This window comes from Clostridium beijerinckii HUN142 (assembly GCF_000621745.1).
Taxonomy (GTDB): Bacteria; Bacillota; Clostridia; order Clostridiales; family Clostridiaceae; genus Clostridium; species Clostridium beijerinckii_A.
Genome location: NZ_JHXK01000012.1, coordinates 1 through 57,671 on the forward strand (window position 1 = coordinate 1; position 57,671 = coordinate 57,671).

Consider the following 57,671-nt stretch of genomic DNA (forward strand, 5'->3'; position numbering starts at 1 on the left):
TTTCCTACAGTTTGAAAAACTATAGTTACTGTTCCTTTTTCCTGATCATAATCTGCTATAGTCAAAGGAATTCTTTCACCTTTTTCATCATTCTTTATGATAATGAATTGTCCAGGCTTTGCAGATTTTGCTACTCTTGGAGCTTCTATATCCATTGAGAATATATTATTTGTTAGCTCCTTTTTGTTCACTATTTTATACATGCCATCGCACCCCTTTTAATTATGTTAAGTTTTATCACCTAATATATAGTTTACACTATTATTCTGAATTTTTAAAATACTTTTTATGAATTCTCATATATTTCTACTTGTCCATAGAAAATACGTAATTACTTAATATTGATAACTTTTGTGTATGCTCCAATAATATCCCTTAGCTCTTAATATATAACTACTATATGTTGACTTTCCCACAACAAAAAATGATAATAAATCTTAGTTTAACAAAGATCTATTATCATTGGAATAATCTAATTTATTCATTTTTAATATGTATTTCTATTCGATCTTAAATATATTTCTAGGGAAATATATTTTATGTATATCAAGTACTATACAAAACTCTTTATTGGGAAAACTATTTTAAATTCAGTAACTACATCGCTGCTTTTTACATATATCTTGCCATTATAGTTTTCTACTAAATCCTTTACAATACTTAACCCGTATCCATGATTTTTATCGCTATTTTCCTTAGTAGTAAATCCAACTTTAAATATACTCTGTAAATGTTGTTCTGGAATTTTGGGACCATTATTTTCTATTCTTACTATTACGTTTCCTAGATATTCATAAGCTTTTGCAATTATTATACCCTTGCCATTCATCGCTTTTATTGCATTATTTACTATATTAGACGCGATTCTGTAAAATTCCATTTCTGTAATACTTACTAAAGAAAAATCACAGTTTTCCTCTATTATTACATGTATTCCCATATCTATAGCCGGTTTTAGTGCAAGCGACAATATAGAATTTCTATTTTCACTAACTTCTACAGCTGTTGGGGTGGAGTCATTCTTATTTATAATATCTTTTAGAGATTTTTTTAAATCATCAAATCTTTCCATTAAGCAAAGTCCATATAAATACGATATCTGTGCTCCGTAGTCATGCTTAATCTTTCTAAGCTCACTATTTTTCTCTTCCAGTGCTTTATTTAATTTAAATATTTGATCCGATTTCTTCTTTATATTTGCAAAATATTTTATTATAAAAGCTAGAAATATGCACAAAATTGTAATTATTATATTCTTTAACATCTTAGATTCATCATTGTAAATTATTAAATAAAAAGCCAAAACAAAATCTAAACAGAAGCTTATTATTATTAACACAATCGTATTAATCTTTTCACTAGCTACTAGATTATACATCTCTATAAACTTGCTCATATATTTTATACATAAGTAGAAAAATAAAATATATGGAACATATATAATCAAAATGTTAACTATATCACCATATTCTATTGGTATCAGACCTTCTATAAAACCATAAAATAAATTATACGATATAATTCCATATACCCCCATAAAGGAATATGTTAATGTATACGGAATCATTGATTTTAATTTGTTATTTTTATATGACAGAACCATTACAGCTAGGCATGATATATGTATTATGAATACACATATAGATATATTTCCAAATATACTTGTAAAGCTACTGTTTATAATAAAAGTAATCATGGTTATTAAAACTACTTTAAGTTTGTTTAATTTATTTTCACTCTTCAAGCAGCATTCTGTTGAATACGCAAAAATTATAGCTTGAATCATAGAGACTATTATATCTGCCAATAAACGCACCACAAATTCCTCCTTAAATTTACGTAAAAGCGCCTTATCTCAATTTTTTCATAGATTCAGGCATATCTTCAACTCCTGCTGTAGCCGCTGATGCTGGGGCAAATATAATCATTGAAAGTGATAACACCATTAATACCTTACCTAGTAAATTTTTAATTTTCATAAAATCAATTCCCCTTTCAATTTTACTTAAAATTTATCATTAATATTTCAAAATTTTAAGCACCTCTTTTATTAAACATTAATATTGTGTTGAACAGGATTGTCCATGTTATAAGTGAATAGTAACTACTGAAGTTGTGCAGAGCTATAGATGCTATTCCAAGTATTATTGCAATACTTAGACCTCTCATTCTGTTTTTCCTTATTAATTCATGGCGCGTAATTGGCATTTTAGGATTTATTACTGGAACTTGATGCCATAGGCAAAATATACTTAAAACAATAAGTATGCAATTACCTACAAAAGAAAGATTACACTGTGAACTTAACACCAATATTCCAACTGCTAATAGCACTGTGGCTATAAAACACTTAACCTGAGTATCTTCATGGTATCCACCTATAAAAATTTTAGTCATACTCATAACTGCTAAAATTACGATAATTTTGTCGAAATATCCAAGCAATGAAAATATAACTACAACAGAAAATAATTTTATCGCCTCAAATAGAATACTAACCAAAATATATTCCATTTGTTCTAGTTGATCTTTACTATAATTATCATTTGTTGCTATACTATTGATAATTTTTCTTGAAATACTCTTTACCATATTTATCTCTCTTTTTATATATTTTTCTATATGTTAAATATATTATAGTCCCTTATTTGCTAATTTTCAACATATATTTATCCATATTTAGGTCGTTAATAATCATAATTTGTAAAAATAAATTTATGCTATTAATTAGGCGCTAATTATAAAAAAGAATTCTATAAATTGAGTATTTATAGAATTCTTTTTTCTTTTATTATTTATAAATATTAATTTTGTTTTCAATAAAATCTTATACAATATATAGAAATCTGATATAGATACTAGTATTTTCTGTACTTGTGAAATTTAAATATGATTAAATATATATTCAAATTAACTTATAATTATAATTGTATCTATATTCTAATTAATAAACCTTATAAATCATTTAATTGATAAGACTATTATAAATTCAGTAACTATCTTGGTACTTTTAACATCTATTATTTCATCTTATCTCCATATTTTATAAAGTTATGGTAAATTTCATATGAACTTATTGTACTGAACATTGAACAATGTTAATATAATTTTGTTCAATAATTGAACCTTGTTACATTGATAATTTTTTTACTTTCATTCAATTTAGTAATAACATCAAAATTTCAGGAGGAGAGAATTATGGAAGATATGTCATATTGGAAAGAAGTTTGGGAGAGAAAAGGAAATGGAAATACTACATGTTTAGAGGAATTAGACGGATATGAAGATACTACTGCTAACGTAAAAGAGATAGCTAAACAAATTGTTAGAGAGTTGGACATTAAAGAAACAGATAAAATATTAGAGGTTGCCTGTGGAGCAGGCGGATTAGCTCAATATATAAAATGTGGTGAATACGTAGGAGTAGATTATTCTTCTTCTCTTGTAAAAAAGCATATAGAGTTACTTAACAATTCAGTTCTTCACGGAGAAGCAAATAACCTAATCTTTAAAGATAAAACTTTTGATAAAGTATTTTGTTTTGGAGCATTTCATTACTTTCCAAATCAAGAGTATGCTAAGCAAGCAATTTCAGAGTTAAAAAGAGTTGCTAAAGAAGCAATATTTATCGGGGATCTTCCTCTGACTTCACACAGAAAAGAGCATTTGCTTTATGATAAAAATGACTTTAAAGACTGGAAAATAACTGATGGATATTATAACCCATGCAGATTTAATGTATCTCTTAAATTAATTTAATTTATAGCTAAGGCAGGTATTTCTCAATATCTGCCTATTTACCTTGTTCCTGATGAGCCAAATCCCTTCTGATTTCTTTCACTTAAAGATAGCTCTTCTATTTCTATTACGTCAACTTTAACCACAGGTTTTATAACCATTTGAGCTATTTTCATGCCTGGTTCCACTTTAAAGACTTCGTTTCCATGATTAATTAGAATTACTCCTATTTCTCCCCTATACCCTTCATCTATAGTACCCGGAGAATTTAAAGTAGTTATGCCATTTTTTAATGCAAGCCCACTTCTTGGTCTTATTTGAGCTTCAGTATTTTTAGGTAATTCTATTTGTATCCCTGTATGTACTAATCCTCTTTCTCCTGGTTCTAGAATTAATTCCTTAACTGCATATAAATCTAATCCAGCATCTCCTTCATGAGCGTAATTAGGTATAACAGCACTATCGTCAATCTTTTTTATTTTTAAAATATAATTATCCATTTCAACACCTACTTAAAAATCATATAATATTATGATTATATAATTTTCGAATATAAAAATCTACTTCTTTTCTCTAAATAAAATTATCTTATAATCTTTATTACTTAATTAAACATATGCAAAAGGTTATATCTAAGAATAAATAAATTTATTTCATAAATATAACCTTTATTGTCTATTTAATTTTTATATTTATTTTGCGCCATAAGTCTTTTAATCTTATTGACTACTACTATTTTTTGTTTCTTATTAGTATCGTCTATTATTATTTCATTCCAATTTATATACTTAGGCTTTTCAAAGTATCTTTTATCAACAATCTCAATTATCCTGTAACATCCTTCTTCAATTCCCGAGAAAATAACTTTTCCTTCCTCATCAGTAACTTTCGACTTAACAAGTACAGGAGACAATCCATTTATTTTATATAAATTAATTTTTACACCCTTTAAATATTCGTTTTCTTCACATTCCAAAATTGATGTAACAATAATTTCCCCTCCATTGCAATCTTTTTCGTTTACTCTTTGAGGGTTTACAGTATTTTTATTTAATATGAACTCTTGATTATCTCTTTTTTCCTTATTATCATCGGATATTTCAAATGTATAATTGGTATTATTTTCTACAGATACTATATTATTAATATTTTCTTTCTCATAACTTCTAGGAACAGTATCATTCATAAAAGGCTCCTCTAAAAAATTGGTTCTCTTTATATAATATGATAAAAAAGCCCTTTATGTGATTATGAATTAAAAACATTCTAAATTCTATTGCTCATCTAACCAATGAGAATGGAACTACCTATTTCTATCAAAAAGCTTAGTACATTATAGTCATTACAAATAAATTCTTTCTCATTTACTGAAATTGAAAGGTATGCAACTGCTAAGAGTTCACCATTGCAGATTATCGGAGCTATACAAACTGATTTCCAATCTGGAAGTCCATAACTGTTGTGGCTATCTATACTTTCCCAATCAACTAAATATAAACCTTTCTCTTCTTCAATGACTTGATATATTAACTTGAAATTAAACTTATCGTCTATATTCCAACCTTCTTTGTTCCTTCGCTTGCTATAAGTATGAGTTATTTTTTTCTCTCTTACAATAAAAATTGTAGCTATATCACACTCAATAGTCTGCATAATCTTTAAAATAAGATTATAAATTTTTTCATCTTTGCTACATCTACGTTTAGCAATACCAGCTATTTCTTTGAGCATTAACATAAAATTGTAATCTTTAGCCGCATTTCCTGATAGCACTCCAGTTAATTCATCATTTGTATTCCCACTTACTCCACATTCATTTTCCCAAACAATGCATCTATTTTTCCCCTCACGTTTTGCCTTATATAGAGCCTGATCAGCTCTCCTTATAATTTCTTCATTATTAAGCGACTCATAAGAACTCATTGCTATTCCTATGCTTACAGTAATATTTCTTTTATCACCAAGAATCCTTGCTTCCTCTATATTCTTTCTTATTCTTTCCCCTAAACTTATAGCTTCTTCATTATTAACATTAGGTAAGAGAATTATAAATTCCTCTCCTCCATACCTTCCAATAATATCACCTTTATTCATGCACTTTTTGACTTCATTTGCTACTTTAACTAAAACTTCATCTCCTGTTTGATGTCCATACTTGTCATTTACCCCTTTAAAATCGTCGATATCAAACATCATTACTGCAAATTCACTTTCTCCCGCCCTTGCAGAATCTAATAAAAAAAGTAAAGCTTCTTCAAAATATTTCCTATTATAAACACCTGTAAGCTTATCTAACGTAGAGCTTATTGTAAGATTATATTTTTCTAAAAGAAAAGTTAAGAAAGGTTTAAATTTCTCTATTGTTTTTTTTGATTCATTATTTATATAATTTAATGCGTTATTAGTAATAAAAATTAATCTTGCATTAATTCCTGCGCTACTATTTATATGTCTTTCTCTATTTATTATTTTCATATACATACAAGATCTTATTCCATCTTTTAGTACTTTATCATCTAACTGATAAAATCTAGAATCATTACTGCAAATTGCGAATGTATCTTCATCTGAATCAACTTTTAGTGAGAGGTATCTATTTATTTCATTTTTATCGCTAATTCTATATGTGCATATAACATCATTTTCTCCCTGCTCATTCTCTGTGACGATCATAGCCTTATCTGCTAAAATTAATCTAGCCATATACTTCACTACATTTTTTATATCATCAATAGTATTATCAGAAAACTTCTCAAATACTTTATATATATCTCTTAGATCATTGTAATAGCATTTTTCATATAAATATTGAACTAATTTAAATGTATCTTCATTATCTAATATATTCATTAAATCTAACTCTTTTAATATTTGCTCTAAATCCTCAATTGTTTTTATAAATTGTGTTGATTTAAAACTCATATTTATACCCAAATCTTCATTTAAGCATTTTACAAATAATCTGCGGGTTTCTAAAAAGCCACTATTATTTGCATATGATAACTTATCATTTTGTGGTAGTAAATTTATTGTATCCATATATAAAGCTATAGATTCATAGTAATAATTCAATGCCAATCCATTACATTCAAGTTCATTATATTTTTCACCAATCGCAGAATATATATCAGCTTTAATCTCCTGATTATCCACAAATGAGCATACTCTTAATGCCTTATTTATCAAGAAACTATATTGATTCTTATTCCTAAAATTAAGCTCTAGATATACATAAATTCCTTCAACATTATAAGTTTTAGGATATCCATTAAGATCTAAAAATAATTCTTTAGCAAAACTCTTATATCCAAGTGTTAAAATTCTCCTAATTGCACTTATTTTTATTTCAAGGCAAGTGTCCTCATCCTGTAATAGTTTAATTTTATTCTCTAGTTTATTATATACATTTCTTATATCACTCTCATTTTTGCACTTATATAGAATAAGCTCAAAATAATTGCAAACAACTATTTTATAATTGAAGCTATTGCTATTAAATATTAGAACATATATTTTTTTTAAGTTTGCATATGCTAAATCATAATTACAAATCATGAGATTATATAAAGCATATGTATAATTTGTATTTATAACTCTATCTTCCAATAGCTTTAAGCCTTTTTCCATTTGCATTATTAAATTATGATATTTTACTACTAGGCTTATTCTCCCTGACTTTATATATAACAAACATAGTTCATTGCAAATATTAAACGAATAAGAGTCTATCCCCTCTTCTCTTTCTCTTTCTAGTGCTCTCAATAGGTATTTTTCTGCTTCTGAATACCTTTTTTCTTGACTATAAATATCTGCTATACAAATTAAACTTAGTATTTCCCGCTTGTATACTTTATGCTTATTCCCTGATTTAGCTATTTCTAAATATAGCTCTAAAATTTCCTTGTTATCTCTTCCTTCTTCCTTACAGACAGATGCGTCTAGCAGCTTAATATATAATTGACCATTAATATTATTATTATTAGTAAATATCCCATTTGCATATAAGCATAAATTTTTAGCCTCTTTATAATTTCCCTTTTTTAAATATATCTTAATAAGTATACTTACCGCCCAACCATATACATCGTCTTTTATCCTATTTTCTTCACATATAATTATTGCTTTTTGTGCATTAAACAAAGTTAATTTAGTATTATATTCTAACCTATATTTCAATGAAAGTGCATAATAATAATAAACCTCACCCTTAGGATAATACTTTTTATCTAGCAGTCTCCGCACACAATTTAAAGAATAATCTATACCAGCATCTATATCTGTAATGCTATTAATTTTTATTATTATCATTTCAAGCAGTGTATATATTTCAGTTTCAATTTCGTCATTCTGTATTGCAATTTGGTTTGCCTTCTCAAGATATTCAAAGCCTTTTTCATGATTAGATCTTTTTTCATAAAGCTTTGCAATCTTTATTGCCACTTCGCTTCCACTTGAATCACTAGGATATGTTAATACCTTCTTATAATATGATATAGACTTCGATATGTCTCCTAACAGATCTTGAGTTTCCGCGTATTTTAATGTATAAAAATATGCCTTTTCATAATTATTGCTTTTCTCTAAATGTAGTAATAGTTCTTCTATATAATAATCCGTATCAAGTAAAATTTTCTCCATAAAAATAGATGCCTTAGAGTGCATTTTAATTCTTTCTTCTTCACTTAGCTTTAAATACAATATATTTCTTAATAGATTGTTTCTAAAACCTACAAGTATACCTTGATCACTTATTTTATCAGTCAAAAGACCTTTTGATTTTAAATTCTCATAAATCTCTACATTTTCTGAATCTATTATTACATATTCTAAAATTATTTTCTCTGATAAGGGAGTTTTAAATATAGCTAGTTCCTTTAAAATCTTAATTTCTTTTTCGTTTAATGAAGAAATGCTTGTCTCTAATCTTCTTTCTAAAGATTTCGGTATCAGTATATCTTGAACTCTAATATTAATCTTCCATTCTCCATTAGCTTTATCAAGGTATAAAGTTCTATTGTCATATAATTCATTTACAACTCCGCTTATATACTGCGGATTTCCTAGTGTTTCTGAGTATATCTTTACCGCTAATTTATCAACATCAGTACCTGTATTAAGCATACTTTTAATCATCTTAGTAGTATTATATTGATTAAAATAATTTATTTTATATTCTTCATACTTTTCTACTTGTTTAAGCTCCTTTATAAACTTCAAGAAATTTTCATCAATACTACTTTCATTCATAGAAAATATTATCATAACATTTTCTAAATTATTTCTTAAAAAGATTATATATTTAATAAACAGCTTGAAAACTTCATTCTTTTTATCCAAATCATCTATTATCATTATAAATGGTTTAGTCATTGTATACTCACTTATAAACTTTCCCATTCTATTAATCAATTGAAGCTTTTGCTTATTATTTTCACTATTCGTAGAATTTTTTTCAAATAATATAGAGATAAACCTTTTTATATAAATTTCATATTTATCTCTCAAATTCTTATCTATTTTATTTAAAATATAATTTAGCGTGATATTATATCTTTCTTCATTACTCTTATTTTTACTGCTAAAATCATCGATATATATAATATCTTTAAAATATTTATTTTCAAATCTATATTTAATTTCCTCTAAAAGTCTGGTTTTTCCACTTCCATCCTCACCATTAAAATTTATAAACTTATTTCTCTGCTTATTTTCCAATATGCTTTGAAAATTCTTTTCTACTATTTTTATTTCTTCTGTCATTCCTATTATATCTAAATCTGTTTTAATCTTATCTAAAGCCTCACTAATAAACAATCTATAATTCTTTTTCATTTTTTCGTTTATATGTTGCATAAAATATTTAATCTTAAACGATTTATTTATAGTATTCACTCGATTATATATGTTTTTTATATCTTCTAATCCTTTAAATCCTGTTTCAAGTTCTGATTCCGTGAATATTTGTCTGCATAACTCTACAACTTGTACAATATTATCTTTACTGACATTTATATCTTCTCTAGTTTCAATACTATATTGGTAAGGTAATGAATTTATTAGGTTAAACTTTCTTAATTCATTGGCTAACAAATCTTTCATTTTAACTTTTACATTATTCTTTGAATCAGAAATTAATATTATGTCCTTCATACTAATATCATCAAATATATATCCCTGCATGTTTAGCGTGTTAATCGTAGCACAAATCTCCATAAATATATCTAATTTCTTATTAAATACACATTCATTAAAGTAATTTTGCGTATCTAGTTTAGCTTCTACATACTCCATTAAATACCCATATTGAGGAATATCAAGCTTTATACCATTAATGCTGTAAATTATTTCAATATTTATGATATTAATAACGTTCTCAAAATTAAGATTTTTAATAGTCTTAAATTTACTCAATAAATATTCTCTTGTTTTCTCATATGTAAAACCACTTTTCAAAATACATAAAATATATCTTGTGTCTTTTTCTATGTCTGTAACAATATAATTCGAAAAATTTTCTTCAATAGCTATTTCATGCTCTATTAGATATTTATTATTTACATTTCTCAATTCTAATTCATCCCTTTTCTTCACTAACTTGAAGTTTACCAATCTCTTTAGAATTATACCATATTTTAGCATAATCCTAAACACTATTATATTATATTCAATTCTATTAACTACCCATTTTCTCCACATAAAGTTATACTTTTAAAAATAACAACAACTTCTAATCACATTAAGGTTATAATATATAATTCTTTATAATATAAATTCAATTTCAGGACATAATACTTTTGTAAAAACATTTAGGAAGGTGATAATATGAACTTGAAATTGTTGAAAAAATGCATTCCTTTTGTTTTGATTATAATAACTATAATTAATTATCAAAATCTTCTTACTTATAAAGCTTTTGCTGACGAGAAAAAAATAATATATTTAACTTTTGATGATGGTCCAGCCGGAAAAGTGACTACTAATGTGTTAGATATATTGAAAGAAGAATCTGTTCCTGCAACCTTTTTCTTAATCGGAAGTCAAATTAAAGGACAAGAAGATTTAGTTAAAAGAATGTATAATGATGGTCACGCCCTTGGTCTTCATAGCATGAGTCATAATCGAAACATTCTTTATCATTCCAACGAAGAGTTTCTAAAAGAGATGTTGGATACTCAACAAATAATAAATTCCATAGTTGGTATTAAGCCAACTATACTAAGATTTCCTTTCGGTTGTAATAATAACTGCTATAAGATTTCTCAATCTATGGTTGATTTGCTTCACGATAATAAACTGAAAATTTACGATTGGAATACAGATAGTGGTGATGGCGCTCATCCTGGAGCTAATCCAAGTAGTTTTATTAAAAATTCCAAAAGTGAAAAAGAACGTGTAGTACTCTTGATGCATTGTGCATATATGAGTAAAAATTCAGTAAAAGCTCTACCTAGTATAATTAAGTACTATAAAGATAATGGCTATGAATTTAAAGTAATCGATGAAAATACTCCTGAGGAATATCATTTCATGAAGAAATAACAAATAATAAAACAAAGAAGCCGTTTCAAAATTAATCCTTTTTGAAACAGCTTCTTTAAACTATACAAAATATCTATTCTACTGCATAACTTCCATTTACTGATGTAATCTTTTCAACAATTTTAAATATTACAATTCCTGATATTGTATTTACTATTATTGTTGGAACGACTACTGATATGAAAAGCACATTAAATGATAATCCTGCAGGTAATCCTACTATATTAGCTAGTAAAGTTAAAAATACGGTTCCACTCACTAAAGTTCCTAAAGGTAATAGTATTGATATTTGTACTAACTTATTAACCCTATTTCTTAAAGGCATTAATACCAAGTACATAACATTACAAGTTATAAATTTATCCATAATATTTGGTAATTGGCCTCCCGGTGTCTTAGTTGTTAATGCTGCAAATACTCCCATTATAATTCCACACGCTAATGTTGTTTTATAATCCTTATTAAATACTATTATTATAAATAACATTGCTAATGAGAAATCTGCTTGCATACCAAATGGTGGTGTAACTTGGTGTAATATTGCTCCTATTGCTATTAAAATTGCATTTGTTGCCATTTTTTTTGTATTCATAATGAAAATCCCCCTTGTTAATCTTTGCTTATTTTATTTTTAAGTTGAAACCACTTTCTTTCACAACATACTTATCACGCCCCAATATCTAACTATATTTTCCTGTTATACTTCCTGATATAAAGTCTTTTTGCTAACAACTAGTAAAAAAGAATATAAAAAAACCGTCCTATAATTAATAGGACGGATATTATCCGCGTTGCCACCTAGATTGCATAAAATGCCTCTCAATTCAGATACAAACATATCTTATTCGCTATAACGTGCGACTTACGGCTAAACTACTCTCAAAAGATTTCATCTTGCTCCTCAAAGGCCCATTCATCATTAACTACCGTACTGAAATCTCACCACCTTCAGCTCTCTTTAACATTGTTATATGATTACTATCCCTCTTCACAGGATTTATTTTATAATCTTATAATATATCCACAAATGATATTTGTCAACACTTTTATAAAATTTCCTTACCAATTATATTCCTAATTGCGTCAAACATTCTAGGTTTACTGAAATAGTATCCCTGAACAACATCACATAATATTGTTCTTAAATATTCGACTTGTGATTTTTCTTCGACTCCTTCTGCTACTACTTCTATACCCAATTGATGTGATAAATTTATTATATTTTCTACAATACATTTGCTCTTAGGATTGTTCATCAAATCAATTACAAAACTCCTGTCTATCTTTAATACATCTATAGGTAATTTTGTTAAATAGTTAAGCGATGAGTATCCCGTCCCAAAGTCATCTAAAGCAATGCTTACGCCTAACTTTTTTATCTCCTGAAGGATCTTCACGTTTCTATCAAATGATTTCATTAGCATACTTTCTGTTATTTCAACTTCTATATACTTAGGATGGATTTTATATTTTTTTATTAATTCCTTAAAGTCTGATAAAACAACATCTTCTCTGAGTTGCATTTCAGACAAATTAACTGCTATTTTAAAATTATCATTTCCTTCGTTTAAAAGACATTTCGTCTTTTTAAATACTTCTTCCAAGACAAAACTTCCAATTGGAATTATCATTTTGGAACTTTCTGCAATCGGAATAAACTCCGCCGGGCTTACCATTCCGAATTCACGGCTTTCCCATCTTGCCAAAGCTTCAAATCCATTTACCAAAGAATCATCAAGTGACACTTTAGGTTGAAACATCACATATAATTCGTTATTATGCAGTGCAGTCCTTAATCCTTTTTGCAAACTATAAACTCTATTCAGCTCAGCCGAAAGGCTATCATCAAAGAAATCACACTCATTTTTTCCATTTTTCTTAGCTTCATACATTGCTGCATCCGCATTTTTAAGTAATGTATTATAATCAATTCCGTGATCTGGAGATAGAGAAACACCAATACTTGCTGTTAAGTATATTTTTTTCCCATTTACTATATTAGGCTTTTCAAAAGACTGTGCTATAGCATTTCCCAAATCCATTATTTCTTGTATATCAATTATATTCGGTTTAAATAACAAAAAAGTATTGCCGCTGTATCTTGATACTAATACATCTTCTGTAATAGATTCGACTATATTATAGCTAACTTCTTTTAACACTAAGTCTCCAAAATCATGTCCATAGGAGTCGTTTACATATTTAAAATTATCTAAATCTATTATAAGCATTGCGGCTCTAGTATTATTATTAACAACGCTATTTAGCGCCTTGACTACCATGTTCTTGAAAAAATATTTATTAGGTAGCCCTGTGATTCTATCACTATGAATTATTGAATCTATTGTTTTATTAACCATAGATTCTTTCCAATTTTTCATTAAAGAATCGATATCATTGTATTCATCCTCTAAGTCTTTAAAGCAATAACTAGTTCCAGTAAAATAGTACTGTTCATTACTTTTAATTGATTTTCCGACAAGAATAAACTCAACAATGTTGCCCCTAGTACTTCTCATTTTGTATTGTAGCTGCATTTGTTCTCTATTTATATACTGTCTATTTAAATCTTGAGAGAAAAAGCTTAAAACATTTTGTTTATCTTCTTCATCAACAAAATTTATAAATTGATCTAAAGTTTCCTTCTTAGTATCATACTCTTCAAAAAAACTTTTTATTGTATCATCAATTATTAATTTAAGCTCTGATTGATTCCAAATTATATTAACGCCATCAATCGCTACAGAATCAAGTATTTCCTCATGATTTAATTGAAGTTCCTCCCTAATCATATCTATACAATCCTTCACACAATTCTCTAATTTCTACTATTCCTGTTTGTTAGAATCTTTAGATTTTTTATCATTTGCTAATGATGCTATTAAAGCTGCTGTTGCTGCTATAACAGTAATTAACTTTCCTGTCTTTTTTAAATTCATATAACATCACCTTCCTAACTTCTATGAATAATTATTTATTAAGACTCTAATTTTTAAATTGATTTTCTTCTTCATCGTATTTATATCCAATATTTATTAATATATTTATAATGTCGTCTTTAGATAATTCTAAGTCATCACAAAGAGTATCTAACGAACCATATTGATCTCTTAATTTCATGTTTATTACACTTAACAATATATTGGGATCACTGATTCCCATAGGATTATTTGCCATTTCTACTCTTCCTTTTCATCTATTTGTATATGGTTAATTATAGCATAACATACATTCCCAAATTAATAAATACTTTTAGTTACTTAAGTCTATTCTTCATCGTAATAATCTAGAAATGAATGTTTTTCTTCACCTTTTTGCCAACCTAAAATTGAATCCATACTAACATTTTCAGCTGCTTTAAAGATAGACTTTTCAACTCCACTGAAATTTTTCTTTAACTCTTTAATAAGATCTTTTATTTCATATCTCTTATTACCTATTCTTTCAGCTGCAACCATGCAAGCACAATTCAATGGCCATATACCGCTATAGTTTATAAATTTTTTTATATACTCTTCCTCTATAAAATACATAGGTCTAATTAATTCTAAGCCCTCAAAGTTTTTAGCTTTTAATTTGGGTAACATTGTTTTAAAATTACCCCCATATAAAATGTTTAGCATAGTTGTTTCAATTACATCATTATAATGATGACCTAATGCAAGCTTGTTACATCCAAATTCTTTTGCTTTTGCATAAAGAGATCCTCTTCTCATTCTTGCACATAAATAACATGGGTAATCCTTAGCCATTTTATCAACAACTTCAAAAATACCCGATTCATAAATATGAATTGGAATATTTAGATGTTCACAATTTTCTATTAGTAAGTTCTTTATATCTTGATGATATCCTGGATCCATAGCTAAAAATACCACTTCAAATTTAACTTGGCCATGTCTTTGCAATTCCTGAAATAATTTTGCCATAAGTATACTGTCTTTTCCACCAGAAATCCCAACAGCAATTTTATCTCCTTCTTCAATTAAATTATACTCCTTAATCGCCTTAACAAATTTTGACCAAATATGCTTTCTATAGCTTTTAATAATAGATTTTTCAATCTCTTCTAATGGCTTTTTTTCTCCATCTGGTATAATTCTTGGGCAACCTTTTCCTGCAATTGTACTCATTATTTCATTTCTCCTTATTATCCTAATAGCATCCACATTATAGATACTAACTTTTGCTTAAATATTTCTTTCTTTAAAGAGTTTATAATGAACACTTAAGATTTACAAGTATTTTTAGATTTTAATATTAATTGATTTAAATTATTCATATTACTCCTTGGATTTCCACACATTAAAGTCTTATTCACTTAGAAAGAGATTTTATTAATTCCTCAGGATTTTTGTCTTTCATTAAGCTGGACATTATGGCAATTCCACTTGCTCCAGCGTTCAATATTTCCTTAAAATTCTCTTTATTTATTCCGCCTATTCCAATAATCGGAATACTAATATCTTTAGAAAGAGCTTCTATTTCCTTGATACCCCTAGGCTGAAGCCCCTTTTTACAATCTGTTTCAAACACATGACCATAAATAACGTAATCTGCTCCTAATTTAGCTGCTTGTATACCTTCTTCATAACTATGTATTGAAACTCCTACCATTTTATATATCTTATATTTATTCCCCTTAAACTCAAAATTATCCACCATATCTTTAGAATTTATTGCTTTTCCTGTGTACAACTTGTTACTAATGTTTATAAAATCATTAAATGATAGCTGAACTCCATCAGCATCAGCCCTTTTAGCAATATCTATATTGGAATTAATAATTATTCTTATATTTGTACCTTTTAGTTCCTCTTTTACCTTCAAAACTAATATCATTAATTCTTCGCTACTTAAATCTTTTTCTCTTATAATTAAGCAATCTAGATTAGATTCTGATATTTTCTTTATTTGCTTAAAAAAGTCTTTACAAAGCTTTCTATTGGTTATTCCTACTATAGACATTTTTAATCTATACCTCTTCTCCTAATATCAATCTAAGAGCCATATTAGCCTCATGGCATGCTGCTATACCAACTCTAGGTGCCATTAATCCTTCATTTACTTTTGCCTCATTTTTAAAATCTCCACACATATATAATCTTGTGTTTATTTTTTTACTAATTATTAAATTATTAGAATAGTACCCTGCCATGCCTGATGCTGATACTAACTTTGGTTTCTTCGTCTGAAGCAAAACTTCTCTAACTATCATCGCTTTATTTTCTGCCCCATCAAATGCTTCGATTACAATATCCATATCTTCGAATAATTCTTTAATATTCTCATTATTAACACACATATCAACAGCTTCGACATTTATGAATGGATTGATCTCTGACAATATGTCTTTTAGTGCATAACACTTTTTCATTCCAATATGTCTTATAAAGTACTGCTGCCTATTTAAATTACTAGGTTCAACCACATCAAAATCAATTATTTTTATATGTCCAACGCCAATTCTTCCAAGAGCTAATGCAACTGTTGAGCCAAGCCCTCCAAGCCCAGCAATGGCCACCTTAGCTTTTTTAACTTTCTCATGAACCTTTGGGGTATGTCTACTTACCATTAATGCCTCTAATTCCTCTTTTTTAGGAATTTCGCCTCTCTTAATTAAAGTAACTTTATCTCCTTCACTTAGAACATAATCTTGTTTAATCGGAAAACCATTTAAAATAACTATATCTGCATCACTTTTTATCTTGTCTCTGATCTCAAATGCAGTAATTTCTCCTTCTATGTCCCGCTCTCTTTCATTTACTAAAATTTTCAAATCACTATCCCCAATCTAAATAAATTTTAAAACTAATGTATTTACTTAATATTCATTATATATAATAAATCTTCTTCGCAGGCTATGTACTTCTGCAACTTCTAAAGTTATTCACAAATTTGACTTTATTATAATTTTCAAAAAAATAACAAAAAGACTTACCCTAAGGTAAGTCCTATAAATTTTCTAAAATATTTATTGCTTCCCTACGGTGGTATTAGCCACATCAGGTCAAAAGAGTTAAAGCGAACAAGCTTCTCTCAGCCAATTAAATTGGCACCCCTAGCCTTTTGTAATATTCAAATTTCTGTTATGGTTATATATTATCATTTTATTTCTTATAATTCAAATTTTTATGTATCAATTCCATAAATTGAAATTATAACTTTATTTATATTTTAAAATATAATTGAACATTTTTTCTAACGTGGTAAAATAATATATGTCGGTATTCAATTAGAAGCTGAACGGAAATTCGTATATATTATATATTTTTCCGAATTATATCCATATATCAAGGAATAAGAACGGAGGTACCTTATGGAAAGAGGCTATACTAAATCTAAATTTTCAGTTAGACAGATTGCAATGATCGGAATGCTTTCTGCAATTTCAATTTTCTTAGGATTAACTGGGCTTGGGTTCATACCAATTCCACCCGTAAAAGCTACTATAATGCATATTCCAGTTATTATAGGTGCGATAGTTGAAGGACCTATAGTTGGATCCCTAGTTGGATTAGTTTTTGGTTTATTCTCAATGTATCAAAATTTTACCGCTCCTGGTCCAACATCATTTATATTTTGGAATCCTATAATTGCATTAGTTCCTAGAGTCCTAATTGGAATTGTAGCATACTATGTGTATATACTTCTTAGAAAGAGATTTAAAAATCAAAGCATTAGTATTGCAATAGCATCAATCTGTGCTACATTAATTAACACTATCGGTGTTTTGGGTTTAACTTATGTATTTTACTTAGAAAGATATTCTGCTATTCTAAAGATAAATCCACAAACTGCTGGGATTGCAATTGCAACCATTGGTTTAACAAATGGAGTTCCTGAAGCTATAGTTAGTGCTGTAATATCAGTTCCTGTAATTGTAGCGATATTTAGAATTAAGAAAAAAATCTAGCTAAACTCTAAACATATAAGATGAAATATTTTATTAAATAATATAAATTATAAAGAGGCACTTATTAAAAGATGCCTCTTTTTTTATTCTAATTTTTAGTTATCTATAAATGACTACTATAAGAAATTAAAATACAGTATCTTATATAAATATTGAGCTCTACATCAATCAAGCACATTTTATTCACAAAAAATTCCTACAGATTATATTTATCTATAGGAATCTTTGGGAATTTAATTTTTGGCTAAACTGGTCTTATTATTATTTCTTCACCTTCACCATCAATCATGACCTTGGATCCATAACCTAATTCGCCCTTAATTATCATCCTAGCGAGTCTATTTTCCAAAGTGTTCTGAATATACCTTTTTAATGGCCTTGCTCCATAAACTACATCATATCCTTCTCTCGCCATTATTGTTTTTGCTTTATCTGTAACTTCTATTTGAATATTTTTATCATTTAACCTCAAACTTACTTCCATTAAGAATATATCTATAATTTTCTTAATACCAGACTCCGTTAATGGCTTAAACATTATAGTATCATCTACTCTATTTAAAAATTCTGGCTTAAATCTTGATTTTAAGACACTCATTACTTTTGATTTTATTTCTTCATTAACATGATCTTCATTAGTATTTTCTAATAAATATTCACTTCCGATATTTGAAGTCATAATTATTATAGAATTTTTAAAATCTACAGTTTTTCCCTTATTATCAGTCAATCTACCATCATCGAGTATTTGAAGAAATATATTAAATACATCTTCATGAGCTTTTTCAATTTCATCAAATAAAATTACACTATATGGTTTTCTCCTTACGGCTTCTGTTAGTTGGCCACCTTCATCATAACCTACGTATCCTGGAGGCGCTCCAACTAATCTAGATACAGAGTGCTTCTCCATATATTCTGACATATCAATACGAATGATATTTTCTTCTGAATCAAATAAATTTCTAGCTAACGTTTTAGCAAGCTCTGTTTTACCTACTCCTGTTGGACCTAAAAATATAAAGGATCCAATTGGCCTATTTATATCCTTAAGACCAGCTCTAGCTCTTAATATTGCATTAGTTACAGCTTCAATTGCTTCTCCTTGACCTATAACTCTAGTATTCATATCATCTTCTAGCCTTAAAAGTTTTTCTCTTTCTCCTTCAAGTAAATTAGTTACAGGAATTCCAGTCCATTTAGAAAGTACAGCAGATACTTCTTGCTCCGTTACTTCCTCCTTTAATAAGGCACCTTCATAATTTTCTCTTAATTCAATTTCTTTTTGCTTAATCTCTTCCTCTAAAGCAGGTATCCTGCTATATTGAATCTCAGCAACTTTGTTATAATCAAAGTTTCTTTGAGCCACTTCTATTTCTCCTCTAGCATCATCTAACTCACTTTTTAAAGTTTTAATAGCTGTAATTTGCTCTTTTTCCTTGGTATATTTTGCAGTCATTTCATCATTCTTTTCTTTTAATCCTGCAAGTTCTTTCTCTAAGTCATCTAACCTATTCTTTGAACCTTCATCTTTCTCTTTTGATAAAGCTTCTTTTTCTATTTCTAACTTAAATATTTTCCTTCTTATAACATCAAGTTCTGTTGGAAGTGAATCAATCTCAGATCTTATCATAGCCCCCGCTTCATCGATTAGGTCAATTGCCTTATCAGGCATATACCTATCTTGTATATATCTATCAGAAAGCTTTGCTGCTGCTACTATTGCTGAGTCATGAATTCTAATTCCATGGTGGATTTCAAATCTTTCTTTTAACCCTCTTAGTATTGCAATTGTATCATCTACTGTAGGCTCATCTATGATTACTGGTTGGAATCTTCTTTCTAAAGCTTTATCTTTCTCAATGTATTTTCTATATTCATCAAAAGTTGTTGCACCTATGCAATGTAACTCTCCTCTTGCTAATAGTGGTTTAATTAGATTACCAGCATCCATTGCTCCATCAGTCTTACCAGCTCCAACTATTGTATGAATTTCATCTATAAATAGTAATATTCTGCCCTCACTACTTTGAACTTCTTTTAATACTGCTTTTAATCTTTCTTCAAACTCGCCTCTATATTTAGCTCCTGCAATTAAAGATCCCATATCTAAAGCAAATATAATTTTATCCTTAAGGCCTTCCGGAACATCTCCCCTAACTATTCTTTCAGCTAATCCTTCAATAATTGCTGTCTTACCAACACCAGGTTCACCTATTAATACTGGATTATTCTTCGTTCTCCTTGATAAAATTCTTATTGTCCTTCTTATTTCCTCATCTCTTCCTATAACAGGATCTAATTTATGTTTTTTAGCAAGATCAACTAAATTAGTTCCATACTTTGCTAATGCATCATATGTCCCTTCTGGATCTTGTGTCTCAACTCTTTGACTTCCTCTAACTTCAGAAAGAACTTTTAAGAAATTGTCCTTGGTTACATTATATTGCTTTAATATTTTAGAAACTTGATTGTTATCTATCTCTATAATAGCAAGCATTAAATGTTCAACGCTCACATATGAATCTTCAAACTGTTTCGAAAATTCTTCAGCTTTGATTAACACTTCCTCTACTTTTCTAGTTATATATACATTTCCAACTCCCTCTCCTAAAACCTTTGGCATAGCATCCAATTCTTTATTTACTGAAACTTTTAAATTTTTTAATGATATACCCATTTTAGTAAGAATATTAGGAACTAACCCATCCTCCTGCTCCACAAGAGCTGAAAAAAGATGAATTAAATCTATTTGCTGATGATTAAATTTAACTGCTGTAACATTGGCATCATTCAATGCTTGTTGAACCCTCAACGTCATTTTATCAATATTCATACTTATTCCTCCTAAATCTCTATGTTTAATTTCGAAATTATTATTAAAACTAGTTTTATAACTATACCTAAATAATTTCTCTTTATCTATATAATAATACATAGGTCAAAGAAAGTCAAAGTTTGTTTAACCCTTTTTTAATTTTTTATTGTCTAAAGATTTATTTTAAATTTTGTTGTTTTATAGTAAAATAGTAATATAAATATTATTATCCTGTTATTTTACAGTTTAAAGGTATTAAACTTTTTAAAAGAGGTGATGTTATGAAAATAGGTTCTATCATTAAACCGAATTTCCATACAATTAATGTAAACGATACTATAGATAAAGCTTTAGATTTTATGGACAAACTCAATATTAATGGAATGCCCGTCGTAGATGATAAAGAAATTCTAGTAGGAATGATAGTAAAAGCTGACATATATAGATTTATGATACATCCAGGGCATTATGTTAGCTGTCCTGTTGAATGGGTTATGTCAAAATCAGTTATCTCTGCACAATCTGACGAAGATCTATTAACTGTAGCTAAACGTCTAAGAGAAAATGATATTATAACAATGCCTGTAATAGAAGATAGAAAAATTGTAGGAGTTATTAATATAGAGGATTTATTAGATTACTTCATTGATGCTGGTTCAAAAAATTAATAACAATAATATCTACACATGAGTTTAAGAGTTTAAATATATAATTACTGATCTTAAAAGCTTGATTGTGAATGTACAAAATAGAAGTGGTGATATTTTGTTAATCCACTATAATCGGATTAACAAAATGTCGCCACCTCTATTTATATATTTATGAGAAATTAGATTTTTTTATCAACAGCTAATGCAAGATTAAAATATTTTAGTGAATCTGCTGTAAGTCCAAGCTTGTAATAAAGCTTGCCCATATCCACATATCTATTTCTTCTTTCTTCCCTTGTTCCAAACTTAAATAATGAATCTAATGATAGATTCATATATTTTTCTGCTTCTAAATGTTTGTCCATTTTTTGAAGAATTATGCCTTTAAAATAATATGACTTCTCAATTAATTTTATATTATCAGTCATAATGGCTAAATTTAATGATTCTTCTGTAATCTTATAAGCTATTTCATACTCTGAATTATCAATTAATATTCTAGTACAATAATTCAAAAACTCCACATACTTTTCTACATTATCTTGTGGAAATATATTTATTCCAGCTTCTATTTCAGATATTGCTTTTTCCTTTTCTTCTACCTCAAAATAATACTTTCCATAATTTCCATGGGATGTTGCTAGTGAAATAGGATTGTATCTTTGATATTGAAATGCTTTATTTTTATATTCATCGATATACTCTTTCTTTAACTTAATACATACTGTGGCATATATATGATATATTTTTCCCTTGCTTTCATCTGTTTTAAGATCATCAACATATCCTATAATCTCTGATAAAATGTTATATGCTTCTTCAGATTTTCTTAAATTCTGATAACACAGTGCTTCATTATAACCTATTAAACAATACTCTGAGCTATCAAATCCATCTTTTTTTAATTTAAACATTTCTCTAAGTTTGCTGTAATAAGAAATAGCCTCAATATATTCACCATTTTGAGATAGATAACGTGCCATATCTTTGAAATAGATTGCCGTATTTTCTTCCGTATTATTTCTTTGATATAAATCATAATATTGCGAAACTATAAGTTGAATATTTTCAACCTTATTTTCCTCTACATAATATGAAAATAGTATATGTATTAATTCAAAAGCTAAGTCATAATATTTATATTTTAGAGCATAACTCAAGTTATCTTTTAATTTATTTTCAGAATCAGTATCACAGGATACATTCTTTTTTATTGTCTTTAAATTATTCATTATTTGTTCATATACATCTTCTATCAAATAATCTACATCTATCTCTATCTTTTCAGCTATATAATTTAGTAATTCAGTATCTGCCTTGATCTTTCCATTTTCTATACAACTCATCTTGGCAATTGAAATCTTATTTCCGCATAATTCTTTCAATGTTATACCTTTAAATACTCTAGCTCTTTTTATCTTTTCGCCAGTAGATAGTATTTCCAAATATCTCACCCACTTACTTATAATTTATAATTTTCTAACTTTTCTGCTTCATTGAATAACTTTATTCCTTGATTTAAATAATATGAAGCCTCTTCTTCTTCTTTTTTGTCTATGAAATATTTTCCGACTCTCATAGCTAATTCAGCAGCTTTAGACAACTTACCGCTATTTTTTGCTAATACATATGTATCAATCAATACACTTTCTGCTTGCTCTAATTTATCGTCAATATTAAACATAGTATATTTTATTAGCTTGCACTCAATTTTTCTGTCTATATCATACTCTTCAATTCTATTTTCTATATCTTTTAGTATTTTACTGCATTGTTCAGTATTCTTTAATTTCAAATAACTTTTACAAATATCTATAAGTATGTCATTTATGCACCCCACCCGGTTCTGTGTGCTGATACTTTTTGATATTTCATAATGTTTAAGAGATTCATCTAAATTTCCTAACTCATAAAACAATTTTCCTAAATTATGTTCTATATTAACTATGCTTTTGTTATACTGTATCTTTTTATATACTTCTAATGTTTTCTTTGAATATTTTATGGCATTTGGTAAGTCACCTTTTTTATTAAATTCTTCTGCTAACGAGAATAGATTTCTTGCATAATCTTCGTCATTATACACTTGTTCAAATCTATTTCTTGCTAGACATGAATATTCCAAGGCTAAATCCAATTCTTCTATATCGTAATAAGTTCTGGCCATATTGTAGTATATTTCTCCCATCAAAAAATCATCTACAACCTTATTATCGATATATACTTTTTCAGCCTGTTTTAGGTAACTGCTAGAAGAATGATATGCTTTTAATTCTAAAGCAATATTAGCTAAATGTAGAAAGGTTTTTATTATTTGCTCATAATTATTATTTTTTACAAAAATTACATTTGCTGATAAAAAAAACTTCTGAGCCATAGGAAAATCTCTCTTATACATATAGGATTTTGCTGTTATAAAATATATCATTGCTTTTCTATATTCTAGATTATATTTTTCACAGTAGTATAGAGCATTATCAATATATCTTTGACCTTTTTCATAATCTCCCTGCAGTATGCACGATTCCCCTACCTGTTCGTAATATAAACTAATCTTTTCAGCTTGGCTTTCTTCTGATTCCATTAAATATTCTACATTTGTGTTCAATGTATCAGCTAAATATTCTAGCAAATCTACTGATGGATTTGAACGACCAGATTCCACCAAACTTATTTGTCCCGGAGTTATTCTGTCTCTTGCCAAATCCTTCAATGTCATATTTAATTGTTTTCTTCTTCTCTTAATTTTTTCTCCTAATGATAGAATTTCCATCTTTTTAATCCTTCTCTATTCAACAAATTATTTAGTTATTTTAATATAATTTCCTTAATTATAACATAAATTTATAAAAAACTGCATAAAAATATAAATGTGCCCCAAATTTTATATAATTTAATTTTATTATCCATATTTATGTACAAAAGTATAAATACAATAAATAAAAATAAAAAGGCATGAAATAAATTCATGCCTTTCTATTTTAATCATGCCTAATCTTTACACATTAAATTTTCTTTTTTTATTTTATCTCATCCAATCTTGAACCTCATCATATGCAGATTCAGCCATATTTTTCATTCTTCTTCCTGCTCTTCTCATTGTCTTTTGAGTTCTTCTACCCATATATGGCATTAGAGACATTTCGACAGCAACTCCAATTAAAAGTCCAGCCATCATTCCCTTAGAAAATCTTTCCATAATAAACACCTCTTTAATATATATTTATTTTCTATAAATATATTGTGTATTAATTAAAAAGTTATCCAAGTTAATTTATTCCATAGTTATATATAGTTTTAAAAGTATTCTAAAAAAATACATATACATATTACAATCAGCTTTCTACATTTCAGTCTTAATTAAGCACTTATTTTATTTGCATTTTAAATGTAAATCTATTATTCCAATATATACTGGTTTAATTATTATCAACATACTCTTTAAGTAGATAAAAAATTAGTTTTTCTTTTTCTTTGCTTAATAGCTTGGAAATTATCTTTTTACCCTCAATATCATTATTTCTATATAAACTAATAATTTGTTCAAATCTAATTTCATCATCATTTTTTTTATCTGCATTTAATATATTTTCCATTTGCAGATTTTCATCTTTACCAATTAAAATTATATTATTTGAATTGCCTGGAGCTATGCTTAAAATTTCTTCTTTCACCTTGGTATTAGAAACCTTTATGACATTTTTACTTAGCCATTTTTCAACAGTTCTATCAGAGGCTATTCCTAAGCACTCTTTACATTTCTCATCAACAAGCTCATTAAACAAATCTCCAGTATGACTATCAACTTTTACAAATATAATTTCCATTCCAGAATTTATTAACTCTTGCATCTTTTTATAATATTGCATAGATGATTCTTCTTTTCGTTCCCATGCTCCGGTCGCATGATGAGCTATTCCCTCATAGTCATGAAATAAAACCACCTTTTTTTGTCCATGTTCTAAAGCATATTCAACAGCTCTAACAGCTCCCTTAAGTTCGCCTGCTATTTGTCTTATATTTTTAGAAGAACTATCTTTTTCAGCTCCGCTTTCTATATATTCTACAACATCATTATTAACACAAACTACTCCATAAGAATATCTTCCATCAGAAGAATTATAGCTTCCATCAACATATGCATGAAGGCAATCTTTGGGATAACTTTCATCACTCTTTTTTAGCATTCTATTTCCTTCGTTTAGATATGATTTTGCCTCTTCAATATCCTCAAAACTCTTATACTTAGCCCCTTTTACCCCTTTTACATATGTTAAGCATTCGTTCCAGGTATTAACTATTACATTTTCAACCTTTTTGTTGTTTTTAATATCAAAACCATATTGTATTGCATAAACTTTTTTCGCCATATATTATTCCTTTCTCTGACTCTCTAACTTATTGTATACTTTTCATATGATATTTATAAACTTGATAATCTATATGTTATTAAACTTACAAATAATATTTTCTATAGTGATGATAATTCTTCTACAGCACTATATAATTTTTCAATATTTGTAGCATTTGTAAAGTTGGCTAGATATTCGATTCCCTTTTTTAATACTAAAAGTATATCATTTTCCCCTTCCCAATTCTCTACTATTATGGATAATGGTATATCTTTAAGAATTTTATTTAAAACGAAAAATATCACTCCAATATCATCAATTACACCGATAAATGGTATACTATTAGGTATTATGTTAACTGGTACAGTTACATATGCTATTCCTGCTGACATTATCAGCTTGGTCTTTATAGATACTCTTTTATCCTTGAGTAATCTATATATTAAAGAAACTATATCTGGTAATATAAATATATACTCTTTATAATCTCTCACATTTTCAGACAATTTATTTGTAATTTTATTTCTTCCAACTGAATAGCAATCTTTAGTTTTATCTATACTATCCAATAACGCTATATCAATTTCTTCTTCTTCACTTTTCTCTTCAACATTCCTTTCCTTTATTAATTCTCCTAATATTGAAATCTTAACATTAGAAATTTCAGCCCATACCTCTGATCTTTTCATGAAGACTTCATTAATATTTAGATTAATATATGGTACATCTTGAAGTATTGTATTTATATCAATTATTACTTTATCCCTATCACTATCTATTCCATACTTTTTAAAAGCTTTTGCTAATTGCTTTAACACAAAACTTCTCAATATTTTGAAGAAACCAACATTTAATACTTTAACTTTAACTATTTTTACAATAATTTTGTTATGAACACATCCAACTAATTGAACCTTTATATTAAAGTCTATATTTATTCCTTTTTTCAAGCTTCCTTCTAATATTATTCCATTATTAATAGTTACTGTTCTTAAATCCAAACCATCAATCTTAACAAACTCATTGATTATACTTAATATATCATTACCAGTCAATTTAACTTTTACTTCTGATATGTTCATTTTTTATTCCCCTTTAGAGTAAATTCTTACTTTATATATAAATTAAATCAAATTAATTTCCTAAATATACTTAAAAGTATACATTATTCCAGAAAATTATTAAAGACATGTTATATATAGATTTTATACTTCTTCCTAAACAATAAAAATTTCCATTTTACTTTCTTGAAAAAAAAGAAGGCATGCCTTAATGTCATTTTGTTATCCAAACGACATTTGGCATAGCCTCTCTTCTTGTAATATATCATATTTAATGTTGTAAATACTAGTTATTACCTACTTCTTTTCTTAATCTATATGTTCAAAATGAACTATTAAAATACTGGAATTACTGAACCATTATATTCTTTTTCTATAAATTCTTTTACTTCTGGTGATGTCATAGCTTTTACTAAAGCTTTGATTTTTTCTTGATTTTCATTACCTTCTTTTACAACAACTATGTTTGCATAAGGTTTAGCAGCTTCTGAAGCCTTATCTTCAATAATAATTGCATCTTTTGCCGGATTAAACTTAGCTTCTATAGCATAGTTTCCATTAATTACTGCAGCATCAACGTCGTCTATTGCTCTTGGAACTGCTGCTGCTTCTAATTCATTAAACTTTAAGTTCTTAGGATTTTCAGTAATATCCTTTGATGTAACTAATTCTCCATCTTTAATTTTTATTAAGCCTTTTCCTGCTAATAATTTTAATGCTCTAGCTTCATTTGATGGATCATTAGGAACGGCAATTGTAGCTCCATCTTTAAGTTCATCTAAACTTTTTACCTTCTTAGAGTATAATCCCATTGGTTCTAAATGTACGGCACCAACCGAAACTAGGTGATATCCCTTAGATGAATTTTGTTCATTTAAGTATGGAGTATGTTGGAAGAAATTTGCATCTAGTGAACCTTCTTCTACAGCAGTGTTAGGTTGATTGTAATCATTAAATTCTGTTATTTCTACTGTATATCCTTCTTTTTCAAGTAATGGTTTGGCTATATTTACTATTTCTTCATGTGGCTTTGGTGTTACCCCAATCTTTATTACCTTGTCATTTTTAGAATCTTTGCTTCCTGAAGTAGTTGTGCCCCCACAACCTACTAATCCTAGTGTTACTACTCCTGCTAAAACTACTGATAAAATTGATTTCTTTTTCATATTTATTCCCCCTATTTTGATAATTTATTGTAAAAATAATTGCCTATAAGCTGTAGTCCTTGTACTACTATGATTAACACAATACATGTTACTACCATATAATCAGTTTGGAATCTTTGGTATCCATAGCTTATAGCCACTTGACCAAGACCTCCACCCCCAATAGTTCCTGCCATTGCAGAATATCCAACAATGCTTATTATTGTAAGAGTAATTCCTGATGCTATTGAAGGAATTGCTTCTTTAAGCATTACCTTAAAGATAATTTGAGTGTTTGATGCTCCAAAAGATCTTGCCGCCTCTATTATTCCTTTATCCACTTCTCTAAGTGAGGATTCTATAATTCTTGCTACAAATGGTGCTGCTGCAATTGTAAGTGGAACAATAGCCGCTTCTGTACCTATAGATTTACCAGCAATAAACCTAGTTAATGGTATTATTGCTACCATTAATATAATAACTGGAAAACTTCTTAATATATTAATTATTAAATCCAAAACTGTATAAATTACTTTATTTGGTCTTAATCCGTCCTTTGCAGTAACTGTCAATATTATTGCAGGTATAAATCCTAAAATAAGTGAACCTATAGTCGATGCAAAAACCATCTCTAGAGTTTCTATTAAAGCTTTTACTATTACCTGATTCATTATTCAATCACCTCCAATAAGATATCTTTATTTTCAAGGTACTTTATAACCTTGTCCTTATCTTCTTCGCTGATATTTATTACAAGCCCGCCTAATACTTCACTCCTAAACTTTTCAAGCTTACCCCAAACTATTGAGAAATCTATCTCTAATTCCCTTGCCATCTTTGTGATTAGTGCATTTTCAGAAGAATCACTTGGAAAGAATATCTTAATATTAACGCCATCTTCTGGTAATATTCCTTCATCTTCTTCACCCAAGAATTTCTTCAAAGACTTTCCTGGCTGTAAGAATAAATCTTCTGCTCTTCCTTCTGCCTTTATTTCTCCACCATCTAGCAATGCAACTTTTTCACAAACTTCTTTTATTACTTCCATTTGATGAGTTACCATTACTATTGTAATTCCTAATTCTTTATTTATTTTAGAAAGTAATGCTAAAATATCTTTTGTAATTTTAGGATCTAATGCAGAAGTTGCTTCATCACAAAGTAGTATTTTAGGGTCTAACGCTAATGCCCTTGCTATTGCTACTCTTTGTTTTTGTCCACCACTAAGCTCTGACGGTTTGCTTAGCTTTTTGTCTGTTAATCCAACTAAATCTAATAACCTTAATACTTTGTCCTTAATTTCACTTTTGTTGTACCCCCACACTTCAAGAGGAAGAGCAACATTATCAAAAACATTTTTTCTTTGCATAAGATTAAAATTTTGAAAAATCATCCCCAAATCTTTTCTAAATTCCCTAAGACTTCTGCCATCTAATGATGAAACTTCTTTCCCCATTACATTTATTGACCCTCCATCATAAGATTCAAGTCCATTAATGCATCGAAGTAATGTTGACTTTCCTGCCCCGCTATGTCCTATTATTCCATAAATTTCGCCCTCTTTAATGCTTATTGATACATCTTTTATTACTTGTGTTTCCCCAAAACTTTTTACCACATTCTTGATTTCTATCAAACACATTTCCTCCTTTGACTTTGTTTTGTTAGTTTCCGGATAACTAAGGTGATGTACTAATTAAGTTAATTACTACAAGTTCACCTCAAAACAAAAGCGCTAGAGAATAAATCTCTAGCGCATAAAACACCATACAAATTTATCCTCTCATCTATCAGCTAAAAGCTGCTGGAATTAGCACCATATAAATATCATTTAGTGAAAAATAATATTTCGGTTGCCGGGTTTCAAAGGGCCAGTCCCTCCACCGCTCTCGATAAGATATTCAGATTATTTAATTTAGCTTTGACCTAATTATATACAACTTTTTTTAATTTGTCAAAATCTATAGAATAACCTTTTGCTCTCCCAAATCCAAGTATTGTAATCGGATTAGTTTTATTATATATACTTTCCACATATAATGCAAGATTTTTTTGCGAGATTAATTAATAATTTTAAATTTATGATGCAAATATTAAATTATTCTATACATATATTATCAAATCCGCTTTATATGATATACATTTCTGTTAAATATTTAAAATGAATATTTAAGTTAATAAAAGTATTCGTATTAAGAAGGTATAAATATTTCACAATAAAATTAGAAACCATACACATGTAGATAAATCTATCTATGTGCATGGCTTCTGATTTTCACTAGAATTATATATACATTTTATGCCTCAAAATAATTGCTTCATATCTTAAGCTGCTTTTTTCTGTCCATCTACATTTAGCACATCCCAATTATTTGAGCAATCTGGAGATATCTCTCCATGTTTTTTAATGTAGCTTATCATTAGGCTTCTCACTTGGCCATCATCACCAAGCGCTTTTCCTGAATCATAAACAATAATACTTGGATCAGTATTGCTTAATCCAGCAGCCTTCATAAAGCCTCCGCCACCGTTAAATCTATAATTGTTTATAGCGACTGTAAATTCGTCTGAATCTTTTACTTCTACTCCATTAACTTTTAAATTCTTTATTCTATTTCCTGCTATTACTCTTCCTGTTTCCTTATCGATAGTGCACGCGGGTTGTGTTAAATCTATATCATATGTTGCACCATATAATTGATCCAAGTTATAATCTGGAATATTTAATATTGGATCTTTTATTACTGCTGCATTACCCCCTGTTGTTTGAGCATAATATCTAACTGAATATTCCATCCAGTCCTTCAATTGCTTTCCTGTCATTTTTACTCCATACAAAAAGTTTTCAAATACATATACTGCCATCATATCTTTTATTGTAACATCGCCTTGAGGTATATATGCTCCAGAACTTAATGGTGCCGCAATTGATAATTGAGTCCCAGCACTTTCTTTTTGTACTTTATTAATGAGCTCCATAATTGCAGTAGGCTCAGTTAATTGTCCACTTCCTGTAAATTCTCCAGTTGAAGTTCCTATTTTTGTATCTACATATTTTAATGTTGTATCTTCATAAGGTTTAATTAAATCAACAATTTCTTGATCATCTGCAATACTATTATCAATAACAATATTTTTTGTTGAAATTCCTATAAGCTTTTCATTTCCATCAAAGTTCATATCCACTTGTGCCAAGCCTGTAGCTCCCTTAGTTGATTCAACTATTGGAACAACTTTACCTTCTGGATTCTTCTTAGTTAAATCATTCACTTTCAAATGTGTGTGACCTGCTATAATTGCATCTATTCCATTAACTTGTGTCGCTATTGCATTAATTTCATTTTCCGGTATAACATCTGCATCACTCTCTTGACCGCTATGTGCTGAAATTATAACAATATCTGCTCCCTTGTCTTTTACTTCCTTAACCCACTTTTTAGATTCATCTACAAGATCATTGAATACCAATCCATCATAATGTTTTTTATCTTCCCAACTTGGTATACATTTATTTTCTAAACCTATAACCGCTACTTTGACTTCTTTACCGTTAACATAAAAACTTTTCATTATATATGGATCTACAAAATTTGTTGAATCGTTCCTATATATATTAGCTCCAAGTACTGCTATTCCTTCTGATTTATAGTCTTTAATTACTCTATTTAATACATCTAATCCATAATTGAATTCATGATTTCCTAGTGTCCACGAATCATACTTCATAGCTCCCATAACCTTTGCCATAGGGTGCTCTAAAGTAGTATCTAGAATATCATAGTAATATGATAGTGGTGTTCCTTGAATTGTGTCTCCATTATCAATTAGCATCACATTATTATTATTTTCTCTTACACTTTTAACATATGATGAAACTTTAGCTAATCCCTGTGCTTTAGCTGGTGCTTTTCCTGTTCCATAATCATAGTTTAAAACTGTACCATGAACATCTGTTGTTGCTAATAAAGTTATTGAACTAGATATATTAATCATTCTTGATATATCAGTATTAGGTATTGTATTTTTATCATTTTTATCCTTATTTTCTTTACACCAATCTATAAATGCATCTCTTACTAGAACATGAGTATCATTTTTAACATCTAACCCGCCATACTTTGTAAATGCAGTAAATGAATCTCCTCCTTGAGCCACAAAGTCTGGGACTGCTACAGATAAACTTTCGTTATCACTAATAGGAGTTCCATCTTCCTTTGTAATAGTTTTAACTCTTTGGCCCGATGGAAGATTTGAATTATAGCTAAATTTAATTCCTGATACCTGTAATCCCTTGCTTTTATCCGCAACAGCCTGTTCTAAAACTTCTTTTAATTGAGATTTTGTCATGCTTAATTTATAAATTGTGTTATCAAAAGGCATAAACTGCCACATAGTTCCAACTGTAATATTTCCTTGTGGAATATCTATTCTAAGACCTCCATTGTTTTGGAAACCAACATCAGCTTTAATAGAATTTCTTGTAACATCAGATGCCCAATTTCCTAAAACTGATGATCCATATGGAGATACATCTAATTTTCTTGTTAAATCCTTTTCTGTATTATACCCAATAACTTCACTCGTCATTGGTTCTATATGTTTATTGGCATTATCTACAATTTTATCAACATCACTGTCTGTTTGTGGTGTTCCAGTTTTATATCCTTTGTCATTATCTAACGCCACATAACTTGTTTCAATACTTGGCTGATTAAATATGATTTTATTATCACTATTTATCGTAAATTTAGCATCTATATATCCTTTACCATTTGATCCACCAATATATACTGGGATATTTGTATTCTTAGCAATCGCAGCAGTTTTAGTATGGCTATGTCCACCAAACACAGCATCTACATTCTGAACATTATTAGCCAGATCAAATATTGGTCCTGTTGCATTATCACCATTATCACCTTCATGTACCAATACTATTACTACATCTGCCAACTTATCTTTCTTTATTTGTAATGCAATAGGATTTATTTCACTTGCAAGATCTGTAAATTTATAGTCACTCACAAATTTAGGCGATACACTCGTTTCTGTTTCTCTTGTTATTCCACCTATAACTGCAATTTTTACGCCATCTTTAGTTATAATTTTATATGGATCAAATACACGTTTTCCAGTCTTCTTATCATAAAGATTGCTGCAAACTATTGAATATGCTGATCCTTTCATTGTTGTATTTATAGTTGTATCCAATCCCCAATCAAACTCATGATTTCCAAGAGTTGTTATCTCCATTCCAATCTTAGACATAGCCTCCTGAACAGGAACCCCTTTCATGATATTAGATGTTGCAGAACCTTGATACAGATCACCTCCACCTAAAATCAATGTTCTATCTTTATTGGACTCCTTCACTTTTTCTACTCTATCTGCTAAAACCCCTGCAACTTGATTTCCTGATGAATCATTAAGTGCCCCATGAAAATCAGTAATTTCGATAACGTCAAATATTTTTTCATTCTCAGTTGCATAAGCTCTTATAGAAAATGAACTAAATAAAGTAATTATAAAAAATAAGCTAGTGAAAATTGATATAACTTTTCTGAACTTTAGAAGTTTTTTCATAATTATTTTCCCCCTAATACTAATCTCATTTACATATTATTACTCATAAAAAATTATATGACACATATTTTTATAATAATATATTTACTGTAAATGTAATTCATGTATCATTCAGGTTATTCTTATAATAATTTTATTTATCAAACTCATATTATCTTGTGTTTAATCAAATAAAAAACTACCAAAAATATTTTTATACTTTCGGTAGCATACTTAATTAGTATTTATTTTTTTCCTTAATTGCTCTATCCATGTCCCTCTTATGAGCTCTTTCTAACATCGAGTCTCTCTTATCATAATTTTTCTTACCTTTACAAACTCCAAGCGCAACCTTAACTTTTCCATCCTTTAAATACAATGATAAAGGGATTAGGGTATATCCATCTCTAGACACTAAACCATCAAGCCTTCTTATTTCATCTCTATGAAGGAGTAATTTTCTTTCTCTTAATGGATCTACATTAAATATATTTCCTTGTTCATAAGGAGATATGTGCATATTCTTTACAAATATTTCATCATTATATATATCTGCGTAACAATCTTTAAGATTTACTCTTCCATTTCTTATTGATTTAACCTCTGTCCCAACTAAAACTAATCCTGCTTCCATTGCCTCTTCTATAAAATATTCATGCCTTGCTTTTCTATTTTCTGCCAATGAATTTTCATTTCTTTTTCTTGCCATCTTAATCACCCGCTATGGTTATATTTCTACTAAAATTATATTATACCCATTTCTGTAAATCAACTTATTTTGAGCATTGCTAAATATCAACACTCAAAATAAGTCTATACGCATAAAGTTTTAATTCCTCAGAATATAAAAATCATATCTTATACTTCAACTAACTCTTTTTCTATTTCGTCAACTTTTTCTTCTGATTCAGAATCTTTATTTGTTTCTTCTCTTTTTGGCTCTTGCGTAATCTTAAAAAATATTTCTCTATTTGTTATATCTACATTAACACATTCTATTTTTACTTTATCTCCAAGTTTATATAGCTTTTTAGTTCTTTCACCAATCAAGCTTAGATTTGCTTCATTGAATATATAATAATCATCATCTAGATCTGTTATATGAACTAAACCTTCAATTGTGTTTGGTAGCTCAACAAATATTCCAAAAGATGTAACTGAAGATATAATCCCTTCAAATTCTTGACCAATTCTCTCTTGCATATATTCAGCTTTTTTAAGATCATCAACTTCTCTTTCCGCATCTTGAGCTTTTCTTTCCATTTCTGATGATTGTTTAGCCGCATAACCTACTATATTTTTTAATTTATTTATTCTAGTTCCATCTACTTCTCCATGCAAATATTCTTTTATAATTCTATGAATTTGCAAATCAGGGTATCTTCTTATTGGCGAAGTGAAATGGCAGTAGTACTCAGCTGCAAGCCCAAAATGTCCACTACACTCCGGTGCATATCTTGCCTGCATCATAGATCTTAATAACAGTGTACTTACAACTGTTTCCTCATTTTTTCCCTTAACCTTTTCTAGAATATCTTGAAAACTTTTTGGTCTTATTTCTTCTGTCCATTGGATAGCATATCCCAAGTTATAAACAAATTCTTTGAATTTAGCTAATTTTTCTTCATCTGGACTCTCATGTATTCTATATACAAAAGGTAAATGAGTGCCAAACATATGCTCTGCAACTGTCTCATTTGCTGCTAACATAAATTCTTCTATCATCCTGTTTGATATTTCACGATCATACGGTTTAATCTCAATTGGTTTTCCTAAATCATTAAGTGTTATTTTAGCTTCTGCTATTTCAAAATCAATAGCTCCTCTTCTTGTTCTCTTATTTCTTAATATGCCACATAACTCTTCCATCATTTTAAAGTCATCTACAAGATAATCATATCTTTTTATAAGTTCTTCATCATTATCTCTTAATATCTTTGTAACATCTTTATATGTCATTCTCTCATTGGTTTTGATTACAGACTCTACAATTTCATGATCTACAACTTTTCCTTTATGATCTATTTCCATGAAGCAAGTTAATGTTAACCTATCTACTCTAGGGTTTAATGAGCATATCCCATTAGATAATTTTCTAGGTAACATTGGAACAACTCTATCAATTAAATAAACTGACGTTGCTCTTTTCAATGCTTCCTTATCCAATGGACTATTTTCTTTTACGTAGTGAGTTACATCAGCAATGTGAACTCCCAATTTAAAGTTTCCATTACTTAGTTTTTCGATAGATACAGCATCATCTAAGTCCTTGGCATCCTCGCCATCTATTGTGACCATTCTCAAATCTCTTAAGTCTCTTCTGCCTTTATATTCTTCTTCATCAATCTCCTCAGAAATACCTTCAGCATATTTTTGAACTTTTTCACTAAATTCTTCTGGAAGTCCAAGTTTTTTGATTATCATTAGAATATCTATTCCTCTGTCGCCTTTTCTTCCTAAGACTTCTGTTACAACTCCTTCAGCCTTTCTATTTTCTTCAGGCCATCTTGTTATCTTAACTGTAACAACATCTCCATCTTTAGCGCCATTCCTATCCTTTTTCGAAATAAATACGTCTTTTGATATTCTTGGATCCTCAGAAACTACAAATCCAAAATTTTTAGAATCTTCATATACGCCTACTATTCTAGTTGTATTTCTTTCGATAATTTCAACTACTTCGCCTTCTCTTTTTTTAGTTTTTGTATCTTCTCTTGTTACTCTAACGGATATTTTATCACCATTCATAGCTCCATTTATACAATTACTTGGAATAAATACGTCTTTTTGTCCCTCTTCTTCTGGGATTAAAAATCCAAAACCTTTTGAATGTGACTGAAGTGATCCTATAATAAGACCTTCTTCCTCATGTTCCTCGTTAGCTATCATATACTTATCTTTTTTTGTTCTTATAATAAATCCCTCATCTTCCATAGTCCTCAAAGTCTTTTTAAACGCATTATATTCATTTTTCTTTATATCAAATACAGCAATTAATTCTTCAATGTCCATTGGTCTATATGCAGGTTCTTTCATAAAACTTGCTAATGTCTGTTTTATTCCCATAATTTCTTCCTCCATTATACTATTACTATATCTTATTCCTATATATCTATATACTACCACAATAACCTTGTACAATATAGATTTTATCTTATTTTAATATTAGTATTGACATATATATTCTAATTTATTTATATACTATAGTTTAGTTAATTAAAAAATATCAATATTTGAGTTGTTTATATATGATGCAATGATAAATTTACATTTAAAATCCTGTTAATACAAATATTCAAATAAGGCTGGTAATTTAAAAAATCAATTGAAATATATATCCAAGAATTATTTAACAAAAAAATAGATATCCCCTTTTAGCAAAAGGATATCTATAAATGACTTCATAATTAAAATATTTAAATTTTAAATTTACTTAATAATTCGTATTATTTTCTTAAATTTTTTACTTATTTTATGTTTAAAGATTCTTACAGGTGAATCTATGCGCTTGCACTAATTGCAGTAGTATAAATCTTTTCTAATAAATTAAGTGCTCCTTTATATCCAATATAAGTTCTTGATAATACTACCTCATATGATACCGGAAAACCAACTTCAATAATTGCCCCCTTTAGTTGTTTAGCTGTATCTCTTTCCCATGTAGTACCAAATATAATAGGAGGCTTATGTCCGAAGTCTGTCTGCTTCAGTAATTGGCCTATTACATACCCATCCTCTGCAAAATCAATATCCACAGATACATCTTCTGCTAATTTACTATATTCACTTGCGATTGCTCTTCTATGCTGTTCTGGAGGATTTTCAGTAATAATTTGTTTAGCCGGAATTAATCCTAACTGATTTACTAAAAATTTATTTAGAGCTAAATTATAAGCGCTATCTCCTACTACTGCATATTTAGCTGGTAGTCCCCACCAGTATTCAGCATAGAAATCTGAAAAATGCTCTAAATAATAGTAGTAATTTTTTTCTTCATCTTTTATAAAATCTTCACTTTTTTGTTTATCTATTCCTGAGAAGTCAACTACTTTACGCAAAAATGCACTTGTTTCCTTTGCTCCAATAGGAACAATAGGGATGTGTAGAAATGGTTGTTCATATTTATTTTCAAGATGCTTAGCAGTGTCTAAGCCAAGCCAAGGAGAAAGCACTAAATTAAACTGTGCCCTAGGTATATCTTTCCACTCGCTTACTCCTTTTGATTCTGGTCCAAATAGAATGTTTACTTTAAGCCCTGCTCCTTCAAGCACACGTTTTATTTCTGTAAGATCTCCACGCCAAAATGTATTTTGATATGGCAAAAGTGACCACACATTAACTAAACCTTTCTCTTTTTCTCCATCATATTCTCCAACATATTGATCTATAATAGCCTTTGTAACTAATTCATGACCTATAAAATTATTTCCCTTAAATCCACCAGTTTCCGCATATACAATAGGATCTCCTTTTTTCTGAAATTCTCCAACAACTGCTCCAACATCATCTCCAACAATTTCTCCAATACACCCTGTAAGAACTACAAATAAATCTGCATCCATGATTTTTAATGAAGCTCTGATTAATTCTCTTAGCCGATTTTCTCCACCAAATACAACTTCATTTTCACCTGCATTAGAACTTGGTGATACTGCTCCTCCACTATACCCTCCACCTTGAAAACCATTACAAAAAGCAAGCCCTGTATATTGTTTATCAGCACAACCAGGCCCACAGTTTACAATAGGCATAACTCCTGGAATAGATGATGCACTATAAAGTGCTCCTATTGCGCACCCATAACGTACTTGATTTATAGAATTTGTTTGTTGCAATTTTATATTTTCATTGATTCCCATAATCTTCTCCTTCAAAAATTAACTATATTATTTTTTCATTTAATATCTCAGGTTTTTTTGCAAGTATATAAGGATCTTCTTGATCAAGCCACCACTTTGTATAAGGCAATTTGACATGCTCTTTAAGGTCTTGATGAAACTTTTTATGTGCCAGAACATCTAATACAGCCTCTCCTAAATTAATCATTCCATCATAACCTATGGCAAGGTGTTCATCTCCAAGTGGTGCTGCTGGTATTCCAAGTCTTGAAGCTAAAGGAGCAAGTCCATTATGCCTTATTAATATAAAATCTGGATTTGTCTTTTTTAAGAGTCCATAAAATTGATATTGTTGTCTATTACTTACACTAAATGAAGGTACATCATCATAATTATCTATTAAAAATTTAAGAGAATCCTGCTTTGAATCTCCACTATCATAAACTGGATCATGATGAAATACTAAAGAACCATTTACTTCAACTCCTAGTTCTCTCAAAACAGTAATTAAACCATGAGCATAAGCTGAACCAGTTGCAACATATCCTTTTACGCCTTTAAGTTTTTCCCTAAGTTCTTTTAGCTTAGGTTTTATTCTTTCATGTTCTTTTTTGATAAAAGCTTCAGCAAGTTCCTCTTTATGAGTGACTCTTGCTATTTCACGTATCCAAGCATCTGTACCTGCAAAGCCATAAGGTTGAGGCGCCTTTATTTCTGGAACTCCAAATTCTTGTTCTAATGCTGCTGCCATATACGATGATAAGGTATAACAAAAACCAACTGTTCCTGCTGCTTCTGAAAGTTGTGCAAGATCATCTACCGTAGCTAAATCCACAACATAATTTACTCTTAACCCTAACTCTCCTAGCATTGGTGTGAATACATCAGATCCCCAAAGATTTATAACATTAATTAAATCTTCCTGCTTTTTAGGATTTTTACGTACAATTTTTCTAAGAATTCCATGTTGAGTAGCATCAAAACCTGTGCTCCAATGTTTTGATCTAAAGCCTTCACAGGCAAGTGGAATTACGGGTATGCCAATTTCATCTTCTGCTTCCGCAGCCACACTCTCCATATCTTCTCCAATGATTCCTGTCGCGCAAGATGTACCTAAAAAAATGGCCTTAGGACTATACCTTTCAAAAGCATCTTTAATTGATTGTTTTAACTTTTTAACACCTCCAAATACCATGTCACTTTCATCTAAGTTAGTACAAATAATATTAATTTATTTATATTACTTAGTCATCAAACAATGTTGTACTTAGATATCTATCTCCCCTATCAGGAAAAACAATAACTATATTTCCACCATCGATTTCCTCAGATAACTTCAATGCTGCTGCAAGTATTGCTCCAGATGATGATCCAACTATTAAACCTTCCTTTTTAGCCAGTAACTTTACATTCTTAAAAGCCTCATCATCATTAACCTTTATAACTTTATCAACTAAAGATATATCCATTGTTTTAGGAACAAAATCATTTCCTATACCCTCTATTTTGTAACTCTTATGCTCTCCACCGACCATTGTTGACCCTTCTGGATCTGCGAGTACTCCTTTAATATCCTTATCCTTTTCTTTTAGATATTTTATGATCCCCGTAAATGTGCCTCCACTTCCCGCACCTGCCACAAAATAATTTATATTACCATCTAATGCTTTATATATTTCAGGGCCTGTTGTTTCATAATGAGCTAAAGGATTATCTTCATTTTCAAATTGACCTAGACTAATGCTATTGGGAATCTCTTTTAATAACTCATTAGCTTTATTTATAGCTCCAAGCATCCCTTCTTCATCTGGAGTATTAATGATTTTAGCCCCCAAAGCTTTCATTAGCTTTTGCTTTTCTATTGAAAATTTGGTTGGTACTACAAAGATTATATTATAGCCTCTATTTATTGCCGCTAGAGCTATACCAAGACCAGTATTTCCTGCTGTTGCATCAACTATGGTATACCCCCTCTTTAAGCTTCCATTTCTCTCAGCTCCCTCAATCATTGTTACTCCAATTCTATCTTTTATACTGCCACCAGGATTAAAACATTCAAGTTTAGCAAATATATTAACATTTTTTTTAACATTGATATGTGTGAGTTTTATAAGCGGAGTATTTCCAATAAGTTCTTTTACATCACTTACATAATTCATATCAAACTCTCCTTAAATCCATTGTTTAAGTCCTCAATTAGATCATCAATATTTTCTATCCCTACTGACAACCTAACTAGATTATCGACAATTCCAACCTCCTGCCTTATTTTATATGGAATTGCTGCATGTGTCATGCTAGCTGGGTGACATATTAAAGATTCCACCCCACCTAGACTTTCTCCTAAAGTTATAAGTCTTAGTGAACTTAGAAACTTTTTGTAATCTATCTTTTCATTTATAACAAAAGACAATACTCCCCCAAAGCCAGATGCTTGTTTCTTATGAATTTCATATCCTTTCGAATCTTTTATTCCTGGATAATAAATTTTAGCGATATAGTCACTTTGTGATAAAAATTGTGCTATTTTCTCTGCATTTTCATTGTGCCTATCTAATCTAACACCTAAAGTTTTTATGCCTTGAAGCAATATAAATGAATCAAATGGTCCAAGTACTCCTCCCGTTGAATTTTGTATAAAATGTAACTTGTCCCAAAGCTCATCATTATTTACAGCTATTAATCCAGCTACTACATTACTATGACCTCCTAAATACTTAGTAGCACTATGAACAACAATATCCGCTCCAAATTCTAAAGGTCTTTGCAAATATGGTGACATAAACGTATTATCTACAACAGTAAGTGCTCCGTATTCCTTTGCAAGCTTACTAACCTCTTCTATATCTGTAATATCCATGAGCGGATTTGTTGGAGTTTCAATAAAAACGGCCTTTATACTTGCGTTGTCCTTTCCATTTTCTAGAATTCTTTTTACATCATTTAGTCTAGAAAAGTCAACTATCTCATATTGAAGATTAAAATTCTTAAATACTTTATCAATTACTCTAAAAGTTCCTCCATAAAGATTACTTGGAATTATCACTTTGTCACCGCTATGAAATAAAGATAAAACAGCCGTAATAGCAGCCATTCCGCTGCTAAATGCAAGTCCACCGCTTCCACTTTCTAACAAGGCAATGGTTTTCTCTAATGCTTCCCTTGTCGGATTTCCAGTCCTTGAATATTCATATCCTTTATTTTTACCTAACTGTTCTTGCTTATATGTGGAAGTTTGATAGATTGGAACATTCACCGATCCTGTTGTCTCATCCCCATCAATTGCACCATGAACTAATAATGATTCTATTTTCATTTTTCTCTCCTCCTCAAGGTTTCGCTAGTGCAAAGTTTTCTACACTATTCTTTATTTCTTATATATAAATGTTGCTACTATTTCTAAATATAAATTACTATATATTACTCATATTATTCTTATTTGTTTACTATGTTTTAGAATAAATAAAATATTTATATTTTATTTTCTTTCACAATTGTCATTATGAATCTTTAATAATTTTTTAATACTTGTTTCTATTCATATTAATCAACTAATTTCCTATCCATGAGAGAAAGTTTCAACAACTTCTTTATCATATAATTGACCATGTATATCTTGATTTTTACCTGGAACTCCACAGGCATCAGCTCTGCAATGTTTGCAGTGCCTAAATACATCAAGATATTCACCTGCTTCTCCCCTACATTTATCAAGCATTAGGCATGATGGCGCTTCAAGATGAGAAAGTTCGTTTTGTGGTATTAGTGGAATTATATTTAATATTGATGCTCCTAACTCCTTAGTTACTTTAGCTATCTCCTTGATATGTCTATCATTAATTCCTGGTATTAAGACACTATTTATTTTTACTATAACTCCTAATTCGCTAATCTTTTTAATACCTCTAAGTTGTGCATTTATTAACTTCTTTGCACCTTCTTCCCCTTCTAGTCTTTTACCATCTTCATCAATTACAAAAGAACATATATCTTTTTGAATCTTTGGATCGATGGCATTAACAGTAACAGTTATTGTCTCAACCCCAGCTTCAACAATCTTTTCTGCCTTTTCTTCCAATCTTAATCCATTGGTACTTAAGCAGTTAATAAGATGAGGAAATTCTTTTTTTACTAATTTAAAAGTCTCAAGAGCATGATCAGTTGCAAGTGTATCTCCTGGGCCTGCAATCCCAACAACACTAATTTCTGGACATAACATTAATGCTTTCCTAACAGTTTTTACAGCCTCTTCTGGAATAAGTAGTAATGAACTTACCCCTGGACGCACTTCTGATTTATTAAATCCCCTTCTGCAAAACTTACATTGCATGTTACATGAGGGACTCACTGGTAAGTGTATCCTCCCATATTTAAAATGCGCCTCCCCACCTAGGCACGGATGAGTTTTTACAAGGTGGTCAAAATTCCCCATATAGTTCACTTCCTTTATTCTAACTTTGATCAAAATTTATTCACTATCCAAAGTTTATTTTTATACTCTAAGTCCTAATTTAATTGAATTCTTTAAATACTATTTACTTACTTGAATCATACTTATAACTTAGATTATTAATATAAATCTAAAATATTTACTTTTGAATTTAGCACTTTTTTTAGTATATCTTCTATAAAATAAGGTGCCTCAATTCCTTTTATTCCTTTCGACTCAACCTCAGCTAAGGCTCCTTGTCCAATTCTCGCTACAAAGACTGCTTTACAATCATATATTAATTCAATAGATTTACTTAAAGCATCCTCAGTATGTTGAAATTCCTGGCACGATGGCTCATTAAATCTTGTCTCTACATACTTATATTCTTTATCATCCACTTCAACAATTAAGAATTGCTTTGTTCTTCCAAAATGTTGATTTACAACTTTTCCATCACTGCTTGCAAATGCTATTTTGTATGACATATCTTCCTCCTCTTTAAAATGCTGGAACTACCGCAGACCCATATTTTTCTTTAATAAAGTTTTTAACATCATCTGTAGTTAGGGCTGAAACAAGTGCCTTGATTTCTTTTCTATCTTTATCTCCTTTTCTAACCGTAATTACATTTGCGTAAGGAGAATCTCCATCTTCCCTCAGAATTGCTGTATTTGGATCAATTTTAGCATCTAAAATTATATTAGTATTTATTACTGCTCCCGCTAAATCTCCAAGAGATCTAGGTAATTGTGCTACATCTGCCTCTACAAATTGAAGATGTTTAGGATTTTCAGCTATATCATTTGGTGTCGCAGAATAATTTTCTAATCCACTTTTTAGTTTAATTAGTCCATTTTTTTCAAGAAGAACTAAAGCTCTATATTCATTTGAAGTGTTGTTAGGTATACCTATCTTATCCCCATCTTGTAAATCATTTATTGATTTAAGTTTATTAGAATATAATCCTATGGGCTCAACGTGTATTTTTCCTGCCACTTCAAAGTCGTATCCTTTTTCTTTTGATACAGACTCTAAGTAAGGAACATGTTGAAAATAATTTGCATCAATTTGCTTTTCATCCAATGCCGGATTTAGCTGGCCTTCATCATCAAGGGTCACTATTTCTAAGTTAATACCTTGTTCCTTTAGTTTTGGCTTAATATGCTCTAATATCTCAGCATGCGGTGTTAATGCTGCACCTACTTTTAAAGTCACTTCGCTCTTTTCAGTTGTTGTTGATGCACTTGTAGCTTTGCTTGCATCTTCTTTGTTAGCTGAGCATCCAGCAAATACTCCTACTAAAAGTAATCCACTTGTAATTATTGATAATAATTTTTTCTTCAATTTAATCCCTCCATATTTATTCAAACTTAAATCTCTTCTTATTAATTGACTTTGCGATGAGATCTCCAATAAGCTGTATAGCTTGTACTATAATAACTAGAATAACTACAGTCCCTATAAGTACATCTGTACGAAATCTTTGGTAGCCAAATCTTATAGCTAAACTTCCAAGTCCGCCAGCACCAATTGCACCTGCTATAGCTGTAAAGCCTATTATTCCTATAATTGCTATAGTTATTCCTCTTACAATTGAAGGAAGAGCTTCTGGAAGCAGAACTTTTTTTATTATATCAATAGGAGTTGCGCCCATTGATTCTGCAGCTTCTATTTTTCCAAATTCAACTTCCTTTAAGCTGTTTTCAATTATTCTCGCAATAAATGGAGCTGAACCTATTGAAATAGATACTATTGCTGCATTTGCACCCAATGTTGTCCCAACAATAAATTTTGATAATGGCAATAATATAATTATTAATATTATTTCAGGCGTGGATCTTATTACATTAATTAAGAAACCAGCGATTTTGTTGACTTTATATAAAGGAAAAATCCCGCCTTTATCTGTAACAACCAATAATACTCCAATTGGTACGCCTATCAAAAAGGCTACTATTGATGAAAGCAATACAATATATAAAGTTTCCTCTGTTCCAACTAAAAGTAATTTAATTAAATCATTGCTCATATTCCTTCACCTCCTGAAAATTTCCTATTATTTTGAAATCCTTCTGTTATTGTTATAAATTTCTTTAAAGTATCACTTTTAGGATTTAAAAATAAGTTTTCTGTATTTCCCTCTTCTACTATATGACCATCTTCTAAAACTACCATATTATTAGTGCAAAACCTTAACACATCTAGTTCGTGTGTTATTATCACTATTGTTAAGTTTAACCTTTGGTTTATATTTTTCAAAAGTTCTAAAATTGAAAAGGTGGTTTGTGGATCTAAAGCAGAAGTTGCTTCATCGCTTAATAATACATCAGGCTGATTAGCTAATGCTCTTGCAATACCAACCCTTTGTTTTTGCCCTCCACTTAGTTGAAGTGGATATGAATCCCTCTTTTCTGACAATTCAACTAATTCTAATATCTCTTCAACTCTTCTCTTTATTGCATCTTTCTTATATCCTGAAATTTCTAATGGAAAAGCAATATTTTCATAAACAGTTTTTGAATCAAATAAATTAAATTGTTGAAATATCATACCTATTTTTTTTCTAGCACTTCTTAATTCTTTTCTATTTAACTTAGTTATCTCATTTTCTCCAATGATTATATTACCAGAATCAGGTTTTTCAAGGCCATTTAAGCAACGTATTAATGTCGATTTACCTGCGCCGCTAAAACCAATTACTCCAAATATATCCCCTTGCACTATTTCTAGGCTTATATCTCTCAATACCTCAACTTTTCCTGTTTGAGTATTAAATGTTTTACTTATATTCTTAACAGTTATCATAAAATTGCCTCCCATTACCTCGAATAGTGATTTTTTAAGTCTTCCTATTCCTTATAATATGCCTAAAGGATTTTAAACTAAATTATATAATCCTCATCTAAATCCATTAATCCATATTCTATTAAAATTTCTTCGAGTCTGTCTTGAGTCATTGGTTTTGGAATTACAAATAAATCATTTTCTTCTATCTTTCTAGCTAATTCTCTGTACTCATCAGCCTGTTTATCTTCTGGGTTAAACTCTATGACAGTCTTTTTTCTTATTTCAGCTCTCTGAACAACATTATTTCTTGGTACAAAATGAATTAATTGTGTCCCAAGTTCCTTTGCAAAAGCTTTCAACAGGTCAAGCTCTCTATCAACATTTCTGCTATTACATATTATTCCTCCAAGTCTAACTCCACCTTTTAGCGCATACTTTTGAATTCCTTTGGAGATGTTATTTGCAGCATATAATGCCATCATTTCACCGCTTGCAACTATATATATTTCTTTTGCTTTACCTTCTCTTATAGGCATTGCAAAACCTCCACATACAACATCCCCAAGAACGTCGTAAAATACATAATCTAAATCTTCAGTGTAGGCTCCTAACCTTTCAAGCATTCCAATAGAAGTTATAATTCCTCTTCCTGCGCATCCAACTCCAGGCTCTGGGCCTCCGGATTCAACGCATTTTATACCTTTAAAGCCTGTCTTCATAATGGCTTCAAGCTCTATATCTTCTCCTTCTTCTCTTAAAGTATCTAAAACAGTTCTTTGAGCTAGTCCCCCTAATAATAATCTTGTTGAATCTGCTTTAGGATCGCAACCAACTACCATTACATTTTTCCCAAGCTCTGCAAGTCCTGCTGTTAAATTTTGAGTAGTTGTTGATTTTCCTATTCCCCCCTTACCGTAAATTGCTACTTGTCTTAAAGTTTTTTCTGTCATTGCTATATTCTCCTTTTTTATAAATTATTAAAACTTAGCGGCATATAAAAATATAAATTCTTTTAATTTGTCATTTCTCTATTTTAATATGCCTAAAGTATTTTTAAGCTTTCCCTGTGATTAGCTTAAAGCTTCCTTAAAAGCTTGTCTTAGGTCATTAATCAAATCTTCGGAATCCTCAAGACCAATTGAAAGCCTAATAGTTTCTTGAGGAATTTTTGCTAATTTTAATTGTTCTTCTGTTAATTCTCCATGGGTTGTCTTAGGTACATTAACAATTAAAGATCCAGCATCTCCAACATTAGCTTGATAACTAAATAGTTTTACTGAATTTATTAATTTATAAATTTGTTCTGTATTTCCTTTAAAACCAAAAGTAAAGGTTGAGCCTACTCCTTTAGCAAAATATTTATCTGCTAAAAATTTATATGGGCTTCCCTCGATTTGAGGATAATTTATCCAGGCAACAGATTCTTCATTTTTAAGATAATCTATTATTTTTCTTGTGTTATTAATTTGCTTCTGGACCCTTTCAGATAATATTTCTAAACCTATTAATATCAAATAAGCATCAAAAGGACTTAAAACCGCTCCAAAATATGTTAGATAATCTAATCTGATTTTTCCAGCAAATGCACTTTCTTTAAATACATCTATATAACTTCTTTCATTTCCCTCTAAATCTTTTAGAGTAAAGTACGGTTCAGAAAACTGAGGATACCTTCCATTTGCCCAATTGAATTTACCACTATCAACTATTACTCCTGCAATCACGTTTCCATGGCCACTTAGGGCTTTTGTTGCTGAGTATATTACTATATCTGCTCCATATTTAATAGGATTAAATAGATATGGTGTTGCGAATGTATTATCAACAATTAGTGGAATATTATTTTCATGTGCTATCTTAGCGATTGCCTCTATATCATATAATGCTGCATTAGGGTTGCTTATAGTTTCTATAAAGATTGCTTTTGTGTCTTCTTTTATAGATTTTCTAAATTCCTCAATATCATTGTCATCTTCAATCCTGTCAATTTGGATTCCGAACTTAGGATAAAGTTTTTTTAAAGCATCTACGGTTCCACCATACAATTGATGTGTTGTTAAAATTCTTCCTCCCCCTTCTGCTACTACAAGTAATGCATAAGTTATAGCTGCCATTCCTGATGCAACGCCTACCGCTGCTATTCCACCATCCAAAGAAGCTATTCTATTTTCCAAAACACTAACTGTTGGATTTCCAAGTCTGCTATAAATAAAACCTTCTTCAGAAAGACTCGCTAACCTATCAAATCTTTCTGCTTCCCCTACTTCAAAAGATGCTGTTGCATATATCGGTACTGATACAGCATCATTATGTTCCTTTGGATTGTATCCTCCTCTAACTTTAATAGTATCGAACTTGTAATTACTCATCTTTCTCCCTCCAAATTTATCAATTATTCATGTTAATTTGCATTAATAATTCTTATAAAAGTGCTCATATTTAAAGCCTCTATAAATCCCTTTTATATTAGTTGACTTAAATCCATCTCAAACCCACTATTTATCTATAAATATTTATATATTTTTATATTTAAATTCTTATATAGATACATATTTAAATGGTTAAATTTTTTTCTATTTAACCATATACATATTTAAACTCTTACATATTTTCATATTTATCTATAGGTGTTTAGCACTCTATCATATATGTCCTCAATTGCTCTAAGCCCACCATTGTATCCAGCATAACCACAATTTAATACAAGTCTATATGTTACTGGCACACTAGTGATAAGCAAATCTGCATTTAATTTTGCCGCTAAATCTCTATCCCAGCCACTTCCAAGTATTAAAGCCCTGCCTTCTTGAAAATCCTTTTCTTTTTCCTTTTCTATTTCCAATTGAACTATACCAGCATCTACATTAAATTCAACTTCTGCTGATCGATATTCAGATATGCTTTCAAATTCTTTTATTATAGATTCTTTATATTGCTCTGGGGTATCATCAATAATAAATTGCTTTCCTGGAAGTATTCCAAGTTCATTTAATAGGAATTTAGAAAATCCTAATGAATACGATGCATCTAAAATGCTGTAGAATTTTCTAGGCAACCCATATCTAAACTCAAGCATAAAGTCCGCAGTTTTTTCTATATGAAAATAAAATTTTTCTTCTTCTTTCTTTATAAAATTCTCAACCTTATTCTTATCTAAATCTGCAAATTCACCAACTTGCCTTAAAAATTTCGATGTAGCTATTGCTCCTATTGGTAAGTATGGAAAATGCACGTATGGTGTTTTATATTTATTTTTTAGATGTTCTGCAATATTTAATCCTACCCATGAACTTGCAACTATATTAAACTCCGCATTAGGTATTGTCTTCCATTCTTCAATGCCATTAGATTCATTTCCAAAAAGTATATTTACTTCTAAACCAATACCTTCAAGAACTCTTTTTATTTCTTCTAAATTTCCACTCCAATATGGATCTTGGTAAGGTACTGTTGCAAATACATTTACAAGTCCCTTTTTTACACTATTGCTATTTTTGAATTTATCTACATATTGATCTATTATTGCATTGACAACTTCACTGTGGCTTACATAGTTATTGCTTTTAAATCCACCTGTCTCCACATATACAATAGGTTTATCTTGTTCTTGATATTTTGATGTTACGCTTCCTACATCGTCTCCAACAATATCTGATGTGCATCCAGTAAGTACCACATACAAATCAGCATCTATTACTTGGAAAGCTCCATCAATAACATTCTTAAGTTTTCGTTCCCCACCAAACACTACATCAGCTTCTGTAGCATTAGTACACGGAATTGTATTTCCTCCAGCATAGCCTTCGCCTTGTCCTATTAAAGAACTGATTTTATTACTGCATCCTGGTCCAGAATGTAGTATAGGAACTCCTCGTTTTATGGCTATTACTGTTTGCTGTGCTCCTAAAGCACAGGAAAATCTAGGTTGTTCAATAATTTTCGACACTACTATTACCTCCTAAGAAAGTAAATGGATCTTGATCTAGCCACCATTTTGTATAAGGCATAGTACTATGCTTGGCTAAATTACTTACAAATTCTCTATTATCAAGAGTTTCAACTATTCTTGAAGCATAATTTAAAACTCCCTGGTATCCAAAACCAAATTGCTCATCCCCAATTAATAAAGTTGGTATTCCAAGCTTTGCCCCCCACATAGTCATTCCACCGTGTCTTGCAATCATAAGATCTGGTTTTACTCTGTTTAATATATTAACCAATTCATAGGCTTGTTTATTACAAACATTATAGTGCTTGATATCACCATAAATATTGACTGTTTGAGCTAAAGCATCTGAATCCTTATTTTTATTATCATATAAAGGATCATGATGAAATATTGCTGCTCCTTGAACATTTAAACCAAGCTCTCTAAGCATCGCTATTATTGCGTGGCCATGAGCCGCTCCTGCTGTTACATATGCTGTCTTTCCTTTTAGTTTTTCTCTATATTCTTCAAGTTTAGGAAGAACTCTTTCATGTTCTTCCTCTATAATTTTTTCAATTTCTTCTTCCCTGTCTAATACTTTACCTATCTCTCTCATCCATATATCAGTTCCTTCTATTCCATATGCTGGTGGAGCTTTTATTTCCTTTACTCCATATTCTTGCTCTAAAGCTGCTCCCAAGTAAGTACTTAGTGAAGAACAGACATGAATCGTTGCTGTTGCTTCTGAAATATACTCTAGTTCTGCAACTGTTGAAAATGGTACGATATATTGCGCCTCATAACCTAATCTATTTAAAAATTCATCAAAAATGTGGCTTCCCCAAAAATTAGCAACATTAACCTTATTAGTCCTCTTTCTTGGAGGCTTTACTAGTTTTCTTAAAATTGAATGATAAGCAGCATCAAATCCTGTTGTCCAAATCTTTGATCTAAAGCCTTCGCAAGAACAAGATATAACTGGTATCCCTAGTTCCTTTGATAAATCCTCAGTTATTGAATCAACATCCTCACCTATGATCCCAGATGCACAGGATGTTGTAACAAAGATCGCATTAGGTTTTGTTCTTTTATAAGCTTCTCTTACAGCATCCTCTAATTTCTTAGCAGCACCGAAAACAGTGTCTTTTTCTTCAATGCAGGTGCTAAAATATCTTCCTATTGTAGCTGGAAGTTCTCTTTTCATCTGCTCAACTCTATAAGTAAAATTAAAACCAAAAAAATCTCCTGCGCATCCTATTGGTGCGTGATTTACAACTACTGCATCCCTTATCATTGCAAGTTGACAAAAAGCGTGCCCCGCATTACATCCCATGCATTGAGAAAATTTTCTTGAACAATCCTTTAACTTCCCTGCATGTGCACATGTTATAAGTTCTTTTGCAGAACCATTAAATCCAGTTATAGATCCCAATCTAGTTTCTCTTATAGTTACAGAAGATTCTTTTAGATTGATTGTTCCCATAATATTGATAGTCCTCCTTTAAATCATTGTTTAAATAAAATCTTTCAATATAAAAAAGAGGACATACTTCTACTCTTAGAAGTACATCCTCTGGTTTTCCAGTCAGATTCTTTAGATATTATTCTTTTCCATATCCTCTTATTCATATAAGATTGCTGTGTTTTTATATAATATATTCCCTAAATTAGAATTTGTCAACATCTTTTTAAGTTTATTATACTTGTAGTTCTCATTAATCTTTAGCTTTATAATGTATACTCGTCTAGATGTAAACTAAAGTACTTATCTCATTCTTATTTTTTCGTTCTTGTCCACCTGTATTACTACTCCATCCTGTATTATTAATGTTATTGATCCAAACCTTATTTTTTCAACCATCTTTAGTATTTCCTCTAGCTTTTTATTTTCTACAATTTCTTTACTATTAATAGCCATATAATCCCCTCCACAATTTGATATATATACAAATTATCTATATATAATTATTTACAAATCATATATTTCCCATAAAAATTTGGCATATAAATTTCTTCTAAAAAAATAAAATACCTCTGCAAAAAAACAGAGGCAGAAAATTTCCGCGGTTCCACTCTGATTGTTATCCTTAATGCTTAAGTGCATTTTTATTCCATAACATCTCTATGTGCTATATCAGGCACACCCGCTAAGCCTACTTCCATTTTCAGCTTAGTGCTCCAGGATGCATTCAATTAGGTTCAATTTAGAATTCCTCCCAGCCTTTTGAGAATTCCTCTCTAAAAAATTTCCACTAACTTACTTCTTCCCTTCATAGCTTTAATCTTTTTATAATTATATTAATTTTTATTCATATTATTCCTATTAAATTACTATGATTTATTTTTATTTAATTATATTCCATATAGTTGTAGTTAGTCAATATAGATTTATATTTTTTATCATTAAGATACTCACTCTATAAAAACAACTGTATTTTCAACTTATTTTATTCAATAAATATACAACACAGCCTATATATAAAATTATTTTTGTAATCGAATGAAAATAATATAATTTTAAGCGCAAAAAAAGCTACCTAAAATAAAGTAGCTTATAGTTATTATTTTACTAAATTTAATAAAACTGTATTAACTGCAAACAATGCCATAAAAATAACTGTTAATCTCACAAGAATCACTTCTTTAGTCCTTGACTTATTTTTTGAAAAGAACGTATCTTTTGTAGCTCCTTGTATTAAACCACTTAAAGCATCAGCCTTACTAGGTTGCATATAAATAACTAAAATGATAGCTAAACCCAATATTCCCTCAAAAATTAATAATATATTTTGCATAGGTAACACCTCCTATAATGATCAATAACATAAGTTTAATAATATCACATTTATTTACTTATTACAACTTATGTAACAAAAATTACATCAAGATTAAATTATTTATAATCTAGAAAAAGTTATAAGAAATAAATTCCCATAACTTTTTCCAATAAACTTTATTACAACTATTCTTTAGCAGGATAACTTTTATTTTAAAAATTATCCTTAATAATAATTTATTTTATATTAAAGAAAGCTTTTCTTCCTCTATACTCAGCAACCTCATCTAGCTCTTCTTCAATTCTTAACAATTGATTATACTTAGCAACTCTTTCAGATCTAGCTGGTGCTCCAGTCTTTATTTGACCTGCATTTACAGCTACAACTAGATCAGCTATAGTTGTATCTTCTGTCTCTCCGGACCTATGAGAAACAACTGCTGTATATCCAGCTCTATTTGCCATTTCTATAGCATTTAATGTTTCTGTTAATGTACCTATTTGATTTAATTTAATAAGGATTGAATTAGCTACACCAAGTTCAATACCTTTTTCAAGTCTTTCAGTATTAGTAACAAATAAATCATCACCAACTAACTGAACTTTCTTTCCTAATCTTTCAGTTATAAGCTTCCAACCTTCCCAATCTTCTTCTGCCATACCATCTTCAATTGAGATAATTGGATATTTATTAACCCAATCTTCAAAGAAATCAACCATTTCTGCTGATGTTAATGTCCTTCCCTCATGCTCTAATACATATTTACCATCTTTATAATATTCTGATGAAGCTGCATCAATTGCTATAAAGATTTCTTCTCCTGCCTTATATCCTGCTTTATCTACCGCTTCAATTATTACATCAAGAGCTTCTTGATTTGATTTTAAGTTTGGTGCAAATCCACCTTCATCACCAATACCAGTTGAGTAACCTTTATCATTTAAAATTTTCTTTAATGTATGATAAACTTCAGCACACATTCTTAAAGCTTCACTAAATGTAGGCGCTCCTGCTGGCATAATCATAAATTCTTGTAAGTCTACAGAGTTGTCAGCATGTGATCCACCATTTAGTATATTCATCATAGGCACTGGTAATACTTTTGAATTAACTCCACCTATATATCTATATAAAGGCATATCTAATGCATTTGCTGCTGCATTTGCCACAGCTAATGAAACTCCTAAGATGGCATTAGCTCCAAGCTTACTCTTATTATTTGTTCCATCTAATTCAATCAGCATTTTATCAATATAAGTTTGTTCAAATACATTGCTTCCAATTAATTCTTCTGCAATAATTTCATTTACATTTTTAATTGCATTTAAAACGCCTTTTCCTAAAAATTTATCTTTGTCACCATCTCTTAATTCCACTGCTTCGTACATTCCTGTTGAAGCCCCTGATGGTACTGCTGCTCTTCCAACTGTTCCATCTTCTAAATATATTTCTACCTCCACTGTAGGAAAACATCTTGAGTCTAAAATTTGTCTTGCAACCACATCTACAATTTCTAAATAATCTTTCATTTAATATTACCTCCTCATTTTTATAATTATACTGAGAACTGTTATCAATATAATTATAATACATAATTTACTAAATAAAAAGCTTTTTTATTTCATTTACCATAATATTATTGGTAAAACAATTTAGGAATATTCATATTATTTTTTATGTAAATATAAAACTCACTTATACAATATTAGTGGGATACAAAATCAAGCTTACATAATTTAATCTATCTCTTCTCAGATTAATAGTTTATCAATTTACTTAATCAATATAATGCTTATTAATATAGTACTATATTATTTAAAGTAACATCTCTTTATATTAACAGCGTTAGAAGCTTACTCAAAATGATAATAACATTATGATGTTTATAGCATTTACCTGAAAAATCATTATATTAAATATTCATTTTGAGTTCCTTCAAACCTGTACTTTTACATATCTAATCATCATCCAATATTGATAGATTATTTGACCCACAGTATCTTCTAAATTTTAATTCCCATGATGCCGCTTTCTTTGCATCTATTTCCTTTATTCCTGCAAAAAATTCATCTAACACACCAACTTTGCCTAGTCCCTTCATTAAGTGTCGTGGATAATCAACCTTTCTACTATATGCTTTTTTAGGATCTATTATCATAAGTTTTTCATCCTCTGAAACATAAACATCTTTACATCTAATATCCAATTTTTTAAATTTAAGTCTCTTGAACTCTAATAATAATTCATATATGTTTCTAACTAATCTTTCACTTAGCCCATTTTCCTTTATATGCTTATCAAGCCTTATTCCATCAACTAAGTCTCTTATTACATAGAATTTCCCCTTTTTATACATATAAGGAAAGTATCTTGATCCATTAGTTTTAGCAAGAATGCTACCTTCATCGTTACATACCTTTTTTCTTAAAAATATTTTGATGACCTTGTTATTTGGTAACTCATAAACTACACCATTGTGTCCCTCACCTAGATAATTAGCTTCTCTAAATAATTTTTCTGTATTTTCATCAAAATCAGCAGAGTATGCAAAATTCTTTTTCATATTATCAATCCTAAATCTTTTTTACTAATATATTAATTTTACATTTATTTTATGCAATTCTAATCAAATCCTTCTTTAAAATCTTATTTTTCTTAACTTATCTGATCAAATTTATGTTTATTATATATTGCAATAAAATCTCTGCATTTTTTCTTAATTAAAGACTTGGCTTACTAAAATTTTAAATATAAGTTCATTACTGCAAACATATATTTTTCTAAAATAAAAAACTGCTTGAAATAATTTAAATTATTCCAAGCAGTTTTTTATTAATTAAAATTACTTATTTACTATTAGATTTTCTCCAGTCATTTCTGTAGGAACTTCAAGTCCTAATTGAACTAACATTGTTGGAGCAATATCAGCAAGTTTTCCGTTACTTAATTTCTTATCTTCAGTATCATTTGCTACCCAAATAAATGGTACTTCATGTGTAGTATGTGCTGTATATGGATTTCCTGTTGAAAAATCTATCATAGTTTCAGCATTACCATGATCCGCAGTGATAAATAGACATCCATCCTTTTCTAAAATCTTATCTGCAATCTTTCCTACACATTCATCAACTGCTTCAATTGCTTTAACCGCAGCCTCAACAACTCCCGTATGACCTACCATATCTGGATTCGCAAAATTTAGAATTACCATATCATATTTATCACTATCTAATCTATTTAGTAATTCATCTGTTACTTCATACGCACTCATTTCTGGTTTCAAATCATAAGTTGCAACCTTTGGTGAAGGTATAACTTTTCTGTCTTCACCTGGATTTTCTTTCTCTACTCCACCGTTAAAGAAGAAAGTAACATGAGCATATTTTTCAGTCTCTGCTATTCTTAATTGATTTAATCCCTTATTACTTATATATTCTCCAAGAGTATTACTTAAAGTTTGAGGAGTATATGCAACATTAACTCCTTCTAAAGTTTTATCATATTGAGTCATTGTTACAAAAGTAAGATTTAGAGTTTCTCTCTTAAATCCTGCAAATTCTTTATCATTAATAGCTCTAGTTATTTCTCTTGCTCTATCTGGTCTAAAGTTGAAGAATATAACTGAATCTCCATTTTTAATGTTTGCAGTTGGATTACCATTTTCAGTTACAACTGTTGGTAATACAAACTCATCAGTTTTATTATCATGATATGATTTTTCTATAGCCTCAACTGCGCTATTTGCAATTTCACCTTTTCCTAAAACTAATGCATTATATGCAAGTTCAACTCTTTCCCATCTGTTATCTCTATCCATTGCATAGTATCTACCACTTACAGTTGCAATCTTACCTACTCCTATTTCAGACATCATCTTTTCAGTCTTTTCAATGAATTCTTGTCCTGATGAAGGTGGTACATCTCTTCCATCCATAAATGCATGAAGATAAACATTTTGAACTTCTTCTTTCTTAGCGAATTCTAACAGACCTCTTAAATGCTCTATATGTGAATGAACTCCACCATCTGATAATAAGCCCATTAAATGTAAAGATGATCCTGTCTTCTTCGCATTAGTCATGGCTAATCTTAGTGATTCGTTCTCAAAAAAATCTCTATCAGCAATTGCTTTTGTGATTCTAGTTAATTCTTGGTACACTATTCTACCCGATCCGATATTTAAGTGACCAACTTCCGAATTACCCATTTGTCCTTCTGGCAATCCAACAGCTAAACCACTAGCTTGCAATTGTGAAGTTGGGTATTTTCCGAATAGTTTATCTAAATTTGGTTTTTTTGCTAAAGTTACAGCATTTCCTTCTGATTTTGGTGCAATTCCAAAACCATCTAATATCATTAACATAACAGGTTTTTTTGACATTTCCTATCCCTCCAAATACTTTCAAAAATTATACTATAAAATTCCTAAACTTCTTTAATAAATTAATATCTGTAAATTAACTAAATAAATTGATTTGTCGTAAATATATAATATTAAATATTATCATTTATTATGTTTTACATACTATTAATATCTTAAATTATATTATTTTTTTACACTTAATGCAACTTTATAAACATTGAAAGCCAATTTATGTTATTATAATATAAACATTTTATGAATTACTTTAATATTAAATTATTATTTACCTAAAAAAAGCTGTCTTAGTGCGATTTTCGTCATTCTAAGACAGCTTAAAAAATTTAATACTAATAATTAACTATTGCAGCGAAATCAGCTGGAACTAAGCTAGCTCCACCAACTAATGCTCCGTCTATATCAGACATTTCCATTTGTGCTTTTATTGTATTTGGTTTAACTGATCCACCATATTGAATTCTTGTTTTTTCAGCTGATTCTGATCCATACATTTCAGCAACCATTGCTCTTATTGCTTTAATTGTTTCATTTGCTTGTTCATCAGTAGCAGTTTTACCTGTTCCAATTGCCCATATTGGTTCATAAGCTATAACAAGTTTTTCTACTTGATCATTAGTTAATCCAGCTATATCAGCTTTGATTTGTGCTTCAATAACTTGATTAGTAGTTCCATTTTCTCTTTGTTCTAAAGATTCTCCACAACAAAGAATTGGAATAATATTATGTTCGAAAGCTTTTTTAACTTTC

46 protein-coding genes, 2 pseudogenes, 2 riboswitches and 2 other annotated features (1 of these 52 running past the window's edge) are annotated in these 57,671 nt (G+C 29.5%); of the genes and pseudogenes, 4 read left to right on the top strand and 44 right to left on the bottom strand.

Annotation, left to right across the window (positions count from 1 at the left end):
* The 4 genes and pseudogenes from T483_RS28790 to T483_RS0106620 all read right to left on the bottom strand — a co-directional run.
* Nucleotides 1-203, bottom strand: a pseudogene (locus T483_RS28790) (sulfide/dihydroorotate dehydrogenase-like FAD/NAD-binding protein); the annotation flags it as partial.
* 350 nt (nt 204-553) lie between these two features.
* The gene (locus tag T483_RS0106610; RefSeq protein ID WP_242841814.1) at nt 554-1,819 is read right to left on the bottom strand and encodes a sensor histidine kinase; all 1,266 of its coding nucleotides are present in this window, start codon (nt 1,817-1,819) and stop codon (nt 554-556) included.
* A gap of 31 nt (nt 1,820-1,850) precedes the next feature.
* Nucleotides 1,851-1,979 (bottom strand): hypothetical protein, encoded by a 129-nt coding sequence (locus tag T483_RS32425; RefSeq protein ID WP_278247405.1) that lies wholly within the window; start codon nt 1,977-1,979, stop codon nt 1,851-1,853.
* Nucleotides 1,980-2,034: 55 nt separating this feature from the next.
* Nucleotides 2,035-2,592, bottom strand: a complete 558-nt coding sequence (locus tag T483_RS0106620; RefSeq protein WP_026886145.1) for an accessory gene regulator ArgB-like protein — start codon at nt 2,590-2,592, stop codon at nt 2,035-2,037.
* A 606-nt stretch (nt 2,593-3,198) separates the two neighbouring features.
* On the opposite strand from T483_RS0106620, the gene T483_RS0106625 reads away from it, so the two are divergent.
* Nucleotides 3,199-3,759, top strand: coding sequence for a class I SAM-dependent methyltransferase (locus tag T483_RS0106625; RefSeq protein WP_026886146.1), 561 nt, complete (start codon nt 3,199-3,201; stop codon nt 3,757-3,759).
* A gap of 38 nt (nt 3,760-3,797) precedes the next feature.
* Here T483_RS0106625 and dut read toward each other — a convergent pair whose 3' ends face one another.
* The 3 genes from dut to T483_RS0106640 form a co-directional block, all read right to left on the bottom strand.
* A complete protein-coding gene (gene dut, locus T483_RS0106630; RefSeq protein WP_026886147.1) occupies nt 3,798-4,238 on the bottom strand; it encodes a dUTP diphosphatase in 441 nt (146 codons plus the stop codon).
* A gap of 179 nt (nt 4,239-4,417) precedes the next feature.
* On the bottom strand, nt 4,418-4,924 hold the full coding sequence (locus T483_RS0106635) for a prealbumin-like fold domain-containing protein (RefSeq protein ID WP_026886148.1): 507 nt from the start codon (nt 4,922-4,924) through the stop codon (nt 4,418-4,420).
* A 98-nt stretch (nt 4,925-5,022) separates the two neighbouring features.
* Entirely contained in the window at nt 5,023-10,377 is a 5,355-nt protein-coding gene (locus T483_RS0106640; RefSeq protein WP_035790069.1) for a diguanylate cyclase, read from the bottom strand.
* Nucleotides 10,378-10,560: 183 nt separating this feature from the next.
* On the opposite strand from T483_RS0106640, the gene T483_RS0106645 reads away from it, so the two are divergent.
* On the top strand, nt 10,561-11,277 hold the full coding sequence (locus T483_RS0106645) for a polysaccharide deacetylase family protein (RefSeq protein WP_026886150.1): 717 nt from the start codon (nt 10,561-10,563) through the stop codon (nt 11,275-11,277).
* Nucleotides 11,278-11,350: 73 nt separating this feature from the next.
* Here the strand turns inward: T483_RS0106645 and T483_RS0106650 are convergent, their stop codons facing one another.
* The 6 genes from T483_RS0106650 to thiF form a co-directional block, all read right to left on the bottom strand.
* Nucleotides 11,351-11,869: a tryptophan transporter gene (locus tag T483_RS0106650; RefSeq protein ID WP_026886151.1), complete on the bottom strand. Its 519-nt coding sequence runs from the start codon at nt 11,867-11,869 to the stop codon at nt 11,351-11,353.
* 176 nt (nt 11,870-12,045) lie between these two features.
* Nucleotides 12,046-12,278, bottom strand: a binding site (T-box leader).
* 45 nt (nt 12,279-12,323) lie between these two features.
* Entirely contained in the window at nt 12,324-14,087 is a 1,764-nt protein-coding gene (locus tag T483_RS0106655; protein ID WP_242841815.1) for a putative bifunctional diguanylate cyclase/phosphodiesterase, read from the bottom strand.
* Nucleotides 14,088-14,262: 175 nt separating this feature from the next.
* Nucleotides 14,263-14,454, bottom strand: a complete 192-nt coding sequence (locus tag T483_RS0106665) for a DUF4250 domain-containing protein (RefSeq protein ID WP_026886153.1) — start codon at nt 14,452-14,454, stop codon at nt 14,263-14,265.
* A gap of 89 nt (nt 14,455-14,543) precedes the next feature.
* Nucleotides 14,544-15,410, bottom strand: coding sequence for a tRNA 2-thiocytidine biosynthesis TtcA family protein (locus T483_RS0106670; RefSeq protein WP_026886154.1), 867 nt, complete (start codon nt 15,408-15,410; stop codon nt 14,544-14,546).
* A 184-nt stretch (nt 15,411-15,594) separates the two neighbouring features.
* The gene (locus tag T483_RS0106675; protein WP_026886155.1) at nt 15,595-16,245 is read right to left on the bottom strand and encodes a thiamine phosphate synthase; all 651 of its coding nucleotides are present in this window, start codon (nt 16,243-16,245) and stop codon (nt 15,595-15,597) included.
* Between the two features lie 7 nt (nt 16,246-16,252).
* Nucleotides 16,253-17,056 (bottom strand): sulfur carrier protein ThiS adenylyltransferase ThiF, encoded by an 804-nt coding sequence (thiF, locus tag T483_RS0106680; RefSeq protein ID WP_026886156.1) that lies wholly within the window; start codon nt 17,054-17,056, stop codon nt 16,253-16,255.
* Between the two features lie 186 nt (nt 17,057-17,242).
* A riboswitch (TPP riboswitch) is annotated at nt 17,243-17,350 on the bottom strand.
* Nucleotides 17,351-17,596: 246 nt separating this feature from the next.
* Between thiF and T483_RS0106685 the strand changes: the two genes are divergently transcribed.
* Nucleotides 17,597-18,193, top strand: coding sequence for an ECF transporter S component (locus T483_RS0106685; protein WP_011967994.1), 597 nt, complete (start codon nt 17,597-17,599; stop codon nt 18,191-18,193).
* Nucleotides 18,194-18,437: 244 nt separating this feature from the next.
* On the opposite strand, the gene clpB is transcribed toward T483_RS0106685, so the two are convergent.
* A complete protein-coding gene (clpB, locus tag T483_RS0106690) occupies nt 18,438-21,029 on the bottom strand; it encodes an ATP-dependent chaperone ClpB (protein ID WP_026886157.1) in 2,592 nt (863 codons plus the stop codon).
* A gap of 263 nt (nt 21,030-21,292) precedes the next feature.
* Between clpB and T483_RS0106695 the strand changes: the two genes are divergently transcribed.
* The gene (locus T483_RS0106695) at nt 21,293-21,679 is read left to right on the top strand and encodes a CBS domain-containing protein (protein ID WP_026886158.1); all 387 of its coding nucleotides are present in this window, start codon (nt 21,293-21,295) and stop codon (nt 21,677-21,679) included.
* A gap of 161 nt (nt 21,680-21,840) precedes the next feature.
* On the opposite strand, the gene T483_RS0106700 is transcribed toward T483_RS0106695, so the two are convergent.
* The 30 genes and pseudogenes from T483_RS0106700 to tpiA all read right to left on the bottom strand — a co-directional run.
* Nucleotides 21,841-23,106, bottom strand: a complete 1,266-nt coding sequence (locus T483_RS0106700; protein WP_026886159.1) for a transcriptional regulator — start codon at nt 23,104-23,106, stop codon at nt 21,841-21,843.
* A gap of 17 nt (nt 23,107-23,123) precedes the next feature.
* The gene (locus T483_RS0106705; RefSeq protein WP_026886160.1) at nt 23,124-24,434 is read right to left on the bottom strand and encodes a tetratricopeptide repeat protein; all 1,311 of its coding nucleotides are present in this window, start codon (nt 24,432-24,434) and stop codon (nt 23,124-23,126) included.
* 252 nt (nt 24,435-24,686) lie between these two features.
* A complete protein-coding gene (locus T483_RS30925; protein WP_155268457.1) occupies nt 24,687-24,860 on the bottom strand; it encodes a YtxH domain-containing protein in 174 nt (57 codons plus the stop codon).
* Nucleotides 24,861-25,080: 220 nt separating this feature from the next.
* A complete protein-coding gene (locus T483_RS0106715) occupies nt 25,081-26,031 on the bottom strand; it encodes a viroplasmin family protein (protein WP_026886161.1) in 951 nt (316 codons plus the stop codon).
* 101 nt (nt 26,032-26,132) lie between these two features.
* The gene (locus tag T483_RS0106720; protein ID WP_026886162.1) at nt 26,133-27,095 is read right to left on the bottom strand and encodes a YkvA family protein; all 963 of its coding nucleotides are present in this window, start codon (nt 27,093-27,095) and stop codon (nt 26,133-26,135) included.
* 314 nt (nt 27,096-27,409) lie between these two features.
* Entirely contained in the window at nt 27,410-28,240 is an 831-nt protein-coding gene (locus tag T483_RS0106725) for a MetQ/NlpA family ABC transporter substrate-binding protein (protein WP_026886163.1), read from the bottom strand.
* An 11-nt stretch (nt 28,241-28,251) separates the two neighbouring features.
* Nucleotides 28,252-28,890 (bottom strand): methionine ABC transporter permease, encoded by a 639-nt coding sequence (locus T483_RS0106730; protein ID WP_026886164.1) that lies wholly within the window; start codon nt 28,888-28,890, stop codon nt 28,252-28,254.
* On the bottom strand, nt 28,890-29,855 hold the full coding sequence (locus T483_RS0106735; RefSeq protein ID WP_026886165.1) for a methionine ABC transporter ATP-binding protein: 966 nt from the start codon (nt 29,853-29,855) through the stop codon (nt 28,890-28,892). Before T483_RS0106735 ends, T483_RS0106730 begins: the two co-directional genes overlap by 1 nt.
* A gap of 144 nt (nt 29,856-29,999) precedes the next feature.
* Nucleotides 30,000-30,118: riboswitch (SAM riboswitch) on the bottom strand.
* 426 nt (nt 30,119-30,544) lie between these two features.
* Nucleotides 30,545-33,802, bottom strand: a complete 3,258-nt coding sequence (locus T483_RS28795) for a bifunctional metallophosphatase/5'-nucleotidase (protein WP_035790065.1) — start codon at nt 33,800-33,802, stop codon at nt 30,545-30,547.
* Between the two features lie 217 nt (nt 33,803-34,019).
* Nucleotides 34,020-34,490 (bottom strand): SsrA-binding protein SmpB, encoded by a 471-nt coding sequence (gene smpB, locus T483_RS0106745; protein ID WP_026886166.1) that lies wholly within the window; start codon nt 34,488-34,490, stop codon nt 34,020-34,022.
* Nucleotides 34,491-34,639: 149 nt separating this feature from the next.
* Entirely contained in the window at nt 34,640-36,847 is a 2,208-nt protein-coding gene (gene rnr / locus T483_RS0106750; protein ID WP_026886167.1) for a ribonuclease R, read from the bottom strand.
* A gap of 434 nt (nt 36,848-37,281) precedes the next feature.
* Nucleotides 37,282-38,640 (bottom strand): nitrogenase component 1, encoded by a 1,359-nt coding sequence (locus T483_RS0106755; protein ID WP_026886168.1) that lies wholly within the window; start codon nt 38,638-38,640, stop codon nt 37,282-37,284.
* A gap of 22 nt (nt 38,641-38,662) precedes the next feature.
* A pseudogene (locus tag T483_RS28800) lies at nt 38,663-39,850 on the bottom strand (nitrogenase component 1); the annotation flags it as partial.
* A gap of 13 nt (nt 39,851-39,863) precedes the next feature.
* Nucleotides 39,864-40,778, bottom strand: coding sequence for a PLP-dependent cysteine synthase family protein (locus T483_RS0106765; RefSeq protein WP_026886169.1), 915 nt, complete (start codon nt 40,776-40,778; stop codon nt 39,864-39,866).
* Nucleotides 40,775-41,935, bottom strand: a complete 1,161-nt coding sequence (locus T483_RS0106770) for a trans-sulfuration enzyme family protein (protein WP_026886170.1) — start codon at nt 41,933-41,935, stop codon at nt 40,775-40,777. Before T483_RS0106770 ends, T483_RS0106765 begins: the two co-directional genes overlap by 4 nt.
* A gap of 243 nt (nt 41,936-42,178) precedes the next feature.
* Nucleotides 42,179-43,051, bottom strand: a complete 873-nt coding sequence (locus T483_RS0106775; protein ID WP_026886171.1) for a radical SAM protein — start codon at nt 43,049-43,051, stop codon at nt 42,179-42,181.
* A 137-nt stretch (nt 43,052-43,188) separates the two neighbouring features.
* The gene (locus tag T483_RS0106780) at nt 43,189-43,536 is read right to left on the bottom strand and encodes a NifB/NifX family molybdenum-iron cluster-binding protein (RefSeq protein ID WP_026886172.1); all 348 of its coding nucleotides are present in this window, start codon (nt 43,534-43,536) and stop codon (nt 43,189-43,191) included.
* A 13-nt stretch (nt 43,537-43,549) separates the two neighbouring features.
* A complete protein-coding gene (locus T483_RS0106785) occupies nt 43,550-44,395 on the bottom strand; it encodes a MetQ/NlpA family ABC transporter substrate-binding protein (protein ID WP_026886173.1) in 846 nt (281 codons plus the stop codon).
* Between the two features lie 16 nt (nt 44,396-44,411).
* A complete protein-coding gene (locus T483_RS0106790) occupies nt 44,412-45,080 on the bottom strand; it encodes a methionine ABC transporter permease (RefSeq protein ID WP_026886174.1) in 669 nt (222 codons plus the stop codon).
* Nucleotides 45,077-45,856 (bottom strand): methionine ABC transporter ATP-binding protein, encoded by a 780-nt coding sequence (locus T483_RS0106795; protein ID WP_026886175.1) that lies wholly within the window; start codon nt 45,854-45,856, stop codon nt 45,077-45,079. The genes T483_RS0106790 and T483_RS0106795 overlap by 4 nt, the downstream gene beginning before the upstream one ends.
* A 77-nt stretch (nt 45,857-45,933) precedes the next feature.
* Nucleotides 45,934-46,788 (bottom strand): nitrogenase iron protein, encoded by an 855-nt coding sequence (nifH, locus tag T483_RS0106800; RefSeq protein WP_026886176.1) that lies wholly within the window; start codon nt 46,786-46,788, stop codon nt 45,934-45,936.
* Nucleotides 46,789-46,908: 120 nt separating this feature from the next.
* Nucleotides 46,909-48,207, bottom strand: coding sequence for an O-acetylhomoserine aminocarboxypropyltransferase/cysteine synthase family protein (locus T483_RS0106805; protein WP_026886177.1), 1,299 nt, complete (start codon nt 48,205-48,207; stop codon nt 46,909-46,911).
* Nucleotides 48,208-48,455: 248 nt separating this feature from the next.
* Nucleotides 48,456-49,784 carry a nitrogenase component 1 gene (locus T483_RS0106810; protein WP_026886178.1) on the bottom strand — a complete coding sequence of 443 codons (1,329 nt, stop codon included), beginning with the start codon at nt 49,782-49,784 and terminating at the stop codon, nt 48,456-48,458.
* A complete protein-coding gene (locus T483_RS0106815) occupies nt 49,768-51,249 on the bottom strand; it encodes a nitrogenase component 1 (protein ID WP_026886179.1) in 1,482 nt (493 codons plus the stop codon). Before T483_RS0106815 ends, T483_RS0106810 begins: the two co-directional genes overlap by 17 nt.
* Nucleotides 51,250-51,531: 282 nt before the next feature.
* Nucleotides 51,532-51,684 (bottom strand): YezD family protein, encoded by a 153-nt coding sequence (locus tag T483_RS28805; RefSeq protein ID WP_035790066.1) that lies wholly within the window; start codon nt 51,682-51,684, stop codon nt 51,532-51,534.
* Nucleotides 51,685-51,809: 125 nt separating this feature from the next.
* Nucleotides 51,810-52,049 (bottom strand) — a binding site (T-box leader).
* Between the two features lie 278 nt (nt 52,050-52,327).
* A complete protein-coding gene (gene secG / locus T483_RS0106830) occupies nt 52,328-52,561 on the bottom strand; it encodes a preprotein translocase subunit SecG (RefSeq protein ID WP_026886180.1) in 234 nt (77 codons plus the stop codon).
* Between the two features lie 218 nt (nt 52,562-52,779).
* Nucleotides 52,780-54,072: a phosphopyruvate hydratase gene (eno, locus tag T483_RS0106835; protein WP_026886181.1), complete on the bottom strand. Its 1,293-nt coding sequence runs from the start codon at nt 54,070-54,072 to the stop codon at nt 52,780-52,782.
* Nucleotides 54,073-54,500: 428 nt separating this feature from the next.
* Entirely contained in the window at nt 54,501-55,106 is a 606-nt protein-coding gene (locus T483_RS0106840; RefSeq protein WP_026886182.1) for a protein kinase, read from the bottom strand.
* 279 nt (nt 55,107-55,385) lie between these two features.
* The gene (gpmI, locus tag T483_RS0106845; RefSeq protein WP_026886183.1) at nt 55,386-56,924 is read right to left on the bottom strand and encodes a 2,3-bisphosphoglycerate-independent phosphoglycerate mutase; all 1,539 of its coding nucleotides are present in this window, start codon (nt 56,922-56,924) and stop codon (nt 55,386-55,388) included.
* A gap of 329 nt (nt 56,925-57,253) precedes the next feature.
* On the bottom strand, nt 57,254-57,671 hold the 3' portion of the coding sequence (gene tpiA / locus T483_RS0106850) for a triose-phosphate isomerase (RefSeq protein WP_026886184.1). Its footprint extends 329 nt past the window's final position; 418 of the gene's 747 nt are visible here — the last part of the coding sequence; its start codon lies beyond the right edge, outside the window — the gene reads right to left on this strand; the stop codon is at nt 57,254-57,256.

Bases quoted from the DNA above. Each gene is read 5' to 3' on its own strand.
- gpmI (WP_026886183.1), bottom strand. From the start codon at position 56,924: ATGTCAAAAAAACCTGTTATGTTAATGATATTAGATGGTTTTGGAATT.
- T483_RS28795 (WP_035790065.1), bottom strand. From the start codon at position 33,802: ATGAAAAAACTTCTAAAGTTCAGAAAAGTTATATCAATTTTCACTAGC.
- T483_RS0106795 (WP_026886175.1), bottom strand. From the start codon at position 45,856: ATGATAACTGTTAAGAATATAAGTAAAACATTTAATACTCAAACAGGA.
- nifH (WP_026886176.1), bottom strand. From the start codon at position 46,788: ATGACAGAAAAAACTTTAAGACAAGTAGCAATTTACGGTAAGGGGGGA.
- T483_RS0106770 (WP_026886170.1), bottom strand. From the start codon at position 41,935: ATGAAAATAGAATCATTATTAGTTCATGGTGCAATTGATGGGGATGAG.
- smpB (WP_026886166.1), bottom strand. From the start codon at position 34,490: ATGGCAAGAAAAAGAAATGAAAATTCATTGGCAGAAAATAGAAAAGCA.
- T483_RS0106650 (WP_026886151.1), bottom strand. From the start codon at position 11,869: ATGAATACAAAAAAAATGGCAACAAATGCAATTTTAATAGCAATAGGA.
- T483_RS0106695 (WP_026886158.1), top strand. From the start codon at position 21,293: ATGAAAATAGGTTCTATCATTAAACCGAATTTCCATACAATTAATGTA.
- T483_RS0106645 (WP_026886150.1), top strand. From the start codon at position 10,561: ATGAACTTGAAATTGTTGAAAAAATGCATTCCTTTTGTTTTGATTATA.
- T483_RS0106685 (WP_011967994.1), top strand. From the start codon at position 17,597: ATGGAAAGAGGCTATACTAAATCTAAATTTTCAGTTAGACAGATTGCA.
- T483_RS0106730 (WP_026886164.1), bottom strand. From the start codon at position 28,890: ATGAATCAGGTAATAGTAAAAGCTTTAATAGAAACTCTAGAGATGGTT.
- T483_RS28805 (WP_035790066.1), bottom strand. From the start codon at position 51,684: ATGGCTATTAATAGTAAAGAAATTGTAGAAAATAAAAAGCTAGAGGAA.
- rnr (WP_026886167.1), bottom strand. From the start codon at position 36,847: ATGGGAATAAAACAGACATTAGCAAGTTTTATGAAAGAACCTGCATAT.
- T483_RS0106840 (WP_026886182.1), bottom strand. From the start codon at position 55,106: ATGAAAAAGAATTTTGCATACTCTGCTGATTTTGATGAAAATACAGAA.
- T483_RS0106705 (WP_026886160.1), bottom strand. From the start codon at position 24,434: ATGGAAATTCTATCATTAGGAGAAAAAATTAAGAGAAGAAGAAAACAA.
- T483_RS0106790 (WP_026886174.1), bottom strand. From the start codon at position 45,080: ATGAGCAATGATTTAATTAAATTACTTTTAGTTGGAACAGAGGAAACT.
- T483_RS0106755 (WP_026886168.1), bottom strand. From the start codon at position 38,640: ATGGGAATCAATGAAAATATAAAATTGCAACAAACAAATTCTATAAAT.
- T483_RS0106805 (WP_026886177.1), bottom strand. From the start codon at position 48,207: ATGAGTAATTACAAGTTCGATACTATTAAAGTTAGAGGAGGATACAAT.
- T483_RS0106635 (WP_026886148.1), bottom strand. From the start codon at position 4,924: ATGAATGATACTGTTCCTAGAAGTTATGAGAAAGAAAATATTAATAAT.
- T483_RS0106675 (WP_026886155.1), bottom strand. From the start codon at position 16,245: ATGTCTATAGTAGGAATAACCAATAGAAAGCTTTGTAAAGACTTTTTT.
- T483_RS0106620 (WP_026886145.1), bottom strand. From the start codon at position 2,592: ATGGTAAAGAGTATTTCAAGAAAAATTATCAATAGTATAGCAACAAAT.
- T483_RS0106640 (WP_035790069.1), bottom strand. From the start codon at position 10,377: ATGCTAAAATATGGTATAATTCTAAAGAGATTGGTAAACTTCAAGTTA.
- eno (WP_026886181.1), bottom strand. From the start codon at position 54,072: ATGAAAGATTATTTAGAAATTGTAGATGTGGTTGCAAGACAAATTTTA.
- T483_RS30925 (WP_155268457.1), bottom strand. From the start codon at position 24,860: ATGGAAAGATTTTCTAAGGGAATGATGGCTGGACTTTTAATTGGAGTT.
- T483_RS0106665 (WP_026886153.1), bottom strand. From the start codon at position 14,454: ATGGCAAATAATCCTATGGGAATCAGTGATCCCAATATATTGTTAAGT.
- T483_RS0106765 (WP_026886169.1), bottom strand. From the start codon at position 40,778: ATGAATTATGTAAGTGATGTAAAAGAACTTATTGGAAATACTCCGCTT.
- T483_RS0106625 (WP_026886146.1), top strand. From the start codon at position 3,199: ATGGAAGATATGTCATATTGGAAAGAAGTTTGGGAGAGAAAAGGAAAT.
- T483_RS0106815 (WP_026886179.1), bottom strand. From the start codon at position 51,249: ATGGGAACAATCAATCTAAAAGAATCTTCTGTAACTATAAGAGAAACT.
- T483_RS0106725 (WP_026886163.1), bottom strand. From the start codon at position 28,240: ATGAAAAAGAAATCAATTTTATCAGTAGTTTTAGCAGGAGTAGTAACA.
- T483_RS0106715 (WP_026886161.1), bottom strand. From the start codon at position 26,031: ATGGCGAAAAAAGTTTATGCAATACAATATGGTTTTGATATTAAAAAC.
- T483_RS0106720 (WP_026886162.1), bottom strand. From the start codon at position 27,095: ATGAACATATCAGAAGTAAAAGTTAAATTGACTGGTAATGATATATTA.
- T483_RS32425 (WP_278247405.1), bottom strand. From the start codon at position 1,979: ATGAAAATTAAAAATTTACTAGGTAAGGTATTAATGGTGTTATCACTT.
- secG (WP_026886180.1), bottom strand. From the start codon at position 52,561: ATGCAAAATATATTATTAATTTTTGAGGGAATATTGGGTTTAGCTATC.
- dut (WP_026886147.1), bottom strand. From the start codon at position 4,238: ATGGATAATTATATTTTAAAAATAAAAAAGATTGACGATAGTGCTGTT.
- T483_RS0106670 (WP_026886154.1), bottom strand. From the start codon at position 15,410: ATGAGTACAATTGCAGGAAAAGGTTGCCCAAGAATTATACCAGATGGA.
- T483_RS0106780 (WP_026886172.1), bottom strand. From the start codon at position 43,536: ATGTCATACAAAATAGCATTTGCAAGCAGTGATGGAAAAGTTGTAAAT.
- T483_RS0106775 (WP_026886171.1), bottom strand. From the start codon at position 43,051: ATGGGGAATTTTGACCACCTTGTAAAAACTCATCCGTGCCTAGGTGGG.
- clpB (WP_026886157.1), bottom strand. From the start codon at position 21,029: ATGAATATTGATAAAATGACGTTGAGGGTTCAACAAGCATTGAATGAT.